At 41.7% G+C, this 57671-nt stretch carries 58 protein-coding genes, 2 tRNA genes and 1 rRNA gene; 3 read left to right on the top strand and 58 right to left on the bottom strand.

Annotated elements, in window-relative coordinates:
- Nucleotides 1–286 precede the first annotated feature (286 nt).
- The 21 genes from lysS to spoIIE form a co-directional block, all read right to left on the bottom strand.
- Entirely contained in the window at nucleotides 287–1777 is a 1491-nt protein-coding gene (gene lysS, locus HC179_RS20340; RefSeq protein WP_168866012.1) for a lysine--tRNA ligase, read from the bottom strand.
- Between the two features lie 159 nt (nucleotides 1778–1936).
- On the bottom strand, nucleotides 1937–2938 hold the full coding sequence (gene dusB / locus HC179_RS20335; protein WP_168866011.1) for a tRNA dihydrouridine synthase DusB: 1002 nt from the start codon (nucleotides 2936–2938) through the stop codon (nucleotides 1937–1939).
- Nucleotides 2938–3168 (bottom strand): helix-turn-helix domain-containing protein, encoded by a 231-nt coding sequence (locus tag HC179_RS20330; RefSeq protein WP_168866010.1) that lies wholly within the window; start codon nucleotides 3166–3168, stop codon nucleotides 2938–2940. The genes dusB and HC179_RS20330 overlap by 1 nt, the downstream gene beginning before the upstream one ends.
- Complete coding sequence (folK, locus tag HC179_RS20325; protein WP_168866009.1) at nucleotides 3120–3638, bottom strand: 2-amino-4-hydroxy-6-hydroxymethyldihydropteridine diphosphokinase; 519 nt, start codon at nucleotides 3636–3638, stop codon at nucleotides 3120–3122. The genes HC179_RS20330 and folK overlap by 49 nt, the downstream gene beginning before the upstream one ends.
- Nucleotides 3638–4000, bottom strand: coding sequence for a dihydroneopterin aldolase (gene folB, locus HC179_RS20320; RefSeq protein ID WP_168866015.1), 363 nt, complete (start codon nucleotides 3998–4000; stop codon nucleotides 3638–3640). Before folB ends, folK begins: the two co-directional genes overlap by 1 nt.
- Complete coding sequence (folP, locus tag HC179_RS20315) at nucleotides 3993–4847, bottom strand: dihydropteroate synthase (protein ID WP_168866008.1); 855 nt, start codon at nucleotides 4845–4847, stop codon at nucleotides 3993–3995. The genes folB and folP overlap by 8 nt, the downstream gene beginning before the upstream one ends.
- Nucleotides 4798–5721, bottom strand: coding sequence for an aminodeoxychorismate lyase (gene pabC, locus HC179_RS20310; protein ID WP_168866007.1), 924 nt, complete (start codon nucleotides 5719–5721; stop codon nucleotides 4798–4800). Before pabC ends, folP begins: the two co-directional genes overlap by 50 nt.
- 1 nt (nucleotide 5722) lies before the next feature.
- A complete protein-coding gene (gene pabA / locus HC179_RS20305; protein ID WP_168866006.1) occupies nucleotides 5723–6304 on the bottom strand; it encodes an aminodeoxychorismate/anthranilate synthase component II in 582 nt (193 codons plus the stop codon).
- Nucleotides 6301–7731: an anthranilate synthase component I family protein gene (locus HC179_RS20300; RefSeq protein ID WP_168866014.1), complete on the bottom strand. Its 1431-nt coding sequence runs from the start codon at nucleotides 7729–7731 to the stop codon at nucleotides 6301–6303. The genes pabA and HC179_RS20300 overlap by 4 nt, the downstream gene beginning before the upstream one ends.
- 115 nt (nucleotides 7732–7846) lie before the next feature.
- Complete coding sequence (gene cysK / locus HC179_RS20295; protein ID WP_168866005.1) at nucleotides 7847–8773, bottom strand: cysteine synthase A; 927 nt, start codon at nucleotides 8771–8773, stop codon at nucleotides 7847–7849.
- A 93-nt stretch (nucleotides 8774–8866) separates the two neighbouring features.
- On the bottom strand, nucleotides 8867–9784 hold the full coding sequence (locus HC179_RS20290) for a peptidyl-prolyl cis-trans isomerase (protein WP_168866004.1): 918 nt from the start codon (nucleotides 9782–9784) through the stop codon (nucleotides 8867–8869).
- A gap of 9 nt (nucleotides 9785–9793) precedes the next feature.
- Nucleotides 9794–10675 carry an Hsp33 family molecular chaperone HslO gene (hslO, locus tag HC179_RS20285; protein WP_168866003.1) on the bottom strand — a complete coding sequence of 294 codons (882 nt, stop codon included), beginning with the start codon at nucleotides 10673–10675 and terminating at the stop codon, nucleotides 9794–9796.
- A 22-nt stretch (nucleotides 10676–10697) separates the two neighbouring features.
- Nucleotides 10698–11471, bottom strand: a complete 774-nt coding sequence (locus HC179_RS20280) for a type III pantothenate kinase (RefSeq protein WP_060666727.1) — start codon at nucleotides 11469–11471, stop codon at nucleotides 10698–10700.
- A gap of 117 nt (nucleotides 11472–11588) precedes the next feature.
- Nucleotides 11589–11789, bottom strand: a complete 201-nt coding sequence (locus HC179_RS20275; protein ID WP_168866002.1) for a hypothetical protein — start codon at nucleotides 11787–11789, stop codon at nucleotides 11589–11591.
- Nucleotides 11790–11907: 118 nt separating this feature from the next.
- Nucleotides 11908–13842: an ATP-dependent zinc metalloprotease FtsH gene (gene ftsH / locus HC179_RS20270; protein WP_168866001.1), complete on the bottom strand. Its 1935-nt coding sequence runs from the start codon at nucleotides 13840–13842 to the stop codon at nucleotides 11908–11910.
- Nucleotides 13843–13927: 85 nt separating this feature from the next.
- Nucleotides 13928–14476, bottom strand: coding sequence for a hypoxanthine phosphoribosyltransferase (gene hpt, locus HC179_RS20265; protein WP_010191424.1), 549 nt, complete (start codon nucleotides 14474–14476; stop codon nucleotides 13928–13930).
- Complete coding sequence (gene tilS / locus HC179_RS20260) at nucleotides 14473–15894, bottom strand: tRNA lysidine(34) synthetase TilS (protein WP_168866000.1); 1422 nt, start codon at nucleotides 15892–15894, stop codon at nucleotides 14473–14475. Before tilS ends, hpt begins: the two co-directional genes overlap by 4 nt.
- Nucleotides 15895–16036: 142 nt before the next feature.
- Nucleotides 16037–17083 carry a protein kinase domain-containing protein gene (locus tag HC179_RS20255; RefSeq protein ID WP_168865999.1) on the bottom strand — a complete coding sequence of 349 codons (1047 nt, stop codon included), beginning with the start codon at nucleotides 17081–17083 and terminating at the stop codon, nucleotides 16037–16039.
- Entirely contained in the window at nucleotides 17049–17786 is a 738-nt protein-coding gene (locus HC179_RS20250; protein ID WP_168865998.1) for a VWA domain-containing protein, read from the bottom strand. The genes HC179_RS20255 and HC179_RS20250 overlap by 35 nt, the downstream gene beginning before the upstream one ends.
- Before the next feature lie 88 nt (nucleotides 17787–17874).
- Entirely contained in the window at nucleotides 17875–18342 is a 468-nt protein-coding gene (locus HC179_RS20245) for a hypothetical protein (RefSeq protein ID WP_168865997.1), read from the bottom strand.
- Nucleotides 18343–20829 (bottom strand): stage II sporulation protein E, encoded by a 2487-nt coding sequence (gene spoIIE, locus HC179_RS20240; protein ID WP_168865996.1) that lies wholly within the window; start codon nucleotides 20827–20829, stop codon nucleotides 18343–18345. It abuts the gene before it with no gap.
- Between the two features lie 316 nt (nucleotides 20830–21145).
- On the opposite strand from spoIIE, the gene HC179_RS20235 reads away from it, so the two are divergent.
- A tRNA-Met gene (locus HC179_RS20235) sits at nucleotides 21146–21222 on the top strand.
- Between the two features lie 9 nt (nucleotides 21223–21231).
- Nucleotides 21232–21303: transfer RNA gene (locus tag HC179_RS20230), tRNA-Glu, on the top strand.
- Nucleotides 21304–21847: 544 nt separating this feature from the next.
- Here the strand turns inward: HC179_RS20230 and HC179_RS20225 are convergent.
- The 26 genes from HC179_RS20225 to metG all read right to left on the bottom strand — a co-directional run bounded on the left by HC179_RS20225 (nucleotide 21848) and on the right by metG (nucleotide 48472).
- Nucleotides 21848–22309, bottom strand: a complete 462-nt coding sequence (locus HC179_RS20225; protein ID WP_148990153.1) for a S1 domain-containing RNA-binding protein — start codon at nucleotides 22307–22309, stop codon at nucleotides 21848–21850.
- 89 nt (nucleotides 22310–22398) lie between these two features.
- Nucleotides 22399–22782, bottom strand: coding sequence for an FtsB family cell division protein (locus HC179_RS20220; RefSeq protein ID WP_168865995.1), 384 nt, complete (start codon nucleotides 22780–22782; stop codon nucleotides 22399–22401).
- Nucleotides 22783–22797: 15 nt separating this feature from the next.
- On the bottom strand, nucleotides 22798–23436 hold the full coding sequence (gene yabQ, locus HC179_RS20215; RefSeq protein WP_168865994.1) for a spore cortex biosynthesis protein YabQ: 639 nt from the start codon (nucleotides 23434–23436) through the stop codon (nucleotides 22798–22800).
- Nucleotides 23433–23738, bottom strand: a complete 306-nt coding sequence (gene yabP, locus HC179_RS20210) for a sporulation protein YabP (protein ID WP_060666716.1) — start codon at nucleotides 23736–23738, stop codon at nucleotides 23433–23435. The genes yabQ and yabP overlap by 4 nt, the downstream gene beginning before the upstream one ends.
- 78 nt (nucleotides 23739–23816) lie before the next feature.
- The gene (locus HC179_RS20205) at nucleotides 23817–24086 is read right to left on the bottom strand and encodes an RNA-binding S4 domain-containing protein (protein WP_060666715.1); all 270 of its coding nucleotides are present in this window, start codon (nucleotides 24084–24086) and stop codon (nucleotides 23817–23819) included.
- Between the two features lie 200 nt (nucleotides 24087–24286).
- Nucleotides 24287–25750, bottom strand: coding sequence for a bifunctional methyltransferase/pyrophosphohydrolase YabN (yabN, locus tag HC179_RS20200; protein ID WP_168865993.1), 1464 nt, complete (start codon nucleotides 25748–25750; stop codon nucleotides 24287–24289).
- Between the two features lie 274 nt (nucleotides 25751–26024).
- Complete coding sequence (locus HC179_RS20195) at nucleotides 26025–27605, bottom strand: putative polysaccharide biosynthesis protein (RefSeq protein WP_168865992.1); 1581 nt, start codon at nucleotides 27603–27605, stop codon at nucleotides 26025–26027.
- 137 nt (nucleotides 27606–27742) lie between these two features.
- A complete protein-coding gene (gene spoVT, locus HC179_RS20190; protein WP_168865991.1) occupies nucleotides 27743–28279 on the bottom strand; it encodes a stage V sporulation protein T in 537 nt (178 codons plus the stop codon).
- Between the two features lie 203 nt (nucleotides 28280–28482).
- Complete coding sequence (gene mfd, locus HC179_RS20185) at nucleotides 28483–32019, bottom strand: transcription-repair coupling factor (protein WP_168865990.1); 3537 nt, start codon at nucleotides 32017–32019, stop codon at nucleotides 28483–28485.
- Nucleotides 32020–32130: 111 nt separating this feature from the next.
- Nucleotides 32131–32361 (bottom strand): anti-sigma-F factor Fin, encoded by a 231-nt coding sequence (gene fin, locus HC179_RS20180; protein WP_148990146.1) that lies wholly within the window; start codon nucleotides 32359–32361, stop codon nucleotides 32131–32133.
- 130 nt (nucleotides 32362–32491) lie between these two features.
- Nucleotides 32492–33052 (bottom strand): aminoacyl-tRNA hydrolase, encoded by a 561-nt coding sequence (gene pth, locus HC179_RS20175; protein WP_346775169.1) that lies wholly within the window; start codon nucleotides 33050–33052, stop codon nucleotides 32492–32494.
- 402 nt (nucleotides 33053–33454) lie between these two features.
- A complete protein-coding gene (locus HC179_RS20170; protein WP_168865988.1) occupies nucleotides 33455–34099 on the bottom strand; it encodes a 50S ribosomal protein L25/general stress protein Ctc in 645 nt (214 codons plus the stop codon).
- 85 nt (nucleotides 34100–34184) lie between these two features.
- Nucleotides 34185–35135 (bottom strand): ribose-phosphate diphosphokinase, encoded by a 951-nt coding sequence (locus HC179_RS20165; RefSeq protein WP_148990143.1) that lies wholly within the window; start codon nucleotides 35133–35135, stop codon nucleotides 34185–34187.
- A 191-nt stretch (nucleotides 35136–35326) separates the two neighbouring features.
- The gene (glmU, locus tag HC179_RS20160) at nucleotides 35327–36697 is read right to left on the bottom strand and encodes a bifunctional UDP-N-acetylglucosamine diphosphorylase/glucosamine-1-phosphate N-acetyltransferase GlmU (RefSeq protein ID WP_168865987.1); all 1371 of its coding nucleotides are present in this window, start codon (nucleotides 36695–36697) and stop codon (nucleotides 35327–35329) included.
- 354 nt (nucleotides 36698–37051) lie between these two features.
- Nucleotides 37052–37342: a septation regulator SpoVG gene (gene spoVG, locus HC179_RS20155; RefSeq protein WP_010191385.1), complete on the bottom strand. Its 291-nt coding sequence runs from the start codon at nucleotides 37340–37342 to the stop codon at nucleotides 37052–37054.
- Nucleotides 37343–37468: 126 nt separating this feature from the next.
- Nucleotides 37469–37843 carry a 2-iminobutanoate/2-iminopropanoate deaminase gene (ridA, locus tag HC179_RS20150; RefSeq protein WP_168865986.1) on the bottom strand — a complete coding sequence of 125 codons (375 nt, stop codon included), beginning with the start codon at nucleotides 37841–37843 and terminating at the stop codon, nucleotides 37469–37471.
- Nucleotides 37844–37858: 15 nt separating this feature from the next.
- On the bottom strand, nucleotides 37859–38701 hold the full coding sequence (gene purR / locus HC179_RS20145; RefSeq protein ID WP_168865985.1) for a pur operon repressor: 843 nt from the start codon (nucleotides 38699–38701) through the stop codon (nucleotides 37859–37861).
- A 57-nt stretch (nucleotides 38702–38758) separates the two neighbouring features.
- Nucleotides 38759–39628: a 4-(cytidine 5'-diphospho)-2-C-methyl-D-erythritol kinase gene (ispE, locus tag HC179_RS20140; protein ID WP_168865984.1), complete on the bottom strand. Its 870-nt coding sequence runs from the start codon at nucleotides 39626–39628 to the stop codon at nucleotides 38759–38761.
- Between the two features lie 161 nt (nucleotides 39629–39789).
- Nucleotides 39790–39969, bottom strand: coding sequence for a small, acid-soluble spore protein, alpha/beta type (locus HC179_RS20135; RefSeq protein ID WP_168865983.1), 180 nt, complete (start codon nucleotides 39967–39969; stop codon nucleotides 39790–39792).
- A gap of 284 nt (nucleotides 39970–40253) precedes the next feature.
- Nucleotides 40254–40517: a biofilm formation stimulator Veg gene (gene veg, locus HC179_RS20130; RefSeq protein ID WP_010191377.1), complete on the bottom strand. Its 264-nt coding sequence runs from the start codon at nucleotides 40515–40517 to the stop codon at nucleotides 40254–40256.
- Between the two features lie 262 nt (nucleotides 40518–40779).
- Entirely contained in the window at nucleotides 40780–41679 is a 900-nt protein-coding gene (yabG, locus tag HC179_RS20125) for a sporulation peptidase YabG (protein WP_168865982.1), read from the bottom strand.
- A gap of 822 nt (nucleotides 41680–42501) precedes the next feature.
- The gene (gene rsmA, locus HC179_RS20120) at nucleotides 42502–43392 is read right to left on the bottom strand and encodes a 16S rRNA (adenine(1518)-N(6)/adenine(1519)-N(6))-dimethyltransferase RsmA (RefSeq protein WP_168865981.1); all 891 of its coding nucleotides are present in this window, start codon (nucleotides 43390–43392) and stop codon (nucleotides 42502–42504) included.
- Nucleotides 43393–43947 carry a ribonuclease M5 gene (gene rnmV, locus HC179_RS20115; RefSeq protein WP_205825408.1) on the bottom strand — a complete coding sequence of 185 codons (555 nt, stop codon included), beginning with the start codon at nucleotides 43945–43947 and terminating at the stop codon, nucleotides 43393–43395. It lies immediately after the preceding gene.
- Nucleotides 43948–44124: 177 nt separating this feature from the next.
- A complete protein-coding gene (locus HC179_RS20110; RefSeq protein ID WP_168865979.1) occupies nucleotides 44125–45333 on the bottom strand; it encodes a G5 and 3D domain-containing protein in 1209 nt (402 codons plus the stop codon).
- A 223-nt stretch (nucleotides 45334–45556) separates the two neighbouring features.
- Nucleotides 45557–46324 carry a TatD family hydrolase gene (locus HC179_RS20105; RefSeq protein ID WP_168865978.1) on the bottom strand — a complete coding sequence of 256 codons (768 nt, stop codon included), beginning with the start codon at nucleotides 46322–46324 and terminating at the stop codon, nucleotides 45557–45559.
- Between the two features lie 159 nt (nucleotides 46325–46483).
- Nucleotides 46484–48472, bottom strand: a complete 1989-nt coding sequence (gene metG, locus HC179_RS20100; protein ID WP_168865977.1) for a methionine--tRNA ligase — start codon at nucleotides 48470–48472, stop codon at nucleotides 46484–46486.
- A gap of 544 nt (nucleotides 48473–49016) precedes the next feature.
- On the opposite strand from metG, the gene HC179_RS20095 reads away from it, so the two are divergent.
- Nucleotides 49017–49298 carry an AbrB/MazE/SpoVT family DNA-binding domain-containing protein gene (locus HC179_RS20095; RefSeq protein ID WP_010191364.1) on the top strand — a complete coding sequence of 94 codons (282 nt, stop codon included), beginning with the start codon at nucleotides 49017–49019 and terminating at the stop codon, nucleotides 49296–49298.
- A gap of 221 nt (nucleotides 49299–49519) precedes the next feature.
- Here HC179_RS20095 and rsmI read toward each other — a convergent pair whose 3' ends face one another.
- The 11 genes from rsmI to rrf all read right to left on the bottom strand — a co-directional run.
- Nucleotides 49520–50401: a 16S rRNA (cytidine(1402)-2'-O)-methyltransferase gene (gene rsmI / locus HC179_RS20090; RefSeq protein WP_168865976.1), complete on the bottom strand. Its 882-nt coding sequence runs from the start codon at nucleotides 50399–50401 to the stop codon at nucleotides 49520–49522.
- 20 nt (nucleotides 50402–50421) lie between these two features.
- Nucleotides 50422–51180, bottom strand: coding sequence for a tRNA1(Val) (adenine(37)-N6)-methyltransferase (locus HC179_RS20085; protein WP_168865975.1), 759 nt, complete (start codon nucleotides 51178–51180; stop codon nucleotides 50422–50424).
- A gap of 292 nt (nucleotides 51181–51472) precedes the next feature.
- Entirely contained in the window at nucleotides 51473–51844 is a 372-nt protein-coding gene (gene yabA / locus HC179_RS20080) for a DNA replication initiation control protein YabA (RefSeq protein WP_168865974.1), read from the bottom strand.
- 12 nt (nucleotides 51845–51856) lie between these two features.
- Entirely contained in the window at nucleotides 51857–52684 is an 828-nt protein-coding gene (locus HC179_RS20075; protein ID WP_060666692.1) for a PSP1 domain-containing protein, read from the bottom strand.
- Between the two features lies 1 nt (nucleotide 52685).
- Entirely contained in the window at nucleotides 52686–53678 is a 993-nt protein-coding gene (holB, locus tag HC179_RS20070; RefSeq protein WP_168865973.1) for a DNA polymerase III subunit delta', read from the bottom strand.
- An 18-nt stretch (nucleotides 53679–53696) separates the two neighbouring features.
- A complete protein-coding gene (locus tag HC179_RS20065; RefSeq protein WP_168865972.1) occupies nucleotides 53697–54137 on the bottom strand; it encodes a YaaR family protein in 441 nt (146 codons plus the stop codon).
- 78 nt (nucleotides 54138–54215) lie between these two features.
- A complete protein-coding gene (locus HC179_RS20060) occupies nucleotides 54216–54545 on the bottom strand; it encodes a cyclic-di-AMP receptor (protein WP_010191354.1) in 330 nt (109 codons plus the stop codon).
- An 81-nt stretch (nucleotides 54546–54626) separates the two neighbouring features.
- Nucleotides 54627–55265 carry a dTMP kinase gene (gene tmk, locus HC179_RS20055; RefSeq protein WP_346775168.1) on the bottom strand — a complete coding sequence of 213 codons (639 nt, stop codon included), beginning with the start codon at nucleotides 55263–55265 and terminating at the stop codon, nucleotides 54627–54629.
- A 7-nt stretch (nucleotides 55266–55272) separates the two neighbouring features.
- A complete protein-coding gene (locus HC179_RS20050; protein ID WP_168865971.1) occupies nucleotides 55273–56730 on the bottom strand; it encodes an aminotransferase class I/II-fold pyridoxal phosphate-dependent enzyme in 1458 nt (485 codons plus the stop codon).
- Between the two features lie 178 nt (nucleotides 56731–56908).
- The gene (locus HC179_RS20045; protein WP_168865970.1) at nucleotides 56909–57109 is read right to left on the bottom strand and encodes a sigma factor G inhibitor Gin; all 201 of its coding nucleotides are present in this window, start codon (nucleotides 57107–57109) and stop codon (nucleotides 56909–56911) included.
- A gap of 491 nt (nucleotides 57110–57600) precedes the next feature.
- A 5S ribosomal RNA gene (rrf, locus tag HC179_RS21405) occupies nucleotides 57601–57671 on the bottom strand; the annotation flags it as partial.

Below are 57671 nucleotides of genomic sequence, written 5' to 3'. Positions count from 1 at the left end.
TCTCAAGGCGACTTTATTATCTTACCAAATCAATTGGCTTGTGTCAACAACTTTTTTCAATTCTTTTTTTAGAAGAAACGATGTCGTTTGTGACAACGAATATTAATATACCATCGCTAGAATACAAAGGCAATAGGTTTTTTAAATTATTTTCGTTAAATGATAATGTTGTAATAGTCTCATTATTCAGTGCGCCTTTTTGTTCTTTTTCACAACTCCTTTTATTCTTTCTCTATACTAAAAACGCCGCACTGCTTATTCTACAGTGCGGCGTTACATTTTAGAATTAACGATGTCTCATTTGCGGGAATAACAACACATCTCTAATAGAAGGAGAGTTTGTCAACAACATAACAAGGCGATCAATTCCAATTCCCAGTCCACCTGTTGGCGGCATACCGTATTCAAGTGCCTCGATGAAGTCGTGATCCATTTCGTGTGCTTCGTCATTACCTTGCTCTTTTTCTTTAAGTTGCGCTTCAAAACGCTCTTTTTGATCGATTGGATCGTTAAGCTCAGTAAAGGCATTTGCATGTTCACGACCAACAATGAACAATTCAAAACGATCGGTGAAACGTGGATCTTCTGCATTTTTCTTGGCTAGTGGGGAAATTTCCACTGGATGCCCGTAAATGAATGTAGGTTGAATAAGCGTCTCTTCTACTTTCTGCTCGAAGAATTCGTTCAAGATATGACCGAACTGCATATGTTCTGTAATTTGAATGCCGTGTTCTTTTGCAAGAGCACGAGCTTCTTCGTCTGTCATCTGCTGCCAAAAGTCTACACCTGTTGCTTCTTTGACCGCGTCAACCATGTGCAGTCGCTTCCACTCAGGTGTCAGATCAATTTCGCTGTCGGCATACTGAACCTTCGTGCTGCCCAATACTTCCTTGGCGATGTGAGCAACAAGATTTTCTGTAAGGCTCATGATGTCTTTGTAGTCTGCGTATGCTTCATATAGTTCTATCATGGTGAACTCCGGGTTATGTCTAGTGGATACACCTTCGTTACGGAATACACGGCCAATTTCATAGACTTTCTCTAAGCCGCCGACAATCAGGCGTTTTAGGTGAAGCTCAATGGCGATACGCATGTATAGAGTCATATCCAATGTGTTGTGATGTGTAATAAACGGACGTGCTGATGCTCCGCCGGCAATAGAGTGCATCATTGGCGTTTCCACTTCCAGGTAGCCATGATCGTCTAGGTAACGGCGCATCGCTTGGATGATTTTAGAACGTGCAATGAACGTTTCTCTGCTTTCTGGGTTTGTGATTAAGTCAAGATAGCGTTGACGGTAACGTTGTTCTACATCTTTAAGTCCGTGGTATTTCTCAGGCAGTGGACGCAATGCTTTTGTAAGCAGTTCAAACGAAGTCGCTTTAATAGAAAGTTCTCCTACTTTTGTTTTGAAAACAAAGCCTGTTACTCCGACAATGTCCCCGATATCTGCTGAGTTGAAGATTTCGTATGCTTCATCTCCTACAGCATCTTTACGAATGTATAATTGGATTTGGCCGGTTAGGTCCTGGATATGTGCAAAACCTGCTTTTCCTTTACCGCGCTTTGTCATGATACGACCTGCTAGCGTTACAGCGATTTCCTGTTCGTCCAACTGTTCTTTTTCGATTTCACCGTATTGGTTAATCAGTTCTTTGGAGTCATTTGTGCGTTCAAATCTAGCTCCGAACGGATCCAACCCTTTATCGCGGTGTTTTTGTAATTTTTCTCTCCTAACCATTAACTGATCATTCAAGTTCAATTCTTCTTGACTCATTCTATTCAACTCCAACTAGTAATTTATCTACTCATTTATGTAGCAGCTTTTCTTTTATCTATCATATAGACTTTCCAACTATAAATAAAGCTAAAACTGCCAGTAGCAACTTACTGGCAGTTCGATAGTGTTTTTGGGGTACAGTCGCCTAGTGTAGTTTTATATCGCTTGGGAAGTCATTGCTTCTTTTGCCTCAGACTCTTCTACAAGGTTATCAAGCAAGCTTACAAGATCCATTCTCGTGTTGCATTCATTAATAGAGTTGCGAACTAATGCATTGCCGCGGATACCTTTTAGGTACCACGCTGTATGTTTTCGCATTTCGCGCACTGCTGTATTTTCTCCTTTAAGGTCGATAAGACGATCAAGGTGCAGCTTACATACGTCCATTTTTTCACGTACAGATGGTTCCCCGACAAGCTTTCCTGTTTCTAAGTACTGTACCGTACTGTAGATCATCCAAGGATTCCCGAGTGCCGCGCGTCCAATCATAACACCGTCGACTCCCGTTTCCTCTAGCATTCTTTTAGCATCCTGAGGAGTTTGAACATCTCCGTTTCCGATGACTGGAATGTTGACAGACTCTTTTACCTGCTTGATGATGTCCCAATCAGCATGTCCCTCATACATTTGCACTCTAGTGCGCCCATGGACCGCTACCGCTTGCCCGCCTGCGCGTTCAACGGCACGAGCATTTTCAATGGCAAAGATATGATCTTCGTCCCAGCCTGTGCGCATTTTAACTGTGACAGGCTTGTCGACTGCATCGACGACAGCTGCCACCATTTCATAAATTTTGTTCGGGTCAAGCAGCCATTTGGCACCTGCGTCACACTTGACGATCTTTGGTACCGGGCATCCCATATTAATATCAATGATGTCTGCTGTTGTGTTTTTATCCACGAATTTCGCCGCTTCAACAAGTGTATCTTTCTCGCCTCCGAAGATTTGCAGGCTCAGTGGTTTCTCACGCTCATCAATATAAAGCATGCCCATCGTTTTGGCATTTTTATAGAGAATCGCTTTGTCGCTTACCATCTCGGCACAGACAAGGCCTGCTCCAAATTCTTTCACCGTTAGGCGGAATGCTGCATTACAAACTCCAGCCATTGGCGCTAAGACCACTTGGTTTTTCATGGTGATATCGCCGATCTTTAACATCAGTTGTTGACCTCCTCCCTGGTTAGTTCTGGTGGTTCCAGTTCCTTAACTGTAATATTTAGTTCCTCGGCAATCGACTGAACTAGGTCTTGTGAAGGAACGCGGTTTCCCCGTTCAACCTCTCCTAAAACAGAGACTGATATATGAAGATTTTTTGCGAATGATTCTTGGGTATATCCCTTCAGCTTTCGGTATGCTCGGATACGTCTTCCCCACTTCTCGGCTTCCATACATGTACCCCTTCTCTATCTTGTTGTGCAAGTAGCTCTTTTCTATCTATCTCTATGGGCAGATCTTTACTTTCCGCGATCTCCATTAAAGGAACAAAAACAAAAGCTCTTTCCCACATTCTTGGGTGCGGGATTATAAGCTCTTCTGTTTCAATATTTTCTTGGTTATACAATAAAATGTCAAGGTCTAAAGTACGCGGCCCCCATCGTACTTCTCTTTTCCTGCCAAAAAGATGCTCGAATCCTTGTAATACCTTTAATAAACCAACAGATGTCAATGGAGTTTTAACTTTAATTACCATATTTAAAAATTTATCCTGTTCTGTATAGCCGACAGGATCTGTTTCGTAGATGGAAGATTCCTTCTCTACCGTTATCTTGTCATGTTGATGAATCTGTTGGATAGCATCCTGAAGGTACCGGGCACGGTTCCCTTGGTTGGACCCCAGGGCAATATAAGCTGTATTCATTAGGAACGGCCCCTCGTAATTTCTACTGCGACAGATTCATAATGTCCAGGGATTGGTGGATCTGGCTTGATGGCTTTGATGGTGCAACTTTTAATCCGTTCAAAGGATGACAAAATCTCCTCTGCAATTCTCTCCGCAACTGTTTCGACTAATTTATGCGTTTCACCCTCGACTACTTTTTTACATGTATTATAGAGGTCCGCATAATTGACGGATTGTGTTAGGTCATCGGATTTACCTGCTTTGGATAGATCAAGTTCCACTGTCAGATCAATCATAAACCGTTGGCCGAGTTTTGTTTCTTCCGGAAAAACGCCATGGTATCCGTAGAATTTCATCTGATTTACATATATCTTATCGATAGGTAAGCCCTCCTTCATAGAGCATGGCATCCATCATTTTCGCCATACGTGCAATCTCTTTCACATCATGTACACGGACAATGTGGCAGCCCTTCTGTATGCCAAGACACACCGTAGCCCCGGTCCCTTCCATTCTTTCCTCCGCCGGAAGGTCTAACACATGGCCGATAAACCTTTTTCTAGACGTCCCAAGGAGAAGTGGGTAACCAAGCGTATGAAAGTGTTCGAGCTTTTGCATCACTTTGATATTGTCCTCATATGTTTTAGCAAACCCTATCCCCGGGTCCAAGATGATATTTTCATCCTTCACCCCGGCACGCTTTACCAATGTAATACTCTCAAACAAGTCACTGATCATATCCGGAATCAATTGGTGATAGTCCCGCTCTTTCCGATTTTGCATAAGGATGATCGGTACTTGAAGCTCGGCGGCAACAGCGGGCATATCAGGGTCCCCCTTTGCCCCCCATACATCATTGATGATGTGGGCCCCTGCCTGAATTGCCTGCCTTGCCACTTCTGCTTTATAGGTGTCAATGGATATGGGCACTTGCACTTCCTTGGATATCGCCTGGATAACTGGAATGACCCGCTCCAGCTCCTTTTCCAGACTCACCTTCTCCGCTCCAGGCCTAGTCGATTCCCCGCCTATATCAAGGATGTCCGCCCCTTGTTCCACGAGTTCCTTAGCGCGTAAAACTGCCCTTTCCACTTCGTTGTATTTGCCTCCATCGGAAAAAGAATCCGGCGTGGCATTCAAGATCCCCATAATTAAGGTTCTTTCACCCAGCGGCAAGTTATATGGTCCACATATCAGATTCGTTTGATATAAGTTCGTATTTCCCATTTTTCCAATCTACCTTCTTTACCTGTTGATAGGTCATCAATTGCTGTTCTGTACTCTGTTTATATATATCTTTCAGACAAGTGAGCCACGATGTTTCAACTATAGGGAATACTGTGTCATCTAGCTTATTGATCCTTATTATTTCCTGGGTAGAGTTAGTGATAAACACCTCATCCGCTTGCAAAAGTTCTTTAACGGGGAATTCCCCTTCTTTCACTTCCAGTTTGAGAAGGGTGCATAAGTGCAGTATGAACCTTCTAGTCACTCCATTTAGAATTCCTGTCGAAATGCTCGGGGTATAGACGGTGTCCCCTTTTATCCAAAAAACATTGGAAACAAGTCCTTCTGCCACAAAGCCTTCCTGCGTGAGAAAGATCCCCTCTACATCCAGCTGTGTCCCTAACTCCCTTTTACCTAAAAGATTATTTAAATAGTGGTGAGACTTTAATCTCGTATCACCTTCTGGGGTATTGCGTCTCCGGTTCAAAATTACAGCCTGTTTATTAGCTGCATTGTGTTCAGGTACAGGCCTTGTAAACAACAACAAGGACGGGGCCCGGTACGTCTCTGTGGGAAGCCCCCAGTTACTGATGCCGGCAGTGACATTCAGCCGGATTACACCATCCGTTAAGTCGTTTTTCTTTAATGCTTCTGTTATCAATTTATATAACTGCTCATCTGAATGGTCCCACTCTATATAGACCGACTCTAACCCGTCCCTTAAACGCCTCAGGTGATCGTGAAACAAGAACGGGAGGCCTTTATACGTGCGGAACGTTTCAAAAAGCCCCACTCCATATAGAAAACCATGATCCATAACCGAAACATTTGTCTCTTCTATCGGCTGCCAGCTTCCGTCTTTATAAACAATCATGTTATACCTTTTTGGGAGAATAAGTTGAGATGAAGTTGCGCAATAATTCTTTCCCTACGGAGGTCATGATGGATTCCGGGTGAAATTGAACTCCTTCGATTGGAAGCTCTTTGTGGCGGATGGCCATTATCTCATCCTGATCTGTCCATGCTGTTATTTCAAAGCACTCCGGAAGGGTTTCCTTTTTCACAATTAAAGAATGGTATCTTGTCGCAACAAATGGATTTGCCAAGGTACGGAAAATTGTCTTCCCGTCATGATGCATCTCAGATGTCTTGCCATGCATTAATCTTTCCGCCTGTATCACGTCTCCGCCAAACACTTGGGCAATCGATTGGTGTCCAAGGCATACTCCAAAGATTGGTTTCTTACCGGCAAAATGCTTAATTACTTCTAAACTAATTCCTGCCTCATTCGGCGAACAAGGTCCAGGAGATATCATTAAAAACTCAGGATTAAGCTCTTCTATCTCCTCAATGGTAATTTCGTCGTTTCTCTTTACCACTAATTCCTCTCCAAGCTCTCCTAAATATTGCACCAAATTGTACGTAAATGAATCATAATTATCAATCATTAAAATCATACTCTCACCTCTGCTCTTTTTTTTACCTCTTCTTCACTCAGCTCTTTCGCTTTCCATAGGGCCGCGGCTTTCTTTAAGGATTCCTTATATTCACGCTTCGGCACAGAATCAATGACCACACCAGCACCGGCCTGCACATAAGCCATGCCGTCTTTGGCAATCATCGTCCGGATGGAGATGTTTAGTTCCATTTCTCCATCATAGCCAATCCACCCTATGGAACCAGTATATACAGAACGTCTTACCGGCTCAAGTTCTTCTATGATCTCCATCGTCCTAACCTTTGGTGCACCTGTTATCGTACCTCCAGGAAAGGTCGCCTCAATAATATCAGAAATATTCTTTCCTTTTTTCAATTCCCCCTGAACATTGGAGACAATGTGCATGACATGCGAATATTTTTCGATAGCCATGAACTCATTCACTTCTACCGTGCCGTACTCACAGACCCGGCCCAGGTCATTCCGCTCCAGGTCCACTAGCATGACATGTTCGGCACGCTCTTTTTCATTATCAATCAGCTCTTGTGCAAGCTTGCGGTCCTCTTCGTCCGTCTTGCCACGGGATCTGGTCCCTGCAATTGGCCGTGTACTTACCACGTCGCCTTTTTTCTTCACTAAAAGCTCCGGGGAACCGCTGACCAGCTGGAAATCAGGAAACTGCAAATATCCCATATATGGAGAAGGGTTTATCTTTCTCAAAGAGGAGTAGACTTCCATCGGATGAGTCATGAGTGTCTCTGCCTGCCTGACAGAAAGATTCACCTGAAAAACATCACCTTGTGCTATATATGCTTGAACCTTCTTCACAGCTTTTATGAAGTCCTCTTCTGTAAAAGAGACCTCTCTGTTTTTTAAAGGTTGTCTTTCTGGTGTATATGGATAGCTAGCTTCTTCTAAAGGCAGTTCCCATTGCTTTTTATATTGCTCGAGTCGTGTTTTGGCAGTCTCTTCTTGTCCTTCATGAGAATGGCTGATTAAATAAAGCACGCTTTCTTGCTTGTCATATACAAATACATCATCAAATAATAAAAAATAAAGGTCAGGCAGGGCAAGGTCATCCTCCGCAATTTCCGGTAAACGCTCAATATATCTGACACAATCATAGGTCAAATAGCCAATTGCTCCTCCTGTAAAGTCAGGGAAACCTTGTAGTTTCTGAATAGATCGCTCAGAAATGATTTCTTGTAATAGGGACAGAGGGTTCCCATTTCTTTTTTCCTTTTTCCCATCCAGATGATCAATGTGCAGCTCTTGTCCTTTCCCTTGAATGGAGGCGATTGGGTCGAGTCCGATAATATGATATCTTCCCCCACGTCCACTCTCCAACAGGACATGATAAGGCTTGTCCTTTGCGAGTGCTTTATATTTTTCAAACCATTGATTTTCATTTAACGTTAGCTTAATTCCTACAGGCACCTTTTGCATTCTTGCTGTCACGCTCCTAAATTGCATACTACCCTTATATTACATGAAAATTACACTCTGATGCACGATAAAAGAAAAGGGAAACAGTCCAACAGACTGTTCCCCTTAAGATAACCTATTCTTCAAATTGATATAATGGTGTGCTCAAATAGCGCTCCCCGTTACTAGGGATAATTGCCAGCACCTTTTTGCCTTTTCCTAGCTCTTTTGCCACTTGCAGTGCCGCAGAAATGGCAGCGCCGGAAGAAATACCCCCAAGCAACCCTTCACGTTTAGCAGCAAGGCGTGCATATTCAAATGCCTCTTCATTTTTCACTGTGATAATTTGATCGTAGATGTTTGTATCTAAGATTGAAGGTACAAACCCTGCACCAATTCCTTGAATTTTGTGAGGCCCTGGTTTTCCACCAGAAAGCACCGGGGAATCCGCAGGCTCCACAGCTATAATCTTAATTCCAGGGAATGCCTCCTTTAAGACCTCACCAGCACCTGTAATAGTACCGCCTGTTCCGATACCAGAAACAAAGGCATCAAGACCGTCGCTGAATTGTTTTACAATTTCTCTGCCTGTCGTGTTACGGTGAATCTCAGGGTTTGCCGGATTATTGAATTGCTGCGGCATGAATAACCCTTTTTCTTTTGCCAATTCTTCCGCTTTTCTAATTGCCCCACCCATGCCTTCTGGACCTGGTGTAAGCACTAATTCTGCTCCATATGCACGGAGGAGATTTCTTCTCTCCAAACTCATCGTCTCAGGCATGACCAAGATAGCCTTTAATCCTTTAGCTGCCGCAATCATTGCGAGTCCGATTCCGGTGTTTCCACTTGTTGGCTCGATAATGGTGTCGCCTTCTTTTAACTTGCCGTCTTCTATAGCAGCGTCAATCATCGCTAGGGCGATACGATCCTTAACACTGCTGCCAGGATTCATAAATTCAAGCTTCAGATACACATCTGCCATGTCTTCTTCTACAATTCGATTTAGCTTTACGACGGGAGTATTCCCGACTAACTCATCAATAGAATTTGCTACTCGTACCATTATTTTTCCCCCTGCCTTTAAAACTTAGTGTTTTTGTCGGATTAATCCCATTTAACACCATTAAATCTGAATTGTCAATTTATTTGGTTCGACCTATTGTGCAGAAGGAAGGTTCCACTCCACACCAACTTCGTCCCAGAATATCGAGGCATCCACCGAACCGTCCATGTGTTCCATAGCAAGATGTCGGCGAATCTGATCTTTTACTTCTTCAAAGGAATATGTGACTCCGTCTATTTTTTCATGAAGGTAGATGATTGCATATTTTCCGTCAACAGAAATAGGATCGCTCCACGACTTTGCTTTCAGGTTTGCAGCTTCTGTCATATAGACAGTCGGATAGACTTGCGATTCATGTGTTAAAAATCCAAGGTCTCCTCCTTGATTTGCCGTCAACTCATCCGTTGAGACTTCCATTGCAAGAGACGTAAAATTAGAACCATCCTTTAATTCTTTTACAACAGTTTCTGCCTCATCCCTGGTCTCTACGATAATATGAGAGAGATGAAAAGAGTCCTCAATCGTATATAGCTGCTTGTTTTCTTGATAATAGCTTTGCAATTCCGTTTCTGGTATCGTGACATCTTTAACAAGTAATTCTTCGAGCAATAAGCTAGAACGAATCTGTTCTTTCACAAGCTCTTCAGAAGTATTCGTATGCATAGGAGAACGGCTGTACATCGTTTTAATCATTTTCCATTCTCTGTCGACCGACTGTTCTGATACTGTCACATTGTATTTCTTCGCAATTTGTTTAACCACTTCATTATTGACCATTTTCGTCAGCATTTCCTGTCCATACATGCCTTCAAGTTCCTCTAACATATCTTTCCTCGTAATGACGGTATCTCCAACTGTTGCAACAATATTGGCTTGACCATTTACAAAAGCTGCCTCTTTTAACGAGAAGCTCTGTTTTACCACTACAGCTAGAGTGAGACAATTAATAATCACAAGACCAAAGATGATATTCCATACCCACTTTTGTTTTAATCTCCGCTTTTGGTTCATATGTGCCCCCTAGCCTTTTACTTGCTCCCTCATTGCCTCTAATTCCTCTTTGCTGAAAAGATACCTTGCATTACAGAAATGGCAGTGTGTTTCTGCTTGACCGTCTTCCTCGATAATTTCTGTTATATCCTTTTCTCCCAATGAAATGATTGCTTGTTCAAAACGCTCTTTTGAACATGTACATTTGAATTCAATCGGCATGGTTTCCAGGAACTTAACATTCCCTTCACCAAGAATTTCTGTCAAAAGTTCCTCCGGCGTTAAGCCTCTTTCAATCAACTTGGATACAGGAGTCATATTGTTGATTTTCTCTTCAATCAATGTAATCGTCTCTTCTGACGTTCCTGGTAAAAGCTGAATGATGAATCCTCCCGCTGCAAGAATGGTATTGTCAGGGTTAACAAGCACGCCCACTCCGACTGCAGAGGGAACTTGTTCGGAAGATACAAGGTAATAAGTAAAATCTTCTCCTAGCTCTCCTGATATCAATTCGGTTTGACCAGAAAAATGTTCTCTAAGTCCGAGGTCCTTAACAACAGAAAGCGTTCCGTTGGTTCCGACCGCACGTGCTACATCAAGTTTACCGTGCTGATTCAAGTCAAAATGCGTTTGTGGGTTGGTAACATAACCACGAACTTGCCCCTTTGCATTGCTGTCGACTAAAATTACCCCGATTGGACCACCGCCATCAATTTTCACGGTAAGTTTATTTTCTCCCTTTAACATCGCACCCATCATGACGGAAGCAGTCATCGCCCGTCCTAATGCTGCAGAAGCGGTTGGCCATGTCTGATGGCGTTGTTGAGCTTCTCCCACTGTTTCTGTTGTTCTGATTCCATATGCACGTACCTGGCCTTCAAAAGCCAAAGCTTTTACGAGATAGTCTGACATGCTAGTTAGCTCCTTTCAAATTTCAATCCTCTTTAGTATTTTTCATGTAAATCAAATGCAGTCCCTTCAACGTTAAGAAAGGATCTACGATATCAATGACATCTGATTCATTACCGATAAGCGCAGCAAGGCCACCAGTAGCAATAACTTTAGGGGTTACGTCACTTTGTCTCTTCATACGATTTACGATACCCTCAACTTGACCAACATAGCCAAAAAGAATACCCGCTTGCATCGCACTTACGGTGTTTTTACCAATTACTCCATCTGGTCTTGCTATTTCTATTCTAGGAAGCTTGGATGCACGGGAATAAAGCGCTTCTGTGGAAATGCTGATTCCCGGTGCGATTGCGCCACCCATATATTGCTTGTCCTCGTTTATGTAGCAATACGTGGTTGCAGTCCCAAAGTCCACAATGATTAACGGGCTTCCGTAAAGATGGATCCCTGCGACCGCATTGACGATTCTGTCTGCTCCAACTTCTCTTGGATTTTCATACTTTATATTTAAGCCTGTTTTGATTCCTGGTCCGACAATCAATGGTTTCAGATGAAAATATTTTTGACACATTCTCTCAAGGGAGAACATGATTGGCGGCACAACGGAAGAAATGATGATTCCTTCAAAGTCTTTAAAACTTAAGCCCACATGTTCAAGGAGAGATTTAAAGATCATGCCAAATTCGTCTTCTGTTTTATTACGGCTTGTTTCGACACGCCAGTGATGCTTTAATTCTTCTCCGTCATATACACCTATTACGGTATTGGTATTACCGACATCTAACACAAATAACATTTATATCCCCACCATGCTTTAAAATTAGTTTCATTATACTATATGGTAACCTAACTGACCCAATAGAAATTATTATTCCTTGGGAAATCATGATTCGACAGAATTCTACTGTTCTTGTTAACTCCCTGTTCCCTTCCGTTCCGGGCTTCGCTTTCCTAGGGGCGCTGCTGGAGCCTCCTCGGCTACGCCTGTGGGGTCTCCACCTAGCGCTATCTCCCTCAGGAGTCTTCGCCTTTTGCTCCAATCAAAAGCTATAAATTCTTTCACCACATAAATTTTCAGTTTTTCTGCGTTCTCCTTCGTGATTGCTCTCAACATTGCCGCTACTTCCCCGCAGGAGTCTCACCCCTGCACTTCCATCAACAGGGGATAATCCTATTTGACACTTTGGATCACATAAAAAAGGTGCCTGATTTTACTCCAGGCACCTTTTTATTTATTCAGGTTTGTTTTGATCAGTGGATTCAGTTTTGTTTTCATCTTTTTTAGAGTTGATATTCACTTTCACATCTTCGCCACCATCAGCCTTTGTAGGAAGTTCTGGAAGCTTCCCTTTGTCAAATAGGTGTTTGATTTGATCTGCATCAAGTGTTTCAACTTCTAATAGAGTTTGCGCTACAAGCTCCAGCTTATCTCGGTTCTCGGTAAGAATTTGCTTCGCTCTTTCATAACACTCTTTGATGAAACGTTGAATTTCCATATCAATTTGGTGTGCAATGGCATCACTGTAGTTTTGCTCATTTTGGATATCACGGCCAAGGAATACTTGCCCTCCTGAAGCCTGACCAAATTGTAACGGGCCAAGCTTTTCGCTCATTCCGTATTCGGTTACCATTTTACGCGCTATACCTGTTGCACGTTGGAAGTCATTGTGGGCACCAGTACTTGCTTCACCAAATGTGATTTCCTCTGCAACACGACCACCCAATAGACCTGTGATCTTATCTAATAGCTCTGGTTTAGTCATAAAGTAACGATCTTCTTTTGGAAGCATGACCGCATAACCACCAGCCTGCCCGCGAGGTACGATTGTCACTTTATGTACCGTATCAGCTTCATCCAATACGACACCAATAATCGTATGGCCCGCTTCATGGTATGCAACGATATTTCGCTCTTTTTGAGAGATAACTCTGCTCTTTTTAGCAGGTCCAGCAATTACTCTATCAATTGCCTCATCAATATCCAACATATCGATATGCTTCTTGTCTTGTCTTGCAGCAACAAGTGCCGCTTCATTCAACAAGTTTTCAAGGTCCGCTCCGGAGAAACCAGGGGTACGCATCGCAATTGTCTTCATATTGATACTATCATCGATAGGTTTGTTTCTTGCATGGACTTTCAGTACTGCTTCACGGCCTTTCAAGTCAGGACGATCTACCGTGATTTGACGGTCAAAGCGACCAGGTCTCAATAATGCCGGGTCAAGAATGTCCGGTCTGTTCGTTGCGGCAACGATAATAATCCCTTCATTCGCTCCGAAACCATCCATTTCAACAAGCAATTGGTTCAAAGTCTGTTCACGCTCATCATGACCTCCACCTAGGCCTGCGCCACGTTGGCGACCTACTGCATCGATCTCATCGATGAAAATGATACATGGAGCGTTCTTTTTCGCATTTTCAAAAAGGTCACGTACACGGGATGCACCGACCCCGACGAACATTTCCACAAAGTCAGATCCACTGATAGAGAAGAATGGTACGCCAGCTTCTCCTGCCACCGCTCTCGCTAGTAACGTTTTACCTGTACCAGGAGGTCCAACAAGCAGAACCCCTTTAGGGATACGTGCACCAAGCTCGGAGAATTTGCGTGGATCCTTTAAGAATTCCACAACCTCGACAAGCTCTTGCTTTTCCTCATCTGCACCGGCAACGTCTTTAAATTTAACCTTTTTCTTCTCTTCGCTATATAGCTTTGCCTTACTTTTACCAAAGTTCATGACACGACTTCCGCCGCCCTGCGCTTGATTCAGTAAGAAGAAGAATAGGATAAAAATAATGACAAAAGGAATGATGGAAGTAAAGAAGGTTACCCATCCGCTCGTTTCTTCCGCCGGATCTACTGTCATTGGAATCTTCTGCTCTTGGGCAATGGATTCTACGCGTTCCAAAGCACTTGCACTATTTGGAAATACGGATACAAAAGTCTCTCCTTCTGCAGCGCCTTCCAACTTACCACGCGCTTCATACACCGAACGCGTTGGCTGAATGGTGAATTCCTCCACCTTATTTTCTTCAAGATTCTGGATGAATGTATTATAGGTGATCGGTTTTTCGCTCGTGTTAGGGCTATTGAAAAAGCTCACAACACCAATGACCACTAAAAATATTAATAAATAAAAGATGGTATTACGAAATATTCTGTTCATCCCTTACCTCCTCCCACGATAGCCAAACTAAACCAATAGTAACATAGTAAATTAATCCAATTCAAGGAATCTGTATTGGGATAGCTTATTCTTCTACGTTAGAATAAATTTCAGGTTTTAATACTCCGATATACGGAAGGTTACGATATTTTTCAGCATAATCAAGGCCATAACCTACAACAAATTCATCTGGTACGATGAACCCAACATAGTCAGCTGTGATATCAGCTTTTCTTCCACTTGGTTTGTCAAGTAGTGTAACAATCTTGATGGATTTCGCTTTACGGTAGCGGAATAATTCCACTAGGTAGCTTAGCGTCAAACCGCTGTCGATGATGTCTTCGATGATCAGGATGTCTCTTCCTTCAACTGAAGTATCTAAGTCTTTTAGGATCTTTACTTCACCAGAGGAAACAGTGGAGTTTCCGTAGCTTGAAACGTCCATGAAATCCATTTCCAAATATGTATCCATACGTTTGATAAGGTCACCCATGAAAGGCATTGCGCCTTTTAACACACCAATCGCCAAAGGAAAACGATCACTGTAGTCCTCTGTTAATTGTGCACCTAGTTCTCTAACCTTTACTTGAAGCTCTTCTTCACTAAAGAGTACTTTTTCGATATCTTTGTTCATTTCTTTGTTGCCTCCCAAACTTTTTGACTCGTTTTGCAAGTTAATACTAAAACAGGACCCATCGTTTCCTCTGTTGCTTCGAAAGCGGAACGTTTAAGCATGGGTATCCACAAAATCTCATGGTTGGCATCGACAATTAAAGGCCATATTTCTCGTTGTTGAAGAGGTATTTTACCTTCAATGAAGATGCTTTTGATTTTTTTGGAACCGTTTGTCCCCTTCAGTTTCATTCGATCGCCGTCGAAACGGGTTCTCACATATAACGGAAGAGCGACCTTCGATAAATCAATCACAGCTTGATTTTCTTTGACATCTTGAGGTTTTTCAAGTGTCCGAATCTCGCTGGTGATCTTAAAATCGGTTGCTAACGCCACATTACCAGGGACTTCAAGCTTATGCTTGTAGGCTTTATCATATTCATCCTTATCAAATGTCAATGTGCATTCATCATAAGATTTGAAAACCTGTAAGCCATTTGGGAAATGCAGCCTTCCAGAAGGGTGTTCACTTTCCAATAAGGATAATAAATTATCAATATGTATAGAGGAAAGAGATGGAGGAATTTCATTATTATAGAGATAGTTTAATATTAGTTGAATCCCACGCCTTTGTAAAGGTTTAGCCATTAAAAGCAATGGTTTGATATCCAATATCACTCTATCGTTTGCTTTACTCTTAATAACGGCAATCCATTCCTTTTCCACTAACGCCCCTATGTATTGTTCACTCTCCTGTATTTGCTCGCTGAAAGCTTGAAACCTCTTATGAAGTCCAGGAAATTCCTCCTTCAAAACTGGTAGAATGTGATGCCGCAGCCTGTTTCTTCTGTAGGCGTCCTTGTCATTGCTGGGATCATGCCTGAATGGAACGCCATGGACAGTTAGATATTCCAAGATTTCAGACTTTGTTACAGTTAAGAACGGACGAATAATCACTCCATCTCCAAAGGCCCGTTTAGGAAGTATCCCTGCGTAACCAGTCATAGAAGATCCCCTTCCAAGTCTCATCAGAATGGTTTCCACCTGATCGTCTGCATGGTGACCGAGCGCAAGGAAGTCAGCATGATGTTTCTTCATCACTTTTTCATAAAAAGCATAGCGGCATTCTCTTGCTGCAACTTGCACGGTGAGTTTCTTCTCTTTCTGATAGGCAGACACATTGATTTGTTCTGCTTCAAAAAGAAGACTCCTCTTTTCACTTTGTTGCTTTACAAATTTCATATCCTCTTCGGATTCCGCCCCTCGGAACATATGATCGACGTGGGCTACTACTAGCTTCAGGTCCTTAGCTTCTTTAATGGAATCTAAATAATGAAGCAAACCCATGGAATCTGCTCCGCCACTGACACCAACCACCACAGTCGAGTTGGCTGGCAGCAAGTCATATTTATCTATGAATGTCGAGACAGTCTCCCACATATTGTGTACCCATTCCTTTAATCTACGCGTATAATTTCTATTTTATCCTACCATTTGACTTCTTCTCCTGCAAAAATAGATGCTTATCCAAAAACATCCATACTGCTTTATACCCCCGTACACATCCTCAAAACGCTTATACCTACATTATCTGACCATATAAATAGAAGAAATAAGCAAACAAAATAACCGATAATAGCACGGCAGTTTCCATCCACCCTTTGCTTGTGGCTTTCTGTGGCACAGGATTTACAGGTTTACTCGTAGCTGCTCTTCCTCCTACTCGACTTGTCCTTGAGGTTAGGCCTTGTTTGGCTTTGTTGTTTACTGTCCGCTGTGCCGGCCCTTTTGGAGAGTTACTTGGGTTACGTTGGCTCATGACAGAAAGCATACCGTTTTTCATTTCATGTGCAGAGGAATATTCACCGGCTAACGCTCGCATCAGGACAATTTTATACCTTTTTAGCCAAGCGTTTTTGTCAATCTGCTCTTCTAGTTGCTTAATTCCGCCCTCTCCGTTCTTTTGGAATTGTTTTGGGTAACAGATGTGAATCATAATCATTGCTACGGCAAATAGATCGTAATTAGCTTCTGCCTTCCTAGAACCCAGTCCCCAATAACCCCGGTCAAAAAACTCTGTGAATTCTTTAATGGCCCGGCCATGCTGGGTCGTGCCTCCAACATCCACAAGCCGTACTTTTGGAGGGGTTGCCGTTACAATGAGATTATCGGGCTTCAGATCTCCAAACACCCAACCTTCACGATGAAGCGTTTCAAGATCTGTAAGCAATTGCAAAGTTAGAATGCCAGCCCATTCCATTCCCCTTTTTTGGACAAAAGATAAAAGAGGCTCCCCTTCGAGAAATTCCATCACATAAAAGGAAAAAGTCTGTTTTCCACCAAGGCTTGGCCTCTCCCAATCATCTACATCTAACAAAGAAGGCCCCAGGGAGAACCCTTGGACCTTCGAAAAATGACGCAGGACATTAACCTCAGAAGTAATGGACATGCTGTTTTCACTTATTTTTAATGCAGCTAATCCCTTTGAACTCCTAGTTAGATATACATACCCCGTCGCACCGTACCCGAGTGTTCTGACAATGGTGTATCTCTCTTTATGCCATTTTCCGATAATGGTCGTCCCTTGAGGCAGATTACCTACCGGATTCTTCATAGTATTGTTCATCATCGGAAATCAAGCTCCTCAGGTTACGTGTTTCTTTAAAATAAGGAATGGCTTCTTGAATGGCAGGACCTGTTGGCGTGATCCCGCCTGTCGATAGCTTTGGAAAAATACTGGACAGCGATTCCAACTTCGGTGTCCAATCTAAGATCTTCTCCACTTCTTGGCGTTTTCCCGGGAAAACAAAGGCTGAAAACTGGTTATCACCAATTCTTGCATTCAAGCTTAGTGCCAAATCCAATAGTGCTTCCTTGACGGTTGGAAGCTTGGACTTCATGCTAGCACTAGTATCAACAAGAATCAGCACCTGCAGGGAAACCGTTTCACCTAGTTCATCCACTACTTCCATCACTTCCCCGCGTTTCTCAGGCGGAAGGTCCTCCATGGAAGTTTCTGAACCCAATATTTGTTGAAGCTCCTTATTAATAACCCCCTGTAATGTTTGGGTCATCGCTTTTCTGGTCACCATCTGGACTGTCTGAGATAAGTTCTTGGCATACACAATTTGACTGACGCCACCACCAGACATTGCGATCCCCTCTATCTCTTGCATTCCTCTTTCATCTATCGTATCCTCATCCATCACCCCAATAACATTTACTGTAATACCCTGTTCTTTCGCTAGGGCTGCCATGGCAATTGGGTCATCCCCTGAATTTGAGCATCCGTCTGTAATTAATAGAATTTGTTTTAACGTTCCTTTATACACGTTTCGTCCCCTCCTAATGCGTATAATTTACATTAGCCATCATGGACGAGACGGGCTTAATTTATACCTTTTGTGTGGAATTTACCTTCTAAGAGGTATTCACCCCGGCCACTTCCTTGTTGCTAGAAAGAGATAGTGCAAACTTGAATTCAGCCAGTACGTTGATTGGCAGTTTTGAAAGGTGTCCTATTCGTTCCTTGACTCCCTTTGCTTTTTTCGGCATTGCTACTTGAATCTTTCCTTTTCCATTCTCTTTCGTTGCTTTCATACCCGTTAAAGCGATCATCTCTTTTTCCGTCATATTTCTTGCAATCACTGCCAGCATGTTTTGCTTTCTCCACATTGTGTTCTTGGCATTATCTGACTCGTTGGCTGCTCTTCTAAACATGATCTCCGCATTCATTGCCAGTTTCAGGACTTGTCTCCCCAGCAAATTCATCGGACTAACCGGCACCACACTAACAGTTGGGCTCTCAAGTACTTCCTCTACAATCTCACGACGGCCACCCATTTCTTTCACAAGACCCGTTACCATTTTAGATAAAGTTTTCAACATTTAAAGCGCCTCCTTCATTCCTTGGTTTTTGGATAAATAGTGATAGGCAGGAATGGCTGCCCATTTCGGAATATTCCTCTCTATTTTTGCTACCACAACCGTCATGTCGTCCTGGATCTGACCTGATCTTGTCCGAATGACTTCCTCCATTATGATGTCTGCCATTTCTTGCGGGTCGTCCGTTCTAATTTCGGATACCTTTCGCTTCATCCATAAATCATAGTTTTCTACATGCTTTGGTCCTTCAAAAATTCCGTCGCTCATCATAATGAGCAGGTCACCAGCTTTTAACTGGGAACTCACGACGTCCACATCGAATTCTTGAATAATCCCCATTGGTAGATTACTTGCTTCAATTTTTATTACTTTATCTCCCCTCTTCACAAAACTTGGAGTCGAACCAACTTTTAAAAACTTGGCAGAAGCATCTTGAAGGTCAATCATTGCTAGATCGAGCGTAGTAAATATCTCATCGGTCGTCCTTAATGATAGGACCGAATTAACCGATTTGATGGCTACTTTTTCTTTAATTCCAGACTGTAGAATCTCTTGAAGCAACTTTAATGTTTCTTTACTTTCATAGTGCGCGCGCTCACCATTTCCCATCCCGTCACTAATGGCAATGGCGTATTTTCCGTGACCTAATTCTATGGTGGAATAGCTATCTCCTGATATCAGTCCTCCTCCTTTAGCGGCATGCGCAACGCCTGTGTCGACTACAAACGCTTTTGCAGAGCCGAATGATACATGACAGTACCCATTGTTATCAGAATTACATTCTTCCTTTTTAACAATAATATTCTCTCGCAATATATCTGAAAGCATCGGGGCGATGAGTTTTTCACACTCACCTCGCCCTTCGCAGTACGGAACGGTCATTTCAATATCCACATTCCCCTGCTCGACGCTGTAAATTTCCACTTGTTCAATTTCAATACCAAATGCTTGGAGGGCATCTAAAATCTGATCTTCCTGAACATAATGATTCTCCCTCTCTCGCTGAATCTCCCTTGCAAAGTCCTCCATTACTTGTGATACTCCCATCAATTGATCCGCTACCAACCTCCTACTCTCCATTAATTGTTTTTTCAGTTTCTCACTCGCGTGGAACTGGGCTAGCTCGTTTTTGATCACGGTTTTTACCTTTTCCGATTTTACGCAATGGCGATCCCACTCCTTTTGCAGTTTGACATTCAGACTAATGGTTCCTTCCTCTGTATCCTCCATTAAATGAGTCATATAATCATAGGTTTTCTGGAAATTCTGTGTCCAACACTGCTCTTTTTTAAAGCAATTTTGACACGTTTTCTCTGTAACATTGCTCAAAAAGAGGTCCACTTCTTTTTCAGAATTAGGGTGTTCAAATTGAAATTTTGAAAAGCTATTGGATAATGCTTGGAAAACGTGTGAAAATTGTTCCACTCTATTGGCAGTTACATCACGGATTTTCCGCATGTATTGCTGTTGCTCGGCTGTATGTTCAGCTGTTCCGGGAATGGATTTCGCCAAATTAGCAATAGCTCTTTGCGGGGTTAGCAGAAAGAGTGCAACAGCTACCATCGACTCCATGATAGTAGGAACAATTAGCGTCATCCCATCCCCATAAATGCCAATTAGTAATGTGCCTAGAAGCAGTCCCACCGATACACCAATCTTATTTCCTTCCCGCAGCAGCCCTCCTAACAAACCGGCAAAAGCCAGCAGACTCATCTGATATAGATTAGATACAGTAGCTAAGCTTAATATGAGACCTGTCACCACACCAACCGTGGAACCAATGGTGGCCCCAGCAACAAATGCAAAGATTAACACAAGATATCGAGATAATATATGTTCAACAGAAAGATCATAGGCTGTCCAACCGATGGTCCCTGTCAGAACGGAAGCGAATAGAATAATGAGGCAAATAATTTCTTCTGTTTTAAACGCCTGTCTCTTTTTCTTCATTGTGATAAGCGGTAGACTCTGAAAGAAAATAAGTGTGAGGATAAATCCAAGCCCCGCCTCTACTCCAATCATCAGCCAATCATACGTCACAATTCCTGTTGTAAAATAAATCATTGTTGTTTTGGAGAGAAAAGCCGAGAGGAAGACTAGGAACGGCATAGACTTAAGTGGCTCTATCTTTAATGCCTGTGCCCACTTGAAGAGAAGAACAAATAATATCATCCCACCCAACACATATGCGGCTGTAAGTGCCGAGATGGTGGCCGATCCAACCATTAAAGCAATTAACGTGAGCCCAGCCCGTTTCTTTTTTAAAAAATACACTGCTGCGAAAAACGGTAACGCAAAAGGTGTAATTTCATTTAGGATCAAGGCTCGTCCCAGTAAAAATCCGATAAAGACTAAAAGAAATCCTTGGTGAAAAAGGATAGTCGTAAGCTTCGTTTTCGTCGAATGCATTGACTTCACTATTGTTTTTTTGATTTTCCCAAACTGAAGATTGGAAACCGGTTCCCCCAAATCTCTTTCTAGTCCTTGCATGATATCCACTCCCATATTTTATCTATTGGGGTCATTATACAAGCTCAAAAGGAAAAGATTTGTCAAAAGAACCGCCCAGAACCTAAGAAGTGTTCGACTTATTACAAGGAAAAGAGGGAAAAGCTGTCATGAAATCATCGCATTTGCTAATCACTCTCATCAGTTTTTGTAAATTCAATAGGTAATTGCTAGGATAATGTTCTAATAATTCTTACATTTTTAAAATGTATTGACATATGAATGATAAGTTAGTATGATAATTCTTGTGTCTTATGAGAGACTTACTTTTTGAATCTCATGCAATCCTTATAAACTTGGCGGTGTAGCTCAGCTGGCTAGAGCGTACGGTTCATACCCGTGAGGTCGTGGGTTCGACTCCCTCCGCCGCTACCAACTTTATAAGGCCCATTGGTCAAGCGGTTAAGACACCGCCCTTTCACGGCGGTAACACGGGTTCGAATCCCGTATGGGTCATAATAATAAAAGCTGCCACAGCTTCAGGGAATACCTGAAATTGTGGCAGCTTTTTTGTGTTAGCGAACTTTAAATTAAGGGGTTTGGGGTAACTTTCTTGTTATTTTTGGGTGGATCACTCGATATTAATTGTTCCTGACACGTAAATTTCGGATGATTTTACGTTTATCCATTGTAAATTGATTTTATCCATTGTAAACGCACAGATATCCATCGTAAAAAGGATTTATCCATTGTAAAAGAGATTTATCCATGTATACAACGCCTTTATCCATTTTAGCAAAAGGAGATTTTAAGACGGTTGATTTCCGTTCCAGGCGCTTCGCTTTCCTGCGGGCGGTCCGGGAGCCTCCTCGGCTTCGCCTGCGGGGTCTCACCTGTCCCTTCCTCCCGCGGGAGTCTTCGCGCCTTCCACTACAATCAACTAAAGGGTATGCATTCACCATAGGAGGATATAGTTAAGTGTACTAAATAAAAAAACACGCCCCACATAAAGGGCGTGTTCAAACATTACGTTTATATATATGAGATTTTCAGCAGCAAGTTACTTTCTACTTGCTCCACGACCTCCACGTTTTGATTCCGTGTTGCGCTTCAGGGAAGATAAACGATCTTCACTATCTTTTAAGAATCTTGCCATCTTCTGTTCGAAGTTTTCCTTTGGTTTGAATTCTTCTCTTCTTCCTCGTGGTGGGCGTTGATTTGAGCGTTGTTGATTGTTGTTCGGACGTTGTGATGGTGCAGCAGAACGTGGTTGTGGCTCACGGTATGTGTCGCTTGCCTTCTTGATGGATAGACCAATCTTGCCATCCTTCTCCACGTTGATTACTTTCACCTGCACTTCGTCACCAACCTTAAGATGGTCGTTGATGTCCTTAACGTAGTTGTCTGCAACTTCACTGATGTGAACAAGACCAGTAGCTCCTCCTGGCAATTCAACAAACGCACCAAAATTAGTTATTCCTGTTACCTTTCCCTGTAACTTGCTGCCTACTTCGATTGACATAAAAAAAATGCTCCTCCTTAAAATCATAAAAAATAAATCACTTTACCTACCATTATACCTAGAGCAAAATTGAGGTGTCAATATGACGACTAATCTGACGACGAATCGTCAGGCATATTGAAGATGATTTCATCCTCTTCTGACATGAAATAATCTCTACGTGCGATCTTCGCAATATAATCATCATCGTTCAGTTTTACAATTTCCTCTTCTAAACGTTGTTGTTCTTTTTTAAGTTTTGCCAGCTCTTGTTGAACAACTTCTTTTCTATCCTCTTTTTCCTGAAGGATAGCTCGTTGGTCTAAGAGTGTTTTTCCCATTAGTATTCCAAAGACTAATGCTAAACAAAAGAATAATGATAATCGGCGATAAAGCCCACGGCGTCTTTTCTGTTGTTTCAACTGCTGGTCCTGTTTTTGTTTGGAATAATCGGAATGGATTTTTGCTACCTTTTCATCTTTTGCCGCGCTCATCTTATCATTCCTCTCCTAGCGCTTTTTCCAAAAGTTCTTTACTCTATTTATTATACTATGTTTCCTATTCTTTACTAGTGTGAAAAATCCTTCAAGTTTTTTGAAAACAATGTGTAAATATTTTTTCACCACGTTCGGGACCAACTTCCATACTAGCATAAGGATCCACTTGAATGGTAAGGAACAAATTTTAACAATTCGCCATAAAAGCAAAAGCAGAAAGCGAACGGTCGAGTAAAGAAACTTCCAAATACCCAATAATAATACAATAAGGGCTTGTACTAATAGTTGAATTGGCTTCACTATTAGCATTCTAACCATTTTTTCCAAGAAGCGATATAAGTTGATGACAAGTTGTATGATGGATTCCAGCAAGCTCAAATAAAAATATCGGAATAAGCTTTGATAAGCTGCAAAGCCACACACGAGTGCAATGAGAATATAAAAACGTATTTCTCCTTCATTGACTCTCAGCAATACATAAAAGCCGATAAGGGCTTGCAAGAGCCAAAAGAGGATATCATGAATAAACACAATCCACTTGGCTCTCTTTTCCCGTTTCAGAAAACGTCCATACGTATCGATGGCAGCTCCAAGCCATGCCCCCATCCCAATCATGGCAAGCATTGTATAAAGCTGGGTGCTAAGTGTCATTTGAACAACTTACTAAAGAACCCTTTAGCTTTCTCCGCCTGTTGGTCATCTAAATAAATGATTTCCATGATCTTTCCTTTGATCGAGACGACGCCACTTTCTACATCCAGGTTTTTCATCTGGAGATTTTGGCCCCTTACAGAGAGAAATCCCATCACTGTTTCTAATAAAAACTCTTCGTTATCAAAACTTTCCACTTGCTTTACACCGGTGATATCCAACATTCTGCGACTTCTCATCACGATGTCTTGCTCTTGGACAGTCTGCTTATTTCCTTGATTTGAATCATAGTATTGGTTCATATTCATCCCTCACCTATTTAGTACTTGAAGATAGTACATGTATATGAGAGGGATAATTTTTTAGAACATGCCTGTCCGTTACTCTTCTGTTTGTTCTACTCTTTCTTCTTTCACGATGGTGTACATCATGGCCGCATCTTCTTTTTTGGCATTTTCCTGAATGTTATCGACGGAAGCAGTCACGATTTTTTGGCCAAAATGGATTTTCAATTCATCTCCTGCTTTTACATTGCTGCTAGCTTTAGCTTGTACGTTGTTGATATAGATACGTCCCTGCTCTGCCACTTCTTTAGCAAGTGTACGACGCTTGATGATTCTTGATACTTTCAAAAATTTATCTAATCGCATTCTGTTACTCCCCCTAAATTATATGTCTGTTAAACCCGGCTGGTGATTTCCGCACTAGGCTTCGCTTTCCTCGGGGCACTTGCCGAGCCTCCTCGGCAAGCCTGCGGATCTCCGCTAAGTGCTACCTCCAGCAGGAGTCTTTGCCATGTGCTTCAAGCACCAGCTAGGATATTTGCGTAGAATGGAGAATCTTCATCAAATTATAACCCGTTCTTTTTCGCTTCTTCCCAAATAGCATCTAATTGTTCTAATGATAGATTCTCGAAGGTTTGCCCTAATTCCTTTACCTTGTTTTCGATAAAAGTAAACCTGCGGTAAAATTTTCGGTTGGTTAGGGACACGGCTTCTTCTGGGTCTATTTTATAGTATCTTGCAATGTTAACGAGAGCAAAAAGTACGTCCCCAAATTCTGCAGCCACAAGGTCCGAGCTTGCATCCTTTGTCAATTCTTCCTGCAACTCCTGAATTTCCTCATTCACCTTATCCCACATCGGGGCGACGTCGTTCCAATCAAACCCTACTTTACCGGCTTTTTTCTGATATTGGAATGCTTTTGTAAGATTAGGAAGCCCTTTTGCAACCGAATCAAGAATGGACTGCTCGGCCCTTTCTCCTTTTTCCTCAGCTTTGATGGCTTCCCAATTGGTGATGACATCCTCAGCATCTTCCACAGAGGTGTCGGCAAACACATGAGGATGTCTGCGGATCATCTTTTCATTAATTCCTTCTATCACATCTTCTATGCTAAAGTAACCTTCATCCTCCCCGATTTGGGCATGAAGCATCACTTGTAAAAGAACATCCCCAAGTTCCTCAATAATTCCATCTGTGTCATCCTCATCAATGGCATCGAGCAATTCATATGCTTCTTCGATTAGGTATTTTTTCAGCGATTCATGCGTTTGTTTCTGATCCCACGGGCAGCCACCAGGACCTCTAAGTGTCGCTATAGTGTTTCTAAAAGAAGAGAATTGTTTATAAAGCAGTTCCTCCTCTTTTACTGCTGGGACATAGACACTTGTCAGGTTATTGATTTCTGCCACTCTATCGAGTTCGTATAACGGTACCTCTGTAATCTGTTCCATGGAAGACCCTGCTGCGGTTACGATGGTAACCGGATAGTCATCAGGCAAAATCTCCATCAAGGTGAGCTTCACTTCTGAAGCAATGAAAGCATCATATACCTGACAAAAGATCATCGCCTGGGTCGGTTCAATCGCTTCTTTTACAAGTGCGGTGGCATCATGGAATTGAAAACCATCGATGGGATCCAATCCTATTGCTGTAAACATCGGATCAAGGAAGCTTTGCCCGCCTTTGATATCAAGTTTGATGATGCCTTCTTTTTCTTTTTCAAGTAAAATCTGAACGGTTTTCTCAGCCACAAGCGGATGTCCCGGTACAGCGTACACAATTTCCTTATGTGCACTATGCTCGATTAATTCTTCCACAATTCTTTCATATACCGTGCCGAATGTCCCTTCCTGTTCATAGATAGAATCAAACGACTCGTAAGTCAGCCCTTCTTTTTCGAGCTCTTCGATAACAGGATGCTCTTTCGTTCGAAGAAAAAGATGGTCCGACTGCATTAATTGCTTATACACTCCCATTGGAAGCTGTTCGAGGTCACCTGCACCAAGGCCTAAAACCTTTATCGTATTCATATTTTGGACACCAACTTTATTATTATTTTGGCTCTGTTAAAGCATACTGTTGATTTTTGCAGCAACCTAGCTGTTGATTGAAGCAATAGGCGCAGACTCCTCAGAAATGCTACGCATTTTCTTCGTGCGATGTATCGCTGTCGAAGCCTTCCTTGTCCTGAGGGAGATCGCGTTTAAGGGAGACCCCGCAGGCGCTTTTCCGAGGAGGCTCCCCAAACGCCCCTCGGAAAGCGAAGCCTAGTGCGGAAATCAACAGCGGTGTTTGACAGAGCTATTATTTTAAAAGCTTCACCAATTTCTTTCCTAGCGGGAGAAGCATGAGTTCTTCTGTCGTAAAAAAATGATTTTTTATTAATATTAATAGATAGGTGATTCCGCCTATCATCACTCCCACCATGCTTTGGACGGTGGCCAGCGTACGGTTTTCCCCTACTAGTGAATCCGTAAGAAGCAGATAGACTGCCAAAACGGCAGACATTATTCCGATGCTCACAAGCAAGGGGACGGTTGGCATCCTTTCAAAAATAGAAGTGCCTGTTTTCTTTTTTAATGCCAGGACCAACATGACGGCGACCGCACTGAACGCGACCAATGTACTGACCGCCGCTCCCAAAGTTGAGTGAGTAGAAATCAATAGGACATTCAACAAATATTTCAAGCCAATTCCGATACCTACAAAAAGAGCAGGAAGATAGGGGTTACCAAGTCCCTGCAGGATAGCAGCCGCGGTCAAGGCCATACTGCAAAAGAGAATGGACAAACCAAGGACCAATAGAACGTTGTAGCCATTTTCATTGGAAAAAAGCATTACATTCACTGGTTTGATGAGCCATGCAAGACCCACTGCCGCTCCTGCTCCTACTCCTATGCTGACACGGATGGAGAGACTGATTTTTTCTTTTACTTCCCTTTCATTGCTCTTGGAGAGAATAATGTATGGGACAAGAGATAGCGAGAATGCCGTTGCTACCACTGTTCCAAGCTGAATCAGCGGCTGCCCCCTGTCATATACCCCTTTAAGCTCTTTGGCTTGTTGTTCGTTGACTCCGACCTCCAATAACCCCGCGTAAATAGTGAACGCGTCCACCATCTGAAAAAGGATCAGCAATAGTGAGCTGATGCAGATGGTAAAGCCTTGAAGCATCAGAACCTTTACAATAGACTTCGAAGACGGAAGCATGTTTGAAGGCACAACCGTATGTTTCTTTTTCTTTTGATAAAAGGCCAACAGTACTAAGACGGCAGCAAATCCCCCTATGACGGAACCGAATATGGCACCCGCTCCTACTTCATAAAGGGAAAATCCCGTGTTTACAAGCAGGTAGGAGAGCACTAAAATAGTCCCAACTCTTATTAATTGTTCACTGACTTGCGAAACGGCTGTCGGCGTCATTTCTCCAAGCCCTTGAAAACTTCCCCTCCATACCGAAACTAGTGGCATTAGTAAAAAAGAGAAGGCGACAATTTTAATTAATACGGAGAGCTTGATGTCCCCCATAAAAGCTGCTAAGTGGGGCGCACCTAGGTATAGCAGCAGGAAAAAGCTCACACCCAAAAGCGTTAAGAAACAAAAGGACACCCAGCGAATTTTGCGTGCTGCATGCTCCCTTGTCTTCTCAGGGTGTTCTGCGATAACTTTAGAAATGACAACCGGAAAGCCATATGTAGATAAAATGATAGCCACCCCGTAAAAGGGATATACCTGCTGATAAATATAAAAGCCAACATCTCCTACAATATTTTGGAAAGGAACGCGATAGGCTGCACTGAGAATTTTAATGATGATCCCCGCAATTGTAAGAATCATAGCGCCTTTCCATACCTTTTGATAGGAATGTGGTGATAAATCATTCATAAAAAAGCCCGCCTTAAAGATATTCGTACAATTGTATAATTATAGCATATTTTGATTGGAAAGATGGATGCATTACGTCCTTTAGAAACAAAAGAAAAGAAGCAACAGACAATCACGTCTGCTGCTTCCACTAATTATTATTGCTCCATCTGTCTCGCAAGGAAGCCTGCAGCTGTTTCCACTGCTTTTTGTTCCACTTCTCCAAGCGACTTATCTTTGGACATAATAACCACTGCTCCAATTGGATCTCCGTTTGCCACGATAGGTCCAATGGTATAAGAAGAAAGTGATTCTACATGCCCATCGACAATTGCCAGTTGCTGTTCTTCCGTTTTTAATACGGAATTGCGGTCTTCCATGGATTTCTCCACGACTTCGCTGATACTTTTGTTCAGATATTCCTTTTTAGAACTCCCAGCGACCGCAATAAACGTATCGCGATCACAGATTAACACTGGATGTCCTAAACTATCATACAGAGCTTCGGCATATTCCTTAGCGAAATCGCTAAGCTCACTAATAGGAGAGTATTTCTTTAAGATAACCTCTCCATCCCGATCGACAAAGATCTCAAGCGGGTCACCCTCGCGAATACGCAGGGTCCTTCTTATTTCTTTAGGAATTACAACGCGACCGAGGTCATCAATACGACGTACAATACCAGTTGCTTTCATTTCTTAGGTTGCCTCCTTCATCCGATGATAAAAAGAGATGAGTTAAATTGGTGGAATTGATCAATATGTCCTGCTTTTGAAGAATTCACCATTCGTTGAAGTTAGTATCCTACACTCAGGGAGTTATATACATGTTGGAAAAGTTTTTTTCTGATAGTAAATTCCCCCAGTATTTATATAGACGTTTCTTCACCAACTCAAACCTATGAGGAAGCATTCACGCTTTCTTTTTTTACTTTTTCTAGTCCTTTTATCATGGAAATAGCCACCTGTATCCACTCTTCTGTCGCAGAGCGTTTCGTCTGGATGACAATCTTCAGATGCTGTCCTTCCATGCCGAGGCTGACCATCCTGCCAAACTCATTTCCTAATAAGAATAACTTCTGTCCATCAATGACGCTACTTGCCTCTTCAGAAAGAAGAATGACGAGTTCTTGTTTTGTTTGTTTAATGGAATCCACTTTTTCCTTGAGGCCATAGACTCTCATCTCTGAGACTTGGAATAAGTAATCGACCTCTTTTGGATAGTTTCCGAAACGGTCCTTCATTTCATCTTGAAGCTCAACAAGATCTTCTTTTGATTCTAATCCACGGAAACGCTTATACATATCAATCTTTTGCTTACTATCAGGGATATATGACTCTGGAATGTATGCATCTAGCTCCACATCAATGGAGATTTCATGCGCCTTTTTCGCATCTTTCGGCCCTTGGCGCTGCTCAATTGCTTCTTTTAGCATCTGAGAATACATATCAAAACCTACAGAATCGATAAAGCCGTGTTGCTGGGCTCCAAGCAGATTTCCTGCACCACGAATGGAAAGGTCACGCATTGCAATTTTAAAGCCTGATCCAAGCTCTGTGAATTCCTTGATAGATTGAAGACGTTTTTCTGCTACTTCTGTGAGTACTTTATCTTTTCGATACGTGAAATAGGCATATGCCACACGATTGGATCTTCCAACACGTCCCCTAAGTTGATAAAGCTGAGACAATCCCATTCTATCTGCATCAAAAACGATCAATGTGTTTACGTTCGGAATGTCGACGCCTGTTTCGATGATGGTCGTACTGACAAGCACATCCGCCTCACCTTCAAGAAACTCAATCATCACCGACTCTAGTTCATTTTCGGTCATTTTACCATGCGCATAAGTAACACGGGCTTCTGGGACAAGCATGGAGATCTCATCTGCTTTTCGCTCGATATCTTCCACCCTGTTATATAAGAAATAAACTTGACCGCCTCGGGCCAGCTCTCTTTCAATTGCTTCTTTCACCAAGTTCCCGTTATATTCCATCACATACGTTTGCACCGGGAAACGATTTTCAGGTGGTGTCTCAATGACAGACAAGTCACGCACCCCAAGCATAGACATATGGAGGGTACGGGGAATTGGAGTTGCTGTTAAGGTGAGCACATCGATATTCGCTTTCAGCTGTTTGATTTTTTCCTTATGGGTCACTCCAAAGCGCTGTTCTTCATCGATAATTAACAAGCCAAGGTCTTTGTATTTAATATCTTTGGACAATAAGCGGTGTGTCCCAACAACAATATCTACTGTTCCGTTTCCTAGCCCTTTCATTGTTTCCGTCTGTTGCTTTCTAGAACGGAAACGGCTTAACAAACCAATATTGATAGGGTAATCTTGGAACCTTTCCCTTATGGTTTCATAATGCTGCTGAGCCAAAATGGTTGTTGGCACCAAAATAGCTACTTGCTTACCATCAGTAATGGCCTTGAAAGCAGCCCTTATGGCAACTTCCGTTTTTCCATAGCCCACATCTCCGCAAAGCAAGCGGTCCATCGGGCGTGTCTTTTCCATATCCAGTTTAATCTCATGAATAGATCGCAATTGGTCTTCTGTTTCCTGATAAGGGAAAGTTGCTTCAAACTCCCTTTGCATTTCTCCGTCTGGCGAGAAGGCATGGCCGACACTTGCTTCCCTTTCTGCATATAACTTAATAAGGTCATCGGCAATGTCTTGAACAGACGACTCTACTTTATTTTTAACCTTTTTCCAGTCAGTACCACCGAGTTTATAAACTTTCGGTTCTTTTCCCTCGGAGCCTACATATTTTTGAACTTGATCAATTTGCTCAACAGGAACGTAAAGCTTGTCAGAGCCTTGGTATTTAATATGAATATAATCTTTATGAAGGCCATTGATATCAAGTGTTTCAATTCCTAGATATTTACCTATCCCGTGATTAATATGGACAACATAGTCGCCGACATTCAATTCGGTATAATTTTTAATTCGTTCCGCATTGGAGAGCTTTTGTCTGTTTTTAGGCTTTTTCGCTTTCTTTTTGAAAAGTTCTTCCTCCGTGATGACCGCAAGCTTCTGCATCGGTAATTCAAATCCAGAATGCAAGTCACCCTCCACAAGCTGTACCTCTCCATGGGCAAAGGCCGAACCTTTGGAAAGCTTTCTTATGTCCATCTCATAATCAGCAAAAACCGTCTCTAGCTTCTCCATCCGCTCTTGGTTGGAAGCAAGGACTACAATTGCATAATTCGCCTTCCTCCAACGCTCGATTTCCGATTTTAACAGATGCATCTGCCCGTGGAAGTGCTGCATGCTCTTAGAAGACATATTAATCAAGTTTTCCGGATGCGTATGTGGCACCGCCCTCAAGAAGAGGGACAGATAAAGGAACGGCTGCTTTTTGCTATGTACAATCTGGGCAAAAGAATGAGAAAACTTTAGATCATGCACCGCTTTTCCTTCTGCCAATAGCTCTACAAGCCACTCTGCTTCCTCTTTATCAAGACTTTCCGCCGTTTCATGGATTCTGCTGATTTCATCCATGATAACTAAACCGCCTGGAGGGATGTAATCTAGTAAACTAGCTGGTGAACTGTAGAAGAATGAAAGATATTTATACAACTCAGAAAACACTTGTCCGTTGCGTATTTGTTCTAGCTCATAGGAAATATTTTCTGTTAACAGTTGTTTTACTTTTTCATTTTTTACCTTTTTAATCGTTTTAGCTAGTTCCTTTTCGAGAGCTTCCCGACCATTTGTAAGCTCTTGGCTCGTGAGCAGCATCTCTGTTGCCGGGCCAATCGTCACCTTATCCATATGTTTTTGAGAGCGTTGATCCTCTACCGTAAAATATCGGATGGACTCCACTTCATCATCAAAAAGTTCAATCCGGACGGCATATTCTTCCGTGATAGGGTATATGTCTATGATTCCCCCTCTGATACTGAAATCCCCTGGTGTTGCTACCATCCCTACTCGCTGATACCCGAATCTGACGAGACGATCTGCTAAGTTATCGAGTTCCAGCGTCTTTTCTACTTCAATGGTCAACAACGTTTGCTGCCATTTTTCTTTAGATGGGAGTATTCTTTTTAACCCTGCGATAGGTGCAATGATAATTCCATTATTTCTAGTAGCCCAATGATTAAGCGCCTCTACACGCTGAGCTTTAAGTTCCGGACTCGCAATTCCAATTTCCGCTGCCAACACATCGTTTACAGGATACAGATACAGTTCATCCTCCGGCAGGAAGCTTGCTAGGTCATCATATACTTTTTGGGCATGAAATAAATTATGTGTTATTAGGAGAATCGGCGCTTTTCTCTCTTCATACAATGCTGCAATTAACATGGACCTTGCCGAATTAGATATCCCTGAAATTAACTGTTCTTGCAAACCTTCTTGAAGACCAACCAAAACCGACTGAAAATCATCATTTTCGCTCAAATATGGAATAAAACCTTTCATAACATACACCCTCCCCTCTCTATTTTTAGTGTTTCATTGTGTTCTTTTTTATCATGACGTTTCTCAGACGCAAAAAGGCTTTGGTATCTCACCAAAGCTAATTTATCTGCTCTATTGTATGAACCGTTCTTGTTCATGCCAGTCAGGATTCCGATCAAGGGCCTCCTGGCAATCCTCACAAATCGTTTTAACATGTACATCACCATTTTGTTGATATGCTATCATTTCATGTCGTTCTGTATCCGACAGTTGATGAAACCCTAGTTCTTCTGAAAATACTGATTTGGACTCGATGGTGCCGACCTTATAGCCGCAATGCCTGCAATGATAATGGATAGCCATCCTTTATCCCTCCACTTTTCTGCAAGACCTAAAAATGGCCCCTTTTACCACTAGTATAAACAGTGGGAAACATTGTTATACAGGGTTGGTTGGGTTAGAGAAAACTCAGGAAAGCTACCTTAACATTCTATTATTGATTGAAAGTGTTCATTACTTGTAGGAACTCTTTAGATAAGCTTTCTCCACAGGCTTCTGCCGCTTTCTTCACACTGTCATCAATCGCAGGACGCTCATCAGCGTGAAATTTCCCCAGCACATAATCTGAGATGGACGGTCCATTCTTCGGACGGTCGATTCCCATTCTAATACGGTTAAAATCCTGGGTCTGAAGGTGCTGTATCAAGGACTTAATCCCATTATGCCCACCGGCACTTCCCTTTTGGCGAAGACGCAGCTTTCCAGCTGGCAAATCTAGATCATCATAAATTACCACCAGATCCTCAACATCTAGCTTATAGAAGTCTAATAACGGGCGAACACATTCCCCCGATAAATTCATATATGTCAGAGGCTTCACTAATAGTACTTTTTCGCCGTTTATTGTGCCTTGTCCGAAAATTCCTTTGAATTTGGACTGAGTCAATGGGATGTTCCATTTGTCTGCTAATTCATCTATTACCATAAATCCGATATTGTGCCTTGTTTCTTCATATTGACGGCCTGGATTCCCCAGTCCCACAAATACTTTCATTATTTTTCCTCCTGAAACGTCTTGCTCTTTACCAAATAAGGATTGCAAAAATTTCTTCATGGATACCTCCCACAAACCTCTTCGCTATCTTTCATTTTACTTGAACATGTGGTGAAAAGGAAATGAGAAGGGGTAGAAATGGATAATGTTCTATGCAGTAGAGATCGGGATTAACTCGCTGTTGATTTCCCCAAATGGCTTCGCTTTCCTAGGGGCTGACGTGAGCCTCCTCGGCTACGCCTGCGGGGTCTCAAGACTACTGCTACCTCCCACAGGGGTCTCATGCCTTACACTCCAATCAACAAAGGGAAAATTGGCACGAATGAAAATATACCCATTATTCCACTTACTATCTAAAGTAACAACTTTCCTTTAACAAGAGAAAAGACGTAACCTTTAAGGTTACGCCTCCTCCTCTGTGCTTTCATTGTTTTCTCTACCTTCCACAAGTTCAGGTTCGCCTGGTTCTTGTTCTTCACCAGGGTCGATTTCCTCTTCTTGTCGTGGAGGTAAGATGGAAGCAATCACTTCATCATTTTCATGATTAAAGCTATATTTTCCTGATGTATTTAGGTCACCGATTGTAATGTTTTCATTCACATCAAGTTCCGTTACATCCACATCAATGGATTCCGGTACGTTGTTTGGAAGTACTTTGATGGATACTTCATGGAGGACTTGTTGCAAGACTCCGCCATCTTTCACTCCCTTTGCATCGCCTGTAACGTGAACTGTAACATCTACATCGATTTCTGATTTAAAATTAACTACATGGAAATCCAAGTGGACAAATTCCAGGCTTTTCAGCGGGTTGATTTGATAATCGTAAAGCATAACTTTGCGCTTATCGGAACCAATTTCAAGCGAAATGATGCCGTTTCGTCCAGTTTCACGAATCGTTTTAATAAATTCCTTACTATCGACAGTAATAGATTTATTTTCTGTATCATTCCCGTATACAACCGCTGGAATTAATCCTTCCTCACGGATTTTGGTTATTGAAGATCCTTTGAATTCTGTACGTTCATTTGCATGTAATACTGACATTCTTATCACCTTCCTGGGAAAATAAAATACTTGTCTCTCATACAATTTCCCCTATTTACAGAAGGTTAAACATGAATTTTACGGATTAATCAAATAAAGTACTAACGGATTTCTCTTCATGCACTCGAATAATCGCTTCAGCAATAAGCTCTGCAACGGATAGTTGTGTAATCTTTTCGATTTTCTTATCTTCCGCTAAAGAAATGGTGTTGGTCACTACCAACTCTTTAATTTTTGAGTTTTGGATACGTTCAATAGCCGGACCTGATAACACTGGGTGTGTACAGCATGCATACACTTCTTTTGCACCATTTTCGATTAAGGCATTTGCCGCCAATGTAATAGTACCCGCAGTATCAATCATGTCATCAATCAAGATTGCCGTTCTACCTTCAATATGACCAACAATGTTCATCACCTCGGCAACATTTGGACGAGGTCTGCGTTTGTCGATGATGGCAATCGGAGCTTTCAAGCGGTCAGCAAGCTTTCTTGCTCTTGTTACACCACCGTGATCTGGTGAAACGATAACAAGATCCTCTAGGCCTTTGCTGTCAAAGTACTCTGCCAAAATAGGAACACCCATTAAGTGGTCAATAAGGATATCAAAGAATCCTTGAATTTGAGGTGCATGCAAATCAAGCGTGATTACGCGGTCAGCTCCAGCAGTTTCTAACAGGTTTGCCACTAATTTTGCTGTGATTGGCTCACGAGCTCGCGCTTTACGGTCTTGTCTTCCATAACCGTAATACGGCATTACGATATTGATCGTTTTTGCAGAAGCACGTTTTAGTGCATCAATCATGATAAGTGTCTCCATGATATGTTCGTTTACTGGTGCGCTGGTAGATTGGATAACATACACGTCACATCCGCGGATGCTTTCCTCGATATTGATTTGTACCTCTCCATCACTGAAACGGGCAACTGAACATTTTCCGATTGGAACACCTACGTGTTGTGCAATTTCTTCGGCTAAGGCTGTATTGGAATTTAATGTGAAAATCTTTAGATTAGAATCTGCATACTTTGGCATGGTATCTTGAACCCTCCGCTAGGTTTTTTTAATGGCTTCTTTAAATGACTTTGTTAAACACCGCTTTTGATTTTAGCACCAGGCTTCGCTTTCCTAGGGGCGTTGCTGGAGCCTCCTCAGCTACGCCTGCGGGGTCTCCACCTAACGCTATCTCCCTCAGGAGTCTTCGCCCAGTGCTCCAATCAACAGCTTTATTTATTGTGAATCTTGTTTACGTAGTTTTCTTTGTTTACTTGGCGAGCGCGTGCGATGGACAGCGCTTCTCCTGGTACATCTTCTGTGATGGTAGATCCTGCTGCAACATAGGCGCCTTTGCCAATGGTCACAGGTGCCACCAAATTGGAGTTGCAACCTACAAACACACCATCTTCAATTTTAGTTAAGTATTTCTTTTTCCCATCATAGTTGACAGTGATAGAACCGCAACCGAGGTTTACATCCGCTCCAACTTCCGCATCTCCAATATAGCTAAGATGAGAAGCCTTGCTTCCGTTCCCAAATGTCGCTTTTTTTACTTCTACAAAGTTTCCAAGCTTCACTTCATTGCCAATCTTGGAATCCGGTCTTACGTGAGCAAACGGTCCGATATTTACATCGTTTCCAATTTCGCTGTCATGCGCCACAGATTGACGGATAGTTGTACGGTCCCCGATTTGGCAGTCTTTTATCTCAGAGTTTGGACCGATGATGCAATCTTCTCCAATTTTTGAAGCTCCCAAGATGACTGTACCAGGGTTGATGACCGTATCTCTGCCAATTTCCGCATCTGCAGAAATATACGAGTTATCTGGGTCAATGATGCTTACTCCATTGATCATATGTTTTTTATTAATTCTTTTCTTCATGGTTTTTTCAGCCTGAGAAAGCGCTACTCTGTCATTGACTCCAAGTGTTTCGTCAAAGTCCAATGTCTGGTAGGCAGAAACGATATCGCCTTGTTCTTTCAAAATTTCAATGACATCTGGAAGGTAATATTCTCCTTGCACATTGTCATTTGAAACATTGTTAAGCGCTGTAAAAAGTGCTTCATTGTCGAAGCAATAAGTACCCGTATTAATTTCTGTCACTTTACGCTCATCTTCGCTAGCGTCCTTATGCTCCACTATTTTCCCAACATGCCCTTCGCTGTTACGGATAATGCGTCCATATCCAGTAGGGTCTTCTGCATAAGCTGTCAGAATAGTAGCCTTTGCTCCCGTATTTTCGTGTACATCAAGCAATTCCTGCATCGTTTCTGGTGTAATAAGTGGAGTATCTCCACAAATGACAAGTGTTACGCCTTTTTTATCCTGGAGCATCGGTGCTGCTTGCATAACTGCATGAGCCGTTCCCAGCTGTTCTGCCTGAAGGGCATATTCGCTTTTTGTTCCAAGATGGCTCTTTACTGTTTCCGCTCCATGTCCAACCACTGTTACAATCTGCTCGAAGTTGAGTGCAGAAACATGATCCACGACATGTTGAACCATTGGCTTGCCACAAACAGGGTGTAACACTTTATATAATTTGGATTTCATTCGTGTACCTTGTCCAGCTGCTAATATTACGGCATATCGATTTATCATAACGGCCTCCATTTTCACCTAATTATCCATTACGAATATATCCTAAAACGTTCCCCATTTCAAGGAAGTACACGAAAGTACATTTTTTTGACAAAAAAGGAGACGGGTTGGGCGTATCTTTCTAAAAAAGGTACGATAAGTATGCCAACGGCGTGGGATAGATGAAGTTTTGCAGGGGCCTTGGTGAATATTATGAGGTGATAGTGACTATTTTTACGTTGATTACGAGTTTTTCAGGGGTTATTGTGACTAATTTTATAGTTATTGTGACTTTTACATGTTCTAAAGGGATATCTCTATTTCTTTCCAAAAGAAAAAACAGGCTGCATAACAGCCTGTTTCACCTTCTATCGATTAAGAAGCGCCTGCTTCTTCGTATTCTACTTCTAATTCGCCTAAGCGGTGATATTCTGCTAAAACCGCTTCTTGGATTTTTCCACGCGTCCCGGAATTGATTGGGTGCGCAATATCGCGGAATTCTCCATCCGGCGTACGTTTACTTGGCATCGCAACGAACAAGCCGTTGTTTCCATCGATTACACGGATGTCATGAACAACGAATTCATGATCTAGTGTAATAGATGCGATAGCTCTCATGCGACCATCGGTATTTACGCGGCGTAATCTTACGTCAGTTACTTCCATTCTGTTCACCACCTTTGCCCCAATAAAAAACTTAGTATTATAAATTCTCTAAATTTTCTAGAATTCCTTCTTATTTTCAAATTTTTTTTGAAAATTTTGGGCAAATTGGTGTAAAAAGAACAGATTCTATTTTACTAGAGCGATAACTTCTATCTCGACAAGAACATCTTTCGGTAAACGTGCAACCTCCACACAGGATCTTGCAGGTTTGTGGGTAGAGAAATACTCCCCATACACTTCGTTTATATCTCCAAATTGATTCATATCTTTAATGAAAACAGTGGCTTTTACTACCGTCTCTAAGGATGCGCCTGCTTCTTCTAGTACCGCTTGAAGGTTTTTAAACACTTGATGAGTTTGCTCTTTCACATCCCCTTCTAGTAGTTCTCCATTAGGCAACAACGGTATTTGACCTGAACTGTAAAAAAGATTGTTGACGATGATTCCTTGGGAATATGGACCTATCGCTTTTGGAGCGGCATCTGTATGAACAACTTTCATGAACTTACACACCCTTTAGTTTAATGTAATATTTTCTTTTACATGTTGAAGATAGTTGCCTTGCTGCACTTCTATCTGTCTATCTCTCTCACTTACCTTTTCAAGCTTAGCTAAGGAAACATAATCATCGACCAGGCGTTCTTCAATGTTTTCAGACTCCACTAGAATCCCGATACCTGCTACGGTCGCTTGAAATTCAGCAAGTAGATTCACCATTCCGCTTACTGTCCCGCCAGCCTTCATAAAATCATCAATGATCAAAACGTTAGAACCTGTTTCCAAGCTTCTTTTTGCCAATACCATCGTTTGAATTCTTTTGGATGAACCTGAAACATAATTTATGCTTACTGTAGATCCTTCTGTAACCCTGCTGTCACGTCTTACAATGACAACCGGTACATTTAAAAAGCTTGCCACTGCATGTGCAAGCGGAATTCCTTTTGTTGCCATCGTCATGACAACATCCACTTTTTTATGACTGAATGCTGTTGCGAACATTTTCCCCACTTTATTTAACACTTTTGGGTTACCAAGGATATCGGTCATATATAGGTAACCGCCAGGCAGTAACCTTTCCGGCTTTGCAATCATTTCACACAGTTCCTCAAGGTAGGCAGATGCCTCTTCTTGGTTTACATATGGGATATACCTAACACCGCCAGCAGCACCAGGTACTGTGACAAGCGTTCCTATTCCTTGCTCTTCGAAAGTTTGCTTGATGATTCCAAGATCTTCACTGATAGAAGACTTTGCAGATCCATAACGGTCAGCAAAGAAGGAAAGCGGAACTAATCCTTGTGGATGCTGCAACAAATAATGTGTCATGTCCACAAGACGACCACTTCGACGTAATTTCATGCTACTTCCTCCTAAAATCCGAATATTCTAATGTAAATATAACATTAATATCCGGATTTAATCAAGACTGTTCCGTTCGCCTAGGATTCTGACGGCAAACACTTGATCACAGAACCCTCTCAGTCCATTGCATATACGATGCATTCTTGAATCATATTGAACGATACCGAAGACAGTCGGTCCACTCCCGCTCATCAAAACGGCATCCGCTCCGAATTTCTTCATCTGTTCCTTGATATGCGCCACTTCCGGATAGAGCTTCAAGGTAACACTTTCCAACACATTGCCAACAAGCCCAATCATCTTTTCATAATCATTTTTATGGATGGCATCAAGCATGCCTTCAACATCCGGATGCTCTACCTTACTAAGGTCAAGGTTATTATACACTTCTGCGGTTGATACACCGATTGTCGGCTTCGCAAGCACAATCCAACTATGAGGCGGTGCCGGGATATGTTGAACAATTTCCCCTCTTCCGGTTGCAAGGGCAGTTCCGCCATACACACAGAATGATACATCAGAACCTATTTCTGCTCCAATCTCGGCCAGCTCATCCAAGGTTAACCCAAGTTTCCAAAGCCTGTTTAAACCGCGTAGCGTTGCAGCGGCATCACTGCTTCCGCCAGCCAATCCTGCTGCAACAGGAATCACCTTTGTTATTCCGATGGAAACCCCTTGCTTCACGTTAAACCGTTCTTTTAACAGGGCAGCTGCTTGGTAGGCCAAATTTCGATTGTCGTCGGGAACAAACCGATTATGAGATAGAATGGTGATTTGACCATCTTTTCGCTCTGACAGTTCAATACGGTCAGCTAGATCGATAGTGGTCATAATCATTTTCACTTCATGGAATCCGTCTGGACGCTTATGTAGCACATCTAGCGACAAGTTAATTTTCGCTGGTGCTTTTTCTAACAGTCTCACTTTCTTCACCTTCTTTATTCGTCTCCAATTATCTATGTATTGTACCATATTCCTTGACAGAAATATCTCCATGAATGGGAAATATTATGTTTTCAAAAGTGGCCTACGTTTTTTATGTTGCCAAAAAACCGAAGCGGCTTACACTTCGGTTCTTCTTTTATCTATTTTTGTTGTTGTACAAGTTGTCGCTCCGCCAATTCTATGGCACGTTTTACCATGTTCCCGGCATCCTTGGCTTTTATTCCGCCCCAGCCTTCGTTTTGGACGACATCATAGAAGCCCAGTTCTTTTGCCAGTTCTTCTTTAAGCTGATGAGACATTATGCTTCGTCTTCTGCTCATGATAAAAGCCCTCCTCGTTGATCAATGATCGCGACAATATTAGTATTGGAGGGGTTTTGTGTTTTTATAAGCGGTTATATATGTATTTTTGGGAGATTGCTCTAAACGTCGCTGTTGATTTCCGCAAATGGCTTCGCTTTCCGCGGGGAGCTGCTGGAGCCTCCTCGGCAAGCCTGTGGGGTCTCCACCAAGCTCTGCCTCCCGCCGGAGTCTTCGCCTTTTGCTCCAATCAACAGCTATATGTTATAAAAAAGGGCAAAATAAAAAGCAGCAAACAAATTTGTCTACTGCCCACTTATAGCCATATTTCCTTCTTCGAAAAATGTAAGTTGTACCGTCTCTGTGAGGACATCTGCATAGCTGTAGGATACACGTTCAAAAGCATTTTCGTCTTGATCTAGTTCTATTACAAATACTGATGGATAAGTTTCTGCTAATATCCCTATGCGCTCAATTGTCTTTCTACGACCACCGTTAGCACGAAGAGTTAACTTTTTACCTAAATTAGAATCTAACGTCCTTTTGATATCTACTAACGTTTTTCCCATTTCACTCCACCTCACTATACTATAGTTAGTGTAACATAATTTTAATAAAAAATCAAATAAAACTTAAAATTATAACAACCACAAAAGCAACCTGTCAATATATTTCTGTCTACAATTATCTTCATATGTCTACATTTACTATGCGCATATATTGGAATAAATATGTATAAATATTAAATTCATCTTTTAAGCCTTGCCACTAAAGGTTTTTGAACATAGATAAACATGCGAAAATACGACAAAAAACCCTTAACTTCCACCGTTAAGAGTCTTCATCTTCTTCGTCTTCGTTATAAGGTCTAAAAGGCATCCCTGTTCGTAACACTCCTCTTGTCTCAATCCCCCCCAACCCCTTATCTCCTGTTAATGTGTTCCGCAGTAAATCCCAAACATTTACCCGTTCCATAAAAGGAGTAAAGCAGATTCTACCCACAATATAAACTGGATCAAGAGCATGGATATTCACTCGAGAGGGAGAGCTTGCAAAGTTTGCGCCTGCTTGTATTAACGATTCAAAATGGGACTGGCACGCTCCTGCAAAAATGACTAACTGATCAAGGTTTGGTTGGATCCGGCGGGCTTCTTTTACTGTTTGCACAAAGTGCCATGAGTGGCGATATGCTTTAAGGTCAGACACTTTTCCCTTGCTTTTGGAGTATGCGTCATGACCGGTTATGACTAAGATATCCGGTCGATACTTTTCCATTAACTCCGTTATTTTCAGAGGCATTTCTTTCTCATTTGCATGCACGCCATGTACTGGTACGCCAATTCTTTCGTAAAGCTCCAGGCACTTTTTCAAATACAAAGGATCTCCATCCAAATGCAACACCTTACCCGGCACTTGAAAATAGTTTTGCTCTGTACTATAGCCACCTGTTGCCTCGTATTCATTCTTCTCCCGAATGAGCTGGTAATCCTGTTGCAGTAGCTGCAAAGACCTGTTAACCTTTGATTCTGCTCGTTGCTTTCTGGTCATCTGCTCTTTTCCATCTACTACTTTCAAATCTTCGTAGAGGGCGTCTGCCATCAGCCTGACATCTTCCCCATATAATAAAACAACTCGCTGTTTTAATTCATTTTCATGTATATCCATCACACGAAATAACAGGTCATAATTATAGGATTTTCGTGCAACAATGTCTCCAATTTTCAGCATCATTTTTCCCTCCAACTTGGAGAAGGCATTTACCCCAACGGTCTATCTAACCTAGAGTATGCACGGGTCTTTATGTGTGTGAGCACTTTCCTTGGTGTTATGGAGGTTGCGAGCGCATTGGCCCGTATTCAATTTCAGAGCATTATAAAAACTGCCACATCTTTAGGAGATACTTGTTGCTGTGGCAGCTTTTTTGTGTTTGTGGTTTTACTTAAAAGGGTTTTTGGTAACTTTCTTATTAATTTGGCAAAAACCCCTTCATGATAGCTACCTTTGACACTATAATATCGGGTGAATTTTCGTTTATCCATCCTAAAATTGTTTTATCCATTGTAAAGACACTTATATCCATCGTAAAAACGATTTATCCATTATAAAAGTGATTTATCCATTGGAAATAGGATTTATCCATTGTAAATAGGATTTATCCATTTTTGACTAATGAATTTCCAATACTGAATGAATATCGTAAGTTGATTGGAGTGGAAGGGACAGGTGAGACCCCACAGGCGCAAGCGAGGCTACTGAAAAAGCCTTTGATTTTAGATGATGTTAGACACCGCTGTTGATTTCCGCAAATGGCTTCGCTTTCCTAGGGGCGTTGCTGTAGCCTCCTCGGCTTCGCCTGCGGGGTCTCCACCTAATGCTATCTCCCTAAGGAGTCTTCGCCTTCTGCTCCAATCATCAGCTAGGAATCACTAATAAATTTACGTTATCAGTTTTCAGTGGCCTCAGCGCAAGCCGAGGAGGATCACGGACCGCCCACAGGCAAACGAAGCGCCTGGAACGGAAATCAACTCAATCCAAAAAAAAAAACGACCCTCTTCAGGCCGTTTCCGTTTTAAACAGTGGGAATAATTCATCACTTAGAGCACCAAACTCCTCAATGGAAAGAGTTTCTCCACGCCTTTTGGGATCAATGGAAGTGTAGGCAAGTGCCGCTTCAATCCCTTGCTTCTTTGCCTTTCCATCAGGCAGGTTGCTTGTCAGGTTATTTAAAATCGTCTTCCTTCTTTGTCCAAAGCTTGCGCGAACCACTTCAAAGAAGAAGTCCTCATCTTTCACACGAACAGGCGGCACCTCACGGACTACCAGCCGTATGACCGCAGAGTCCACATTAGGCTGTGGAACAAAAACTGTTTTTGGGACAATCATGACGGTTTCTGCCTGCGTATAATACTGCACCGCAATGGAAAGAGAGCCGTATTCCTTGGAACCAGGCTTAGCAGCCATGCGCTCTGCCACTTCCTTTTGCAGCATGACAGTAATGCTTTTTAGGGGTAATCCTTCCTGCAACAGCTTCATGATAATAGGAGTGGTGACGTAGTACGGAAGATTGGCAACAACTCTCACTTCCTCAAACGCCTTTAACTCTTCACCAATCAGTTCTGTTACATCTGCCTTCAGAATATCCTTATGAATAACTGTAACATTGTCATAAGGAGATAGGGTGTCTTCCAAGATCGGCAACAGTCTTTGATCAATTTCAAAAGCAAAAACCTTGCCGGCTCTTTTAGCAATTTGCTCCGTTAACGCCCCAATCCCTGGTCCTATTTCAATGGCGGCTGTCTTTTCCGATACTTCCCCATATTCCACAATATTCCTTAGGATGTTTGTGTCGATTAGGAAGTTTTGTCCCAGACTCTTTTTAAAAGAGAAGCCGTACTTATCCAATATTTCTTTCGTTCTTTTCGGTGTGGCAATATCTTTATGCATTTATTGCTCCTCCTGGTCAATTTTCATTACTGCTTGTTTCAATCTATCTAAAGAGATATGGAACATTTGCAGGCGCTTTTGCAACTGCTTGCCGTTCGTATAGCCAATGTTTAGTTCTATGCCAAGGCGTTCTCTTCTATTTTTGGCTGTAGGACCCGCAACAAGTCCATAATACACAAGCGCTTCAAAAGGAATCTCTTCGGTTTCCTGTTCATACTCTTGATGCAACCCGTTAAGCGCTTGTTGAATATCACTCACTGTGGCATGCTCTACCCCTATCCCTTTGCCGTTTTTGCCGCGCGCCTTATCTTTAGGTAAAAACGCATGTTTACAGCCAGGAACAGCCTCTCTGATGGTATGGCGTATCTTTTCCCCAGGATAGTCAGGATCTGTGAATACAATGACACCTCTTGTCTCCTGAGCATGCTTTATACGGTTTAGTATCTCCTCATTTATTGCCGATCCGCCTGTTTCGATCGTATCAGCATCAACAGCCCGTTTAATGGCTACCGTATCATCTTTTCCTTCCACCACAATAATTTCTTTTATTTTCATTTTTTCCTCCAAAAGAGTGAAACTTTTCGTCTATGATAAACGTCTAATGATATGAAAAGCAAAAACAAACAATAGTATGTATTCTACTTTATTTTGTCTTTTATTACTAATATTTATTTTAACAGAAAAAAGCAGAGGCTTGAAATAAACCCCTGCTAGAACTAGTATCACAATACATTAATCAAGAATCTTGATTTTCACTTTTTTCCTTCCCCAACGATAAGCAGCATCTTTATCAGCGAAGAACACATCGATTTTGTGGCCTTTGATGGCACCGCCGGTATCTCCAGCTACAGCATAACCATAGCCTTCCACATAGACTTTTGTCCCTAAAGGAATGACACTAGGATCTACTGCAATTACTTTTGCTCCCGGATTTGTACGCAAGTTAATGCCTGTACTCGTCACACCACTGCATCCATTACAGAATGCTGTATACGCCGTAGAAGAAACATAAAACTCTTTAGAGCTTGACTCTGTACTACGTGACACAACCTGTTGCGGTTTAGGTGGTGGCGGAGCTTTTGTTCCAACAGCAACGATGCGGTCTAACGATTCTTTAACCGTTTCTGTTTTCACCAATTCACGGGAAACTTCTTTGCCGTTCTCTAATATGACTTCATAATGATTGGCAACGGTCCCATTTTCCCCTTGCTGGACCACTTGTTCTTTGCCCTTATCAAGGGAACTATCATTTTGTGTTACAACACCAAACTCTATAGGCTCTTCCACTACATCGGTGACCTTTTCAACTCTAGTAATATTAACTACAGTATCTTTTGCTACCAATTCTTCTAGACTAGGCTCCACTCGGTCAAGATCATTTACTGTGATATCGTGCTGTTCTAAAAAGTCAGCGACCGTAGTCGAAGTAGACCATACTTGTTGTTTTTCCCCCCCGACATTCAAAGTAACTTCAAATGCCTTCTCGATGGCAATGACTAGATTGTCTTTAAGTGGGGTATTTAACTCTTGACTTACTTTATCGTGCTCTTTTATATCTATATCTCTTTCTGTTAAGAAATCTTGTACTGTCTCTGCTGTCGTATAAATGTTGTGTTCCTTATCATCGATGACAAGTTTCACTTCTTTCGCAGGATCCCAGACAATCTGCATGGAATCGCTGACAACGGTATCCTTTGAAGGTTCCAACCGGTCCTCAGGATGGACTTCTATGTCCAACTCTTTTAGAATATCCGCTACAGTTTTTGCGTGTGTGCGCACTGTGACTTCCTCACCGTCCACATTCACTGTTACAGCAGCCTTTGTGCCATGAAAGACACCAAAGCCAAGTATGGTTGAGAAGACTATGAAACTAGTTAAAGTAATGGCCAGTTTCGTCCTGCTCAACTTACCAGAAAACAGTTTTTTCATGCTATTTAACATGTAAAAAAACGCCTCCTTCTCCTCGAATGGATTATATAGACAGTTATGTAACTTGTCAACCCTTTCCATTGGCTCGACCGTAATGTCTATTATGCAGAAAATTCTCACAAAAGGGAAGTGAAAACTATCGACACGTTTATCCTATGAGGAGAAGTAGAGAGGTAGAACTTATTGTTTTTTCCCGAATTGGACAAGTATCCGCCGTTTTTGACAAGATTCTATGTCAAATTATGCCGAATAATTTCTTAGCATTTGCTGTTGTTTTTTCTGCTACTTCCTCTATCCTTAATTCTTTTAACTCTGCAATTTGTTCTGCAACCAGTCTTACATAACCCGGCTCATTTCTTTTTCCTCTGTATGGGTGTGGAGTAAGATATGGGCAGTCAGTTTCAATGAGAAGTTTTTCCATCGGGATCTCTTTTACCACTTCTTTTGGTTTTTTCGCATTTTTAAACGTGACAGGTCCGCCAAATGAAATATAGAAATTCATCTCCATACATTCTTTCGCCACTTCTAAGCTACCTGTAAAGCAATGCATGATTCCTCCCACTTCTTTGGCATCCTCTTCTTTTAAAATTTGTACCACATCTGCTGTTGCGTCCCTGTTATGGATGACGATAGGTAGTTTCACTTTTTTCGCAAGCTGAATTTGTTTGCGAAACACTTCTTTTTGTACCTCTTTGGGTGATTTATCCCAATGATAATCCAGCCCCATCTCTCCGATTGCTACTACTTTTTCATGGGATGCGAGGTCTTCTATCCATGCTAGGTCCTCTTCTGTCATATCTATCGCATCGACCGGATGCCAACCAACAGCTGCATAAAGAAAATCGTACTTTTCCACAAGCTCCATCGCCCTGGTGATCGTTTTTCTGTCAAACCCAACCACCACCATATTCGTTACCTTTTCAGCTTGTGCACGATCAATTACCTCTTGTAAATCTTCCTCATATTGATCTGCATTCAAATGCACATGTGTATCAAATAACATGAAAAACACTCCCGTAATATATTGGTTGAAATGAGAATTAAATCCTTTTATTAAAATAATATAAGCAAATAGTATCCGGTAAAAGAAACAAAGAGGTGCAACCCGTTGTTACACGTGAAACACCTCTTTCATTCTGAAATTATTTTATCCAAAAACTAATTATTTTACTTTAGCACCTAGCGGCAAGGACGCGTCCACAGAAGCTAAGGATAGGACCCCATCCTTTTCTCCTGCTAATATCATTCCTTCTGATAACTCTCCACGTAGTTTAACAGGCTTTAAGTTCGTTACGCAAATAACTCGCTTTCCAACTAGCTCCTCTGGTTTGTAAAACTTTGCAATACCGGAAACTACCTGTCTTTTTTCATAACCAAGATCCAATTGAAGCTTTAATAACTTGTCGGCCTTTTTCACCGGCTCACAGTGAGTCACTTCTGCTACACGCAAATCTATCTTCATAAAATCATCAAACGTGATCTCTTCAGATGCTGGTGGTGCTTCTACCACTTTTTCTTCCGCCTTTTCTGCTGGTGCTGAAGGCTGCATGACCTGTTTAATGTGCTCTACTTCCTCCTTTACATCAAGGCGAGGGAAAATAGGGTCTGCTTTCACTGTCTTTGTACCTGCAGGAATCTGTCCGAATGCGGATAAGCTTTCCCAAGATGTTAATGATTCTTCCACTCCAAGTTGAGCAAATATTTTACCAGGTGTTCTAGTCAAGAACGGCTTTAAAAGGATTCCAATGAATCGCAATGATTCTGCAAGGTGGGCCATGGCAGACGCAAGCTGATCTTTTGTCTCTTCATTTTTTGCTAATACCCATGGCTGTGTTTCATCAATATATTTGTTCGTTCTGCTAACAAGCTGCCAGATAGAAGATAATGCCACAGAGAATTCCATGTTTTCCATTGCATGTTCATACTGTTGAACAGTGTGAACCGCAAGTTCGCTTAACGTCTGATCAAACTCTGTTACATTGCCGTTGTAAACAGGAACTTCTCCATCAAAATACTTGTCAATCATGGCAACCGTTCTGTTCAGTAGATTGCCAAGGTCATTTGCTAGGTCAAAGTTTACTCTTTCCACGAAGCCTTCAGGTGTGAAGACACCATCCGCTCCAAACGGAACCTCTCTTAATAGATAATATCTCAATGCATCAAGACCATAACGATCAATTAAAGTGACCGGGTCTACAACATTTCCTTTTGATTTGGACATCTTTCCATCTTTCATTAATAGCCATCCATGTGCAAAAACCTTCTTTGGAAGTGGCAGATCCAGTGCCATCAACATGATTGGCCAGTAAATAGTGTGAAAGCGAACAATTTCCTTCCCTACAAGATGTACATCTGCAGGCCAATATTTCATATACTTCTCATCATTTTCCGTACCGTAACCAAGTGCCGTGATATAGTTGGACAATGCATCAATCCATACATAAATAACATGTTTCGGGTCTCCAGGGACCTTTACTCCCCAATCAAAGGAAGTTCTAGAAACAGCAAGGTCTTCAAGTCCAGGTTTAATGAAGTTGTTGACCATTTCATTTTTTCTTGATTCTGGTTGGATGAATTCTGGATTTTCATCGTAATATTGAAGCAGACGGTCCACATATTTACCCATGCGGAAGAAGTAAGACTGCTCTCTCACCAGTTCAACTGGATGGCCACTGTCGGGACTCTTTCCTCCTACTACTTTCCCATTCTCATGAATCGGGTCCACTAACTGATGTTCTCTGTAGTATGTTTCATCCGGAACCGAATACCATCCCTCATACTCATCCAAATAGATATCGCCTTGGTCTAATAATTGTTTAAAGATTTTCTCTACTACCTCTTTATGGCGGCTTTCCGTTGTACGAATGAAGTCATCATAGGAGATATCAAGCTTTTCCCAAAGCTCTTTAATTCCTGACACAATATCGTCTACGTATTGTTGAGAAGTGACGCCTTTTTCTTCGGCTTTTCGCTGAATCTTCTGGCCGTGCTCGTCTGTACCGGTTAAGTACATCACATCAAAGCCTTTTAGACGTTTATATCGGGCCATTGCATCACCCGCCACCGTCGTATATGCATGACCAATATGTAAATTACCACTTGGATAATAGATAGGTGTTGTAATGTAAAAAGTTTTTTTATCGGCTACCATCAAAAATTACCTCCCTATAATCGAAACATATAAAAGTAGAAAACTCCCGCCCAATGGACGAGAGCGATGAGCGTTTTCGACTTCCTATATATATCAACATCATAACCTATTTTTTATAACTATTATACATGGTTTACTCCAGTATTGTTAAGGATTGAGCAAAAACTTTTTCTATCCTCTTTCATTTCCTCAACACTTAACAAATTGTTCCCTACCACTTCGACAGTTGTCGAAAAATTTGTCGAAAAAACTAGTTGAAATTTGTCGAATGATGATTATAATTAAGTTAGTATTCTATTGAAAATTAGTAAGTAATTGTAAATGTTAACCTTAGACAGATTCCAGTAAACCCTTATTACAAAGCTATTTTCCCGCTTTTGGAATACATAATTTAAAAGAAATACAAATATTTTCAAACATAATTGTTGACGAATTTTGTAAATATTGTTATGATGAAAACACGTTAGATTTGTCGAATAATGACGAAAATGATAGATTAATATTATTCATAAAAACTTATATTTTGGAGAGGGGTATTTTTCTTATGAAATCTACTGGTATTGTACGTAAAGTTGACGAGTTAGGCCGCGTGGTTATTCCTATCGAGCTTCGCAGAACTTTAGGAATTGCAGAAAAAGACGCTTTAGAAATCTACGTTGATGATGAAAAAATCATTTTGAAAAAATACAAGCCAAACATGACTTGCCAAGTTACTGGTGAAGTTTCTGACAATAACCTTACTCTTGCAGATGGAAAAATCATCTTAAGCCGTGAAGGTGCAGAAAAAATTATCCAAGAGATCCAAAACAACTTACAAGCAAAATAATGATATGACACAGAAAAGAGGGTGCTGCGGCACCCTCTTTTTTATTTGCAAATTAAGTTTTATGCTTTGTTCAACACCTTCCGATTTCCGTTCCAGGTATTCGCTTTCCGCGGGACGGTGTTTGAGCCTCCTCGGCTTTCGCCTGCGGGGTCTCAATCAACCGTTACTCCCCCGCTGGAGTCTCATACCTTGCACTACAATCTTCAGGGAAAGCCTTATTACTACTCAACATGAAATGCTTGGTATACTTCTCTTTTTGGTAAGTTACGTTCTTTGGACACAAGTTTGATGGCTTCTTTGGATGAATAGCCTTCTGTCTCCATGACTTGTTGGACATGCTCTAAAATGGAGAGATCTTGCCACCATAATTCTATGTTGTCGCTGACTTCTTCACTACTTCCTTCTATTATAATGCAACACTCACCTTTGATCCCTTGCTCTTCATAAAGAGCCAATACCTCGGAGATGCTGCCTCTTGTGAACTCTTCAAATTTTTTCGTAAGTTCGCGGCTCACAACGATGGACCGGTTACCAAGAATATCATGCATCAAGCTGAGCGTGTCCTTCAAACGATGTGGCGATTCATAAAGAATAAATGTATCTGTGAACTTTTTCAGCCGCTCTAGTTCCTTTTTCTTTTCCTTCTTTTGACGATCAAGGAAGCCATAAAAGTAAAATGGCTGTGAAACTAATCCAGATGCAATTAAAGCTGTTAATGCAGCGTTTGCTCCTGGCAGAGGAACGACATACAGCTTTTCTTCGAGTGCTTCTACCACTATTTCATAACCAGGATCTGAGATGGATGGCATGCCGGCATCGCTTACCAGGCCAATGTCCTTGCCATCTTTTAAAAGATCGATTATTTTTCTGCCGCTTTGTTCTTTGTTGTGTTCGTGATAACTGATCAGAGGAGTGGTGATCTCGAAATAGTTACATAGTTTTTTCGTGTTTCGTGTATCTTCTGCCGCGATATAGTCAACTTCTTTTAGCATCCTTAGGGAACGATAGGTGATGTCTTCTAGGTTCCCGATGGGTGTAGGGATTAAATAAAGTCTTCCTTGCGTGTATGATTCGTTGAAGCTATTCTGTTGCCATAAATCCATAATGTATCCCTCTTTTATGATTAAACTTGTTCTTCTCCGAAAAGCATTTTCCTTACTTCTGGGGTGTATTCGCCGTTTTCGTCGTACACTAATAGAGGCGGGAGGATTTTTAAGTCTGGTTTGCCGTCCTTAATGCCTTCTATGAGAAGTGTATTGGCGGGTTTTCCTAGTTTGGAATGAACAAATTGAAGGCGCTTTGGTTCTATGCAATATTTTCTCATCAAGGAGATGATATCGAGCAGTCTACCTGGACGATGTACAAAAGCCACTTTTCCGCCTTGTTTCGTAATCTGGCTACTGACACGTACCACATCCTCAAGCGTGCATTCTATTTCATGCCTTGCTATCGCGTAATGCTTATTGCTGTTTATTTTTTCATCATTCTCTGTCAAAGGAAAATATGGAGGATTGCACGTTACCACATCAAACTTCTTGTTTTCTAACATTGCCGGAAGCTCTTTAAGATCCATGTTAAGGACTTTTAGCTGCTTCTCCAGCCCATTATAAGAAAAGCTTCGCTCGGCCATACCGGCAAGTCGCTCTTGTATTTCTACTCCTGTAATGTTGCCTCTTGTCCGTTTACTCAATAATAGCGGGATGATGCCGTTTCCTGTACACAGATCCATTATGTTTCCTTTTTGGATCGGAACATACACAAATTGCGCTAACAAGACAGCATCCAACGAAAAGGAAAACACAGATGGACTCTGTATGATCCGCAAATTCTCCGCCAACAAATAATCCAGACGCTCATCGCCTATAAGGTCTACCTCTTTCATCAACCAAAACCCTTTCGTACCATAATCTTTCCCTATTATAACGCAATCCCAACAAAAAACATAAGAGGCAGTAGAAGAAAGTACAGCGTATTGTATTATACCTATTTACCTGCAGATTGGAGTGTAAGGTGTGAGACTCCTGCGGGGGGAAACGGTAGGTTGAGACCCCGCAACGAAGTGAGGAGGCTCAAGCAACGTCCCGCGGAAAGCGAACACCTGAAACGGAAATCGGAAGGAGTTATATCACAAACATAAACAAAAAGCCGCCACCCCTTTACGGAGAAGCGACTCTCTACTTCTTATTAAGGAAAGACAAGCAAAACATACAATCCCCTTCTTTGCGTGGACTGCCGAAATTCAAGTTGCAAATATGAAACCCTTCCTGATAGAGCCTGGCCAAATTATCATAACCTTCCCCTACATCCGTCTGTTTTTGCTGGTCCTGCTGCTTTTTCTTACGTTTTTTTTCCGGTAAAGGAGTGTCATCCTCCACAGTCGTCATTTGCTCTAGACGTTTGCGGAGGTGACTGTTTTCCACCAGCACACTGTTGTTTTCTTCAATAATCAGGGCAAGGTGTTCTTTTAATTCTCCAAGCTGTTTATATAAATGTCCGATCTGTTCTTCCATGTTGCTGACAGAATCAAAAATTTCCTTCTTGTCCAAGTTTTCCACCTCTTAATCTGTGGCTTGCGTTGAAACGGCTCCCTCTTGAAGTAATTCGTCTAGAGAAAATTCGACCACTCGGTCCTTCCCGGACAACTCCACTTGAAGCACGCGTTCGAGTATATTCAATCCTACAACCCGGCCAACTCCATTTGGTGTTTTTATTACTTCATCCAAATCCGGTAATTGTTCTTTGGCGGATTCGTATTCGTCATTTTCGTATTTCAAACAGCACATTAGACGACCACATAGTCCGGAAATCTTGGAAGGATTCAACGACAGGTTTTGATCCTTCGCCATTTTGATGGATACCGGTTCAAAGTCTCCTAAAAATGTGGAACAGCAAAGCATGCGTCCACAAGGACCAATACCACCCAAAAGTTTGGCTTCATCACGAACACCAATTTGTCTAAGTTCGATTCTGGTACGGAAAATGGAAGCCAGATCTTTCACCAGTTCCCTAAAATCCACACGTCCATCGGCAGTGAAATAGAAGATGATCTTATTGCGATCAAATGTGTATTCCACATCAACTAGCTTCATGTCCAGTCCATGGTCATTTACTTTACCGAAACATACATCAAACGCTTCGTTTGCAGCCTTTTTATTTTCTTCTACAATAAGTCGGTCTTTTTGGTCAGCAATGCGGAGCACTTTTTTCAATGGCAGAACGACATCGTTTTCGTCGACTTTCTTTTGACCGATGACAGCCTTTCCGAACTCCACACCTCTTACCGTTTCAACTATGACAAACTCATTGTCTTTTATATCAAGCCCATTTGGGTCAAAATAGTATATTTTCCCTGCTTTTTTAAAACGAACTCCCACTACTTCATACAAACTAATATCCCTCCTGCAAGTTTAACGCTAATTGTTCCATGAGAAGGTGCGGATTCACATTCGATGCCAACCGAGACTTGCTCTGTAATATATAGGACAGTTGCTCGGTCACTCGCTGTTGAGTCGTCTGGAGTGCCAACTTCTGAATTAACTCTTTCTCGTCGACAAACACCAACTGCTCCTCTTTGGATAACTGAGCATACAGCATATCTTTATAAATAAATAGCATTAAATCCAAACCTATCTCCAGCTGCTTTCTATCGGAAAAATGGGGCATCCATTTTTCTTGTATAAATAGCAAAGATGCCTGAGGACGATTAAATATTGCTTCATACAATTTTATCACTAAGTTTCTAGCCAGCGCAAACCAATCATCTCGACATAATTCTACTGCTTCCTCTAAACTGTTCGTTAAGGAAGCCGCTGACTTGGCTAATGGCAGTGGAATACCTTCCGCTGTAAGCTTTGCTATCAAGCCTTCTGATGTTAATGCGCGAAACGATAGCGGCTGACATCTTGAAATAATCGTATTTAACATTTGATTGACATTTTCCGTTAATAAAAAGGCAAACGTTTCTTGGTTCGGTTCCTCCAAGAATTTTAATAAACTATTGGCTGCATTTGTCGTCATCTTATCTGCATGCTCAATAATATAAATTTTTCTCTTAGATTCCAAGCCCGTTTTCGTAAACTCTTCTTGTAAGAATTGAATTTGTTGCTTCTTGATGGAGTTACCGTCCGGCTCCACGACATGGACATCCGGATGATTTCTGGAATCTATCCGCTTACAATTTGAACAGCTCTGACACGGATTAACTCCTTTTAGGTCTTTACACAACAAACTTTTCGCGAATAGGTAGCTGACTTCTTTTTTTCCTGTGCCCTTCATCCCATCTAGCAAATAAGCATGGGCAATTCTATTTCGCTCTAAACTGTTTGTGACGATTCTTGCAACGGTAGGCTGGTTTTGTAGATCCGACCAACTTTTAATCACTGTTTATCACTCACTAACCTACATATATAAATTGATGAGCAAGCCCTTGATCTCACCAATACTGCTTAATATGTTTATTCTTGATTCCTCTTGGCTCATGACCTTTTCAGTCAGGCCGAGAAGTGCTTCGTCCACCTGCTTGACCACTTGCAGATGCCTGGATTGTCCATCATTTGTCCAATGATGGGACTGGTTCAGCTCCATTCCAAACTCAACCGCCTCTTCCATAAAACGTTTAACAAGTGTCTTATACTTGGCTAAGTCTTGGAAAGAGCGAGAATTTCCTAGGCGGTCGCCTACCAATTCAATATCCTTCATTAATAACTGCAACTGTTGGGTATGCAGTTTACTGGAGTGTCTTTGCATGATCTCTCCAAAGGCAGTCGTGGCAGTAGAACCGCTTCTAATATCCATCCTTGCATTATCTACGTTTGTTCGAAGGTCGGTTGATATTTTCATGACAGTATGCCCGCCCTTTCCCATAACTTAATTTCATGGAACTTATCTGAAAAAAAGCAGCCTTTCAGCCGCTTAACGTTAGAATTGATGAAAATGCTCAATAGGCAAGACAAAGACCGTCGCACCGCCTACTTCCACCTCTACCGGGTACGGAACATAGGAATCTGCATTCCCACCCATAGGTGAAACAGGTGCAACCAATTGCTGTCGGTGCTGACAGTTGTCTTTAATGATATCTAATGCCTTTTGTACACGAACGTCTTCCGTACCTATCATAAATGTGGTGTTTCCAGACTTCAAAAACCCGCCTGTACTTGCAAGTTTCGTTGCACGGAAATTATGTTCTACCAAAGCATTCATTAATCGATTGCTATCTTTATCCTGAATAACAGCCATAATCATTTTCATTTAAAGCGCCTCCTTTATTTTACCATTAATTATCTTCCACTTCATTACTTCGTATTTGGTAATTTATTTTTATGATAAGAATTAGAATCCGTGTTTAGAAATATAGGAGATTAAAACCTCTCTTACTTGGTTGCATACAGATTCAAAGTCCATAGACGCATCCACTACCGTAATTCTTTCTCCATACCTCTCTTTTACAAGGTCATATCCTTCTTTCACCTTATAATGGAAGTCTAATTTCTCTTGATCTAAACGATTAATCTCTCGTTTATTATTCGCTTCAATACGCTTAAGCCCTGCTTCTGGTTCTATATCGAAAAAGATAGTGAGGGACGGCATCATTTTTTCCGTTGCAAACTCATTGATGCTAAGCACGTCTTCTACACCAATTCCCCTCGCATAGCCTTGATAGGCAAGAGAACTATCGATAAACCGGTCACACAAAACAATCTTATTTTCTTCTAATGCAGGTATTACCCGCTCTACTAAGTGCTGACGGCGAGCGGCAGCATAAAGTAAGGCTTCTGTCCTTGCATCCATTTCTGTGTTGTCACAATCTAATATAACATTTCGAATCTGCTCAGCTATGTTAATGCCTCCGGGTTCTCTTGTTAGTAAAATAGGATAATCCCGTTCCGTCAGTTCAGCTGCCAACTTTTGAATGACAGACGTCTTTCCTGCACCCTCAGGGCCTTCAAATGTAATAAATAATCCCTTCACAATCATGTTACTCCTTTATCTTCTTATATATATAAATATAATTACTTTTAAACGCTTCGCTAGCTTGAAACCTCGCACCGATCTGTTGAAGAGCCTTTATGTATTCCACGGTAGCGCTTGTAATCTTCTCCCCATTAAATAAAAGTGGGATTCCAGGAGGATATGGCACGATTGCTTCGGCAGCGATTTCACCGATTGCTTCCTCTATTGGGCATTTTATCTTTCTATAATCCGCTTGTTTGCTAAAAGGAATAGCAAGAGCACTAATTTCAGCTGGAAATAGAGGAAGGACAACCTGCTTCCTTTTCATGTTAACGTCTAGATCTGCTCTATTAGATACAGCCCTGACTATTCTCTCTATCATATCATGTTTTTCCTCATTCACCGCTAATGGCAAGACAATTAATACATTCTTAGGATCTGCCAGTTCCACAAAAAGACCTTCCTTTTCCAGAAGGCTGGAAAGCTCAAACCCGCTCAACCCTTTAGTAGAGCGCAATGTAAGCTTTAAAGGATCGACATGTAAACGACTGTCACTTGGAGTAACTACTTCTACCCCCTTTACCTTCTTAAGCTCTTCGTTGAACTCTCTAATATCCTCTACAATAGCTTGTTTCTGCTTTTGCGACAAACTTGCAAGATAATACCTGGCAAGGTCCAAGGACGCCATTATCGGATACGAAGGACTGCTCGACTGTAACATCTTAAGGTAATGAGTGATTCTTTCTTTCTTTACCCTACTCCCCTGTATATGCAACCATGAACCCATTGTCATTGCAGGCATGGTTTTATGTGCAGATTGCACGACTACATCCGCTCCACTAAAGAGTGCGGTCTTTGGAAAAGGTGACCCCAACATAAAGTGAGCCCCATGCGCCTCATCTACTAAAACAGGAATGTCATAACTATGTGCAACTTGTACAATATTCTCCAAATCTAGTGCTGTCCCATAATAATTCGGATTGGTCAATACAACAGCGGTTATCCCTTCTATCGTTTCCAGCGCCTTGTATAGATAAGCTAAGTCAACAGATACTGCAACTCCCAAATTCTCATCCACTTTACATGGTAAAAATACAGGGTCCGCTCCCGCAAGCTCCAATCCATTCAGAACTGACTTATGACAATTCCTCTGCACCAACACCTTGCTACCTCTTTTACATGTCGCTATGATCATTGCCAAGTTACCAACAGTAGAGCCGTTCACCAGAAAAAGTGTTTCATCAGAACTATACAAGTCACTTGCCAAGCGCTGCGCCTCATCTATTATGCCTTCTGGATTGTGCAAGTCATCCATTCCGGTAATCTCCGTCGTATCCAACTTCAATATATCTTTAAAATAATCCCTTGCTTCCTTAGGAAAAACAGCACCATACTTATGCCCAGGGACATGCCCAGACAATGGTGAACCTTCCCAATGGCTTCTTATACCTGAAAACAAAGGTGTTTTAGTTTGATCTAACATTTGCACTCCCTCTAATCATTCATTTCCTATATATACCCCCATTATAACGGATAGAACTTTAGACTTATAGTCACCTGCCAATCAAGAGAACCTAAAAAAAATAAAAGCCCTAGACAGGACTTTTCATAGCAGCAGACTTTTTTTTGTTTTTTAGTTCTTTGTTGAATGGAAATAGACACTACGAATAGATTCTAGGGATGGTAATTTTCCTCAACTGTTGCAAATAAAACTTATATTTCGGGTCTTCCACATCAGTCTGAAGCATTGTTCCCTCACATTCCGTACAGATAAACGACGTGTATAAATGAATTCCTTTTTCTTTCTGTTCTTCACAAACGATACACGTTTCCCCAAATGATGAATGAATGGCTGACTTCATGTCTCTTTCTCCACCTCCATCCACTATTCTAACCAAATCAAACAATTGTATACTACATTAGTAAAATCCCAGCCTACCAATCTCCTACATCTAGTGTATGTAAAACCTACTAGTCTGTGTTTGTCTTTGGATAAAAAAAGATTGGTGTTACTTGATTGAGAATTCATTATAGAGTTCGGTAGGTATTCTTTTGCTCACATTGACAATTAAAGATGTCTACAATAAAAACCCTGCGTTAGATGGTCTTTATAGCGGGGGTCAAGACTTCTCGGTTAGGGATTTCTGTTTTTTAAAGGGCTTTATAACAGTAATTAAAACTTCCATGAAGACATTCTCCCCTTCCACATGTCCTTAAAACCTCCATGAAGACATTCTCACTAAATTTTCCCCTCCAAAGATGTCTTCATTCACTTAACTCCCCCTCTGCCTACACTTATGAAACACAAAAAAACCAGCGCCTAAGTTAATAAGCACTGGTTTCTTATAAATTTGCCTGGCAACGTCCTACTCTCACAGGGGGAGATCCCCCAACTACCATCGGCGCTGAAGAGCTTAACTTCCG

It is taken from the genome of Bacillus sp. RO1, assembly GCF_012524115.1.
GTDB lineage: Bacteria > Bacillota > Bacilli > Bacillales > Bacillaceae_I > Sutcliffiella_A.
The sequence above is the reverse complement of the archived record's forward strand: the minus strand, read 5'-3'. Positions and strand labels throughout refer to the sequence as shown.

Bases quoted from the DNA above. Each gene is read 5' to 3' on its own strand.
- ridA (WP_168865986.1), bottom strand. From the start codon at position 37,843: ATGAAAGTTGTTCATACAGATGCCGCTCCAAAAGCGATAGGTCCATAT.
- ftsH (WP_168866001.1), bottom strand. From the start codon at position 13,842: ATGAACAGAATATTTCGTAATACCATCTTTTATTTATTAATATTTTTA.
- yabN (WP_168865993.1), bottom strand. From the start codon at position 25,750: ATGAATACGATAAAGGTTTTAGGCCTTGGTGCAGGTGACCTCGAACAG.
- yabP (WP_060666716.1), bottom strand. From the start codon at position 23,738: ATGAACCAATACTATGATTCAAATCAAGGAAATAAGCAGACTGTCCAA.
- metG (WP_168865977.1), bottom strand. From the start codon at position 48,472: ATGGTAGCCGATAAAAAAACTTTTTACATTACAACACCTATCTATTAT.
- HC179_RS20045 (WP_168865970.1), bottom strand. From the start codon at position 57,109: ATGAAGTCAGCCATTCATTCATCATTTGGGGAAACGTGTATCGTTTGT.
- rsmI (WP_168865976.1), bottom strand. From the start codon at position 50,401: ATGGATTTATGGCAACAGAATAGCTTCAACGAATCATACACGCAAGGA.
- pth (WP_346775169.1), bottom strand. From the start codon at position 33,052: ATGAAAGTATTTGTGGGACTGGGGAATCCAGGCCGTCAATATGAAGAA.
- pabC (WP_168866007.1), bottom strand. From the start codon at position 5,721: ATGATTGTTTATAAAGACGGAAGCTGGCAGCCGATAGAAGAGACAAAT.
- folP (WP_168866008.1), bottom strand. From the start codon at position 4,847: ATGGGAAATACGAACTTATATCAAACGAATCTGATATGTGGACCATAT.
- yabG (WP_168865982.1), bottom strand. From the start codon at position 41,679: ATGATGCTGAAAATTGGAGACATTGTTGCACGAAAATCCTATAATTAT.
- yabQ (WP_168865994.1), bottom strand. From the start codon at position 23,436: ATGACACTTAGCACCCAGCTTTATACAATGCTTGCCATGATTGGGATG.
- HC179_RS20170 (WP_168865988.1), bottom strand. From the start codon at position 34,099: ATGTCAGTATTACATGCAAATGAACGTACAGAATTCAAAGGATCTTCA.
- pabA (WP_168866006.1), bottom strand. From the start codon at position 6,304: ATGATTTTAATGATTGATAATTATGATTCATTTACGTACAATTTGGTG.
- folK (WP_168866009.1), bottom strand. From the start codon at position 3,638: ATGAATACAGCTTATATTGCCCTGGGGTCCAACCAAGGGAACCGTGCC.
- HC179_RS20060 (WP_010191354.1), bottom strand. From the start codon at position 54,545: ATGAAAATGATTATGGCTGTTATTCAGGATAAAGATAGCAATCGATTA.
- HC179_RS20330 (WP_168866010.1), bottom strand. From the start codon at position 3,168: ATGGAAGCCGAGAAGTGGGGAAGACGTATCCGAGCATACCGAAAGCTG.
- hpt (WP_010191424.1), bottom strand. From the start codon at position 14,476: ATGAACAAAGATATCGAAAAAGTACTCTTTAGTGAAGAAGAGCTTCAA.
- rsmA (WP_168865981.1), bottom strand. From the start codon at position 43,392: ATGCATAAAGATATTGCCACACCGAAAAGAACGAAAGAAATATTGGAT.
- HC179_RS20195 (WP_168865992.1), bottom strand. From the start codon at position 27,605: ATGAATGATTTATCACCACATTCCTATCAAAAGGTATGGAAAGGCGCT.
- tilS (WP_168866000.1), bottom strand. From the start codon at position 15,894: ATGTGGGAGACTGTCTCGACATTCATAGATAAATATGACTTGCTGCCA.
- veg (WP_010191377.1), bottom strand. From the start codon at position 40,517: ATGGGAAAAACGTTAGTAGATATCAAAAGGACGTTAGATTCTAATTTA.
- HC179_RS20205 (WP_060666715.1), bottom strand. From the start codon at position 24,086: ATGCGATTAGATAAATTTTTGAAAGTATCAAGAATCATCAAGCGTCGT.
- dusB (WP_168866011.1), bottom strand. From the start codon at position 2,938: ATGTTAAAGATCGGCGATATCACCATGAAAAACCAAGTGGTCTTAGCG.
- HC179_RS20105 (WP_168865978.1), bottom strand. From the start codon at position 46,324: ATGTTATTTGATACACATGTGCATTTGAATGCAGATCAATATGAGGAA.
- HC179_RS20220 (WP_168865995.1), bottom strand. From the start codon at position 22,782: ATGAGCGCGGCAAAAGATGAAAAGGTAGCAAAAATCCATTCCGATTAT.
- fin (WP_148990146.1), bottom strand. From the start codon at position 32,361: ATGGCTATCCATTATCATTGCAGGCATTGCGGCTATAAGGTCGGCACC.
- lysS (WP_168866012.1), bottom strand. From the start codon at position 1,777: ATGAGTCAAGAAGAATTGAACTTGAATGATCAGTTAATGGTTAGGAGA.
- rnmV (WP_205825408.1), bottom strand. From the start codon at position 43,947: ATGAAAATAAAAGAAATTATTGTGGTGGAAGGAAAAGATGATACGGTA.
- HC179_RS20095 (WP_010191364.1), top strand. From the start codon at position 49,017: ATGAAATCTACTGGTATTGTACGTAAAGTTGACGAGTTAGGCCGCGTG.
- cysK (WP_168866005.1), bottom strand. From the start codon at position 8,773: ATGGTACGAGTAGCAAATTCTATTGATGAGTTAGTCGGGAATACTCCC.
- HC179_RS20065 (WP_168865972.1), bottom strand. From the start codon at position 54,137: ATGAAAATATCAACCGACCTTCGAACAAACGTAGATAATGCAAGGATG.
- HC179_RS20050 (WP_168865971.1), bottom strand. From the start codon at position 56,730: ATGTTAGATCAAACTAAAACACCTTTGTTTTCAGGTATAAGAAGCCAT.
- spoIIE (WP_168865996.1), bottom strand. From the start codon at position 20,829: ATGCAAGGACTAGAAAGAGATTTGGGGGAACCGGTTTCCAATCTTCAG.
- hslO (WP_168866003.1), bottom strand. From the start codon at position 10,675: ATGTCAGACTATCTCGTAAAAGCTTTGGCTTTTGAAGGCCAGGTACGT.
- HC179_RS20225 (WP_148990153.1), bottom strand. From the start codon at position 22,309: ATGTCAATCGAAGTAGGCAGCAAGTTACAGGGAAAGGTAACAGGAATA.
- spoVG (WP_010191385.1), bottom strand. From the start codon at position 37,342: ATGGAAGTAACTGACGTAAGATTACGCCGCGTAAATACCGATGGTCGC.
- HC179_RS20085 (WP_168865975.1), bottom strand. From the start codon at position 51,180: ATGAAAGAGGTAGACCTTATAGGCGATGAGCGTCTGGATTATTTGTTG.
- HC179_RS20245 (WP_168865997.1), bottom strand. From the start codon at position 18,342: ATGTTGAAAACTTTATCTAAAATGGTAACGGGTCTTGTGAAAGAAATG.
- HC179_RS20255 (WP_168865999.1), bottom strand. From the start codon at position 17,083: ATGATGAACAATACTATGAAGAATCCGGTAGGTAATCTGCCTCAAGGG.
- HC179_RS20280 (WP_060666727.1), bottom strand. From the start codon at position 11,471: ATGTTATTTGTGTTAGATGTCGGTAATACCAATACCGTAATAGGTGTA.
- purR (WP_168865985.1), bottom strand. From the start codon at position 38,701: ATGAAATTACGTCGAAGTGGTCGTCTTGTGGACATGACACATTATTTG.
- HC179_RS20275 (WP_168866002.1), bottom strand. From the start codon at position 11,789: ATGTTGAGAGCAATCACGAAGGAGAACGCAGAAAAACTGAAAATTTAT.
- spoVT (WP_168865991.1), bottom strand. From the start codon at position 28,279: ATGAAAGCAACTGGTATTGTACGTCGTATTGATGACCTCGGTCGCGTT.
- HC179_RS20165 (WP_148990143.1), bottom strand. From the start codon at position 35,135: ATGCCAAAGTATGCAGATTCTAATCTAAAGATTTTCACATTAAATTCC.
- HC179_RS20135 (WP_168865983.1), bottom strand. From the start codon at position 39,969: ATGAGCAGAAGACGAAGCATAATGTCTCATCAGCTTAAAGAAGAACTG.
- HC179_RS20290 (WP_168866004.1), bottom strand. From the start codon at position 9,784: ATGAACCAAAAGCGGAGATTAAAACAAAAGTGGGTATGGAATATCATC.
- mfd (WP_168865990.1), bottom strand. From the start codon at position 32,019: ATGAAAGGTTTTATTCCATATTTGAGCGAAAATGATGATTTTCAGTCG.
- HC179_RS20110 (WP_168865979.1), bottom strand. From the start codon at position 45,333: ATGTTAAATAGCATGAAAAAACTGTTTTCTGGTAAGTTGAGCAGGACG.
- HC179_RS20300 (WP_168866014.1), bottom strand. From the start codon at position 7,731: ATGCAAAAGGTGCCTGTAGGAATTAAGCTAACGTTAAATGAAAATCAA.
- glmU (WP_168865987.1), bottom strand. From the start codon at position 36,697: ATGATAAATCGATATGCCGTAATATTAGCAGCTGGACAAGGTACACGA.